Raw genomic sequence first — 55,551 nt, 5'->3', positions numbered from 1 at the left:
TCCATGATGGACCTGATCGCCGCCACACGGCCGGGCCCGGACGACGCGCCCCGGCGGTAGACTGTGCACAACAGAGGAGGACTGCTGATGCGCACGCAATCGGGCCGCCCGGCACTTGTCCTGGCGGCCGTCCTGATGGCCGTGGCCGGATTGGCCGCCTGCACGCCGAACGGCGGGCCCACACCTTCTCCCTCCACCAGCACGACGCCGGGAACCCCCTCCAGCCCGGCGCCCACAGCGCCGTCCGGCTCCCCTTCGCCGGACACAGAGACGACGTCCCCCGCACCGCCACCCTCCGCCGTCCCGCTGCCGTCCGGCCCGGGACAGGGCAACGCCGAACTCGCCATCATGATCAAACCGTCCGAAACCGGCACCGCGGCCAACTTCACGCTCGTCTGCCACAACGGGGTGCCTGCGGCCGAAAGCCAGCACCCCAACGCCGCCGCAGCGTGCATCGCCATCAAGAAGAACCCGGCCATCCTCAGCCCGGCTCCGGCCGGCAAGGACCGGGTCTGCACCCAGCAGGCGACCGTACAGCAGGCGACGGGGCAGCCCGCCATTTACGGTGGCCCGGAGGTGGCGACCGTCACCGGCGTCGTGGACGGACACCAGGTCCAGGCGACCTACAGCCAAACGGACGGCTGTGAAATCGCCGCTTGGAACGCCGCCAAGGACGTCCTGGGCTCATCCGGCGGGGCGAGCTAAGCCCTTGCACCTCCAGCAGGAAGAGTGGCTCCCACGCCAGGCCGCCCACGTCCAACGCGTCCGCCGCTATGCGGATCCCTACCTCGAGCGGCGTTCCGCCGGCCGGAAGCACCCGGTGGAGGACTTCCTCTTCACCTACTACACCCAGAAACCCGGACAGCTGCTGCGCTGGCACCCGGGCGCCGGCGTCGTGCTCTACGGCCCCGAGGCTGCGGCGCGGACGGGCTGGAAGTATTACCGCGCGGCCGACGACGCCGAACTCGCGGCCGCCGGCCTGCCGGCAGAGTCGCCGGCGGTGACTGTCGACGTCGATGCCTTCCTAAGGGACCGACGGGAGGCACTGCGGTTCGCCGGGATCATCCTCGCCGGGACCGCCGCGCGGCCGGCCCAGTTCGGCTGCTTCGGGCTGCACGAGTGGGCCATGGTCTACCGGCAGGACAAATTCGAGCTCCGGCACGAGTACCTGCAGTTGCGGCTGGGGCCCGAGCGCACGGACGAGGTGGTCGAGGAGAACCGGATCCGCTGTTCGCACTTCGACGCTTTCCGCTTCTATACGCCCGATGCCGTGCCACTGAACGGCCTGGCGCCGAGCCGGGAGAACCAGCGGTCCATGGAACAGCCCGGCTGCCTGCACGCCAATATGGATCTCTACAAGTGGGCCTACAAGCTGGCGCCCGTGCTGCCGAGCGAACTGGTCATGGACTGCTTTGAGCTTTCGTGGCGGATCCGCGCCATGGACATGCAGGCCTCGCCCTACGACCTCGCCGAATGGGGCTACCCGGCCATCCGGATCGAGACACCGGACGGCAAGGCCGAGTACGTTGAATACCAGCGGGCCTTCGCCGCCGAGGCGCAGGAATTGCGCCAGCGGCTGCTGCACGAACTCACCCCACTGCTCCGGGCCACTGCATCCCAAGAAAGCACGGAAGGACGGCAATGACCGACCCCCATGACCGGCCCAGCCGGCACGACATCGACCTCACGATCCGCCTGACGGAGGCACCGGAAGCGCCGGAGTACACCTTCCATCTGGCGGCCGACGGCGGCAGCGTCGCCCCGGCGTCCACGCTGCCGGACGCGGCCGCGGCCCTGGCGGCCGTGCAGCGGTTCGGGGAGAACATCTTCTTTCCCAAGCCGGGACCGCCAAAAATGTGCACGCAGCAGTACGGCGGACCCCAAGTGGCCGTGGTCACGGGCTGGTTCCTGGGCCGCGAAGTACACAGCGTGTTCAGCCGCACCGACGGCTGCGAGATCGCCCGATGGCGCGCCATGGCGCCGCTGCTGGGCGGAGTCGCGGGCTCAACCGGCGCAATCTAGGCGCCGGGCCCGCCGAACTGCCGGGCTACCGGCCGGGCCGGACCGGCCGGCCGGCGGGACTGACCTTAAATAGCGATGGCCGGCGGTAGGAACCGCCGGCCATCGCCGTCACTTCGGGTTGAGTTTCCGCCTAGATGGTGTTGTTGGGGCGCTCAAGCTCCTGGTTCTGGAACTTGGACTGCGCGGCCGAGCCTTCCGAGGTCGGCGCCACCGAGGCACCGCCTGCAGCGTTCACGACGACGCTGACGAACGTCGGCTCGCTGGCACCGGCAAAGGTGATCCGTCCGATGTAGGAGCCGGGCTTAAGACCGGTCCAGTTCAGCGTGATCTTGCCTGTTTCACCGTTCGGCAGCACCAGAGGGTTCGGCGTGATGGTCGCATTGTTCTCGTTGGCACCGAGAACCGCGGCATCGACGCTTGCCTTCGTGGCCTTGCCGCCCGGGCTGGAGTACAGGTTCGCGTAGATCGTGTACGAGCCGGCAGCCGGATTCGCAATCGAGAGCGTCTCGCTGGACGACGACGTCGCCACCTGCTCGACGCCCTTTGGCGTGACGACCCACATGTCGAAGTCCGAGGCCGGGTCAGAGGAGATGACCGAGAACTTGGCCAGCGGAGCACCGGCCGGGACCTTCACAGTCTTGACGAAGGTCGAGGCATCGGCGCGGCCCGCGAACGGCCCGGGGACCAGCTCCACTGCAGAAGAATCCGCCTTGGACAGGCCGTCCAGCGTCATGTTGACGGGCGAGTTGGTGCCGGACACAACGCTGATGTCGCCCGAGCCGGTGCCGGAATCGGTGCTCAGGAAGACATCCTTCGCGGCGACGACAGACTGCGGCCGGACTGCGATCGGCGAGGTGACGGTCTTGCCTGCACCCGCCCAGCTCAGTGAACCCATGGCGAACTTGCCCAGGGCAGCGCTCTTGTTCTCAAAGCTGACCTTGAAGGTCTTCTTCTCGCCAGCGGCCTTGAAGTTCAGGGCTGCCGGAGCAACATTGACCTGAATTCCGGGCACATCGGCTTCGACCTTGTAGACGCCCGGAGTCAGGGCGGTCAGGGTCCGGGTCACGGTGATCTTGCCGGTGAGGTTGCCCAGCGAGAAGGACGGGACGTTCATGTCCCGCGGCAGGGTGCTGGACGGCAGGCCGAGGTTGATCCCCGTACCCTGGATGAATTTCCAGTAGTCCTCTTCGTTAGCGTCGTAGACAAGACCCGGAGCGACCATGCGTGCCGGATCCACCTGGCCGGCGCCGGTGGCGTGGACGTCGGTGTTCTTGGAGCCGTCGGCGTTCACGACATTGCCTGCCGTGGTCATCATGGCGGACTTGACCGCTGCCGGGGACCAGTTCGGGTTCTTGCCCAGGAGCAGCGCGCCGAAACCGGCGACGTGCGGTGCCGCCATGGAGGTGCCGGACAGGAAGCCGAATTTTGCACCGTCGGCGCCAATCGGCGACACACCGGCCAGGACTGCAACACCCGGCGCAGTGACGTCAGGCTTCAGCAGATCCGAATCGGTGGCCAGCAGCGGGCCTCGGGAGGAGAAACCGGCAATCTGCGGCTGCGCCTCCGGCGGCAGTCCGGTGGTGTCCTTGTTGACCAGGGAGACCTTGATGGCCGGGTTGGCGGTCACCTTGGCCTTGATGGCCTCGGTGGCCGGCGGGTTCACGTGGACGGTCGGGACAGCGTGCTGATCAGTGTCCAGCGAGGAATTGCTCAGGTTCACCAGGATCATGCCGACGCCGCCGCCACGGGCAACCTCGGCGCTCTTGGCGACGCGGTCGACAACGCCACGGTCACAGACGACGACCTTGCCGGCGACCTTCGCCGGGTCCAGGGTGCCGGGACCACACAGTGCGGGGGACGACGGCGGGGCCGCTACGGCCGCGTTGGCAGCCAGCACGACGCCGGCGTCCTTGACTGCTTTGTTCATGATGCTGGCGCCGCGGAACTTGGTGCCGTCAGCGAATTCAACGGTGCCCTGCAGCTCCTGGGAGAAGCTGCTGGCCGCCACAGTGGTGACCCAGGGGCCGCCGTGGTTGACAGTGCTGGCCGTCGGGCCGGAGTTTCCGGCCGATGCTGCGACGAAGATGCCTGCAGAGGCAGCGTTCAGGAAGGCAATCGAGACCGGGTCGATAACTGACGTCGCAGAACCGGAGATCGAGTAGTTCAGCACGTCGACGCCGTCTTTGATGGCCTGTTCGACGGCGGCAACGGACGAGGAGCTGTAGCAGCCGCCCGTGTCGGGGTCGGTGTCTTCCCAGCAGACCTTGTAAACGGAGAGCTTGGCGGCCGGCGCGATGCCGCTGGTCAGGCCGAAGCTGCGCCCGTCGACGAAGGTCTCGACGTTGGCGTTGCCCGCCGACGTGCTTGCCGTGTGGGTGCCGTGGCTGGCGACATCGACCGGGGACAGCAGTTCTTCCGGAGCACGCTCGGCCGGGGGCACGAACTGCAGGAAGTCCTCGGCGAAGTAGTGCGCGCTCAGGACCTTGGAGTTGCAGGCAGAACCGTCGAAGTCCTGGCCCTTCTGGCAGTCACCGATAAAAGTGTCGCCGTCGGACTTCAGCATTGCGATCTTGCCGTCCGCCATCCTGTACGGCACACCGACCACAGGCTGGCCGACGAGGGGCTTGACCTCTTCCCCGGCGAAAAACGCACTGGACGGGGTGTAGCCGGTGTCGATGACGCCGACGACGACGCCCTTGCCGGCGCCGTTCTGGCCGCCGAACTTCGTGTTCCAGGTTCCGTTGGCCCCGCTGAGCTTCAGGAAATCGGTGCTGGAGTAGTCCGGAGCGTTTTCCGTGTCAGGGGCAACCGTCAGCACGCTGGGGTCCTTGGCCAGTTTGATGGCCTGATCCGCGGTGAGGTGTGCGCTGAATCCGTTGAGGGCAGCGGTGAACTGCCGATTGATCTTGACGCCCTGCTTGCCGGCCACCTGGGCCTGCTTCTGCTCCAGGTGCGCCTGGTACTTCTTCACTTCAGCCTTGTTGGCATCCAACTTCTTGCCGGGCGCAGGCTTGGTGGCCGGCATGCCGGCAGTCCCGCCGTCATACGTGGCTGCCGCTTTCTCGGTCAGGACAACGATGTAGCGGCCGTCCTTGTAGTTGTTCGGATCAACGTTCTTCTGTGCGACGCCGGCTACGGCCGGCGCTTGCCCCGGGGCCGCGTTGGCGGGGGCGATCGCGATGCTGGACAGAAGAACCGGCAAGCCCAGGGTCAGTGCCGCGGCCCTCCGGAGTCCCCCGCTTCGAAGGAAGCTCTTTCCTGGTGATGTCACGAGTGTTCGAACCTTTCGTAAAGGAACGGCCCGGCTTCATTGCCGGGCCCAACGGACTGGCGGGACCTTACCGGGCGATCGCCCGGCCTGCCCCGACGGATACCAGCCGATTCATACAGTACAGACTGAGAGCGAGATATGACATAGACCACAAGGAGGTATCTAAAATTTGTCACGCAACACGACTTGATGCGATGGCGAGGCTGCTGAACTGCGTCAATGGGAACCTCCGGCCCGCACGGGCGCGCACCCCTGCGGCGCCTCAGCGCGGTGGACGCGGCCGTGATGGTCCGCGGGGGAAGTGGGCGTGACGGTCCGCGGGCACACCACTGGCCTACCGGCGTCCTACCGGCGGCCTAGCGGTGGCCTACCTTCGGGGAGTCCTGACGACGTCGCTGATCCAGGCACGGGTCTTCTCATCCAGGGGACCGGCCACCTTGGACGCCCTCGCCGCGCGGTCGGCCTTGACCTTCTGCAGGACCATCCGGCCCAGCCCGGCGAACACTGCAGCGGCCACGACAGTCAACACCACGGATTTCGGTTTCTCAGCCATGCGCACATCCTACTGACCCGCGGCAGCCCGGACCATAGCGCGCAGCCGCCCCGGCCACGCCATTTCTCCAGTTCAAGGACCTGCCCTTGAGGCCGCGTTCACACTCCCAGCACGAATACGGCCGGACGCACCGAGGCCGGTAGAATGGGCATGCAAGCTCGCGGAGCGCCCTTTCACGCTGTATTCACTAAGCAGTCCTCAACACACAGCGGATCGGCGTGAGACGGCACCACTCCGCTGCGCCCTTACCCAACGCTCACGCACAGGAGTTGCCGGATGCCCCGGATCGTTGTCGACGTCATGCCCAAGCCCGAGATTCTGGACCCGCAGGGGAAGGCCATCGTCGGTGCTCTGCCCCGGCTGGGCTTTACCGCTTTCAGCTCTGTCCGCCAGGGCAAGCGCTTTGAACTCACGGTCGACGGCGAGGTGACCGAGGAGATCCTGGCCCAGGCCCGCAACGCCGCCGAGACACTGCTGTCCAACCCGGTCATCGAGGACGTCGTCAACGTCGAGGTCGTTGAGGCCTGAGATGACTGAACTCCCCCTGATCGGCGAGGCCGTTGCCGTCGCCGCGCACCCCCGGCTCGCGGGTGCGAAGATCGGCGTCGTCACCTTCCCCGGCACCCTGGACGACCGCGACGCCGCCCGTGCCGTCCGGCTGGCCGGCGCCACCCCGGTGGAGCTCTGGCACGCCGGCACCACCTTGGGCGACGTTGACGCCGTCGTGATTCCCGGCGGTTTCTCTTACGGCGATTACCTCCGCGCCGGTGCCATCGCCCGCTTCGCGCCGCTGATGTCCAAGATCATCGACGCCGCCAACTCCGATGCCAAGCTGCCCGTGCTGGGCATCTGCAACGGCTTCCAGATCCTGACCGAGTCGCACCTGCTGCCCGGCTCCATGATCAAGAATGACCACCTGAAGTTCATGTGCCGCGACCAGGTCCTGCGCGTGGAGAACAACACGACGGCCTGGACCGGGGACTACGCCGCCGGCCAGGAAATCACCGTGCCGCTGAAGAACCAGGACGGCCAGTACATCGCCGACGAGAAGACCCTGGACGCGCTCGAGGCGGAAGGCCGCGTCGTGTTCCGCTACGTCGGTTTCAACCCGAACGGCTCCCGCCGCGACATCGCCGGCATCTCCAACGCCCCGGGCAACGTGGTGGGCCTCATGCCGCACCCCGAGCACGCCGTGGAGGCCGGCTTCGGCCCCGAGATCGGCTCCGGCACCGAGGGCCTCGGGTTCTTCACCTCTGTCCTGAACAAAATCGTGGGAGACAACAAATGACGGAGACACCCGCAGTGGCGGCGCCCGCGGAGACCGCCCGGAAGTTCAACATCGACACCGTCGAGAACGCGGCCAAGACCCCGGACACCGAACTCCCCTGGGCCGAACTGGGCCTGAAGCAGAACGAGTTCGACGAGGTGGTGAAGGTCCTGGGCCGCCGCCCCACCGGCGCGGAACTCGCCATGTACTCGGTGATGTGGAGCGAGCACTGCTCCTACAAGTCCTCGAAGAACCACCTGCGCCAGTTCGGCGACAAGGTGACCGAGGAAATGAAGAAGGACATGCTCGTTGGCATCGGCGAAAACGCCGGTGTCACCAACCTGGGCGATGGCTGGGCCGTGACCTTCAAGATCGAGTCCCACAACTCGCCGTCGTTCGTGGAGCCCTACCAGGGCGCCGCAACCGGTATCGGCGGGATTGTCCGCGACATCATCTCCATGGGCGCCCGCCCGGTAGCGGTGATGGATCCGCTGCGCTTCGGCGCCATCGACCACCCGGACACCGCCCGCGTCATGCACGGCGCCGTGGCGGGGATCGGCGGCTACGGCAACTCGCTGGGCCTGCCCAACATCGGCGGCGAGATGGTCTTCGACTCCGTGTACCAGGGCAACCCGCTGGTCAACGCGCTGGCCGTCGGCGTGATGCGCCACGAGGATATCCGCCTCGCCAACGCCTCCGGCAAGGGCAACAAGGTGGTGCTGTTCGGTGCCCGCACCGGCGGCGACGGCATCGGCGGGGCCTCCGTGCTGGCCTCGGAGTCCTTCGATGACACCAAGCCGTCCAAGCGCCCCGCGGTCCAGGTGGGCGACCCGTTCGCCGAGAAGGTCCTGATCGAGTGCTGCCTGGAGCTGTTCAAGGGTTCCCTGGTTGAAGGCATCCAGGACCTGGGCGCCGCAGGCATTTCCTGCGCCACGTCCGAGCTCGCCTCCAACGGCGACGGCGGCATGGAGGTCGAGCTGACTTCCGTCCTGCTCCGCGACCCCACCCTGACCCCCGGCGAAATCCTGATGTCCGAGTCGCAGGAACGCATGATGGCCGTGGTCACCCCGGAGAACATCGCCGCGTTTGAAGCGGTCATGGACAAGTGGGCGGTGGAGTACTCCTGGCTGGGCGAGGTGACCGACACCGGCCGCCTCATTATCACGTGGGAAGGCGATGTGATCGTCGACGTCGACCCGCGCACCGTGGCCCACGACGGTCCGGTCTACGACCGCCCGTACGCCCGCCCCGAATGGCAGGACTCCGTCCAGGCCGACTCCTTCACCGGGTCCGTGCAGGACACCGGCCGCCCCTCCGCCCCCGCGGACCTGGCCGCCGCGATCACCGAACTCGTCGCGTCGCCGAACATGTGCGACAAGTCCTGGATCACCAAGCAGTACGACCGCTACGTCGGCGGCAACACGGCCATGGCGTTCCCGGACGACGCCGGCGTGGTCCGGGTGGACGAGGAAACCGGCCTGGGCGTCGCCCTGGCCACCGACGCCAACGGCCGCTACACCTACCTCGACCCGTACCACGGCGCGCAGCTGGCGCTGGCCGAGGCCTACCGCAACGTCGCCACCTCCGGCGCCGTCCCGATGGCCGTCAGCGACTGCCTGAACTTCGGCTCCCCCGAGGATCCCGACGTCATGTGGCAGCTGGCCGAAGCCATCCGGGGCCTGTCCGACGCCTGCATGGTGCTGGGCATCCCGGTCACCGGCGGCAACGTCTCGCTGTACAACCAGACCGGGACCACCCCCATCCACCCCTCCCCCGTGGTGGCTGTGCTGGGCAAGTTCGACGACGTCGCCCGCCGCACGCCATCGGGCTGGAAGGAAGACGGCCTGGCCATCTACCTGCTGGGCACGACGGCGGCGGAGCTGGACGGTTCGGAATGGTCCAACATGCGCGGACACCTCGGCGGCCTGCCGCCCAAGGTTGACCTCGAGGCCGAGCGCGAACTGGGGCAGATCCTGATCAACGCCTCCCGCGACGGCATGGTGGATTCCGCCCACGACCTCTCCGAAGGCGGCCTCGCCGCGGCCCTCGTGGAGTCGTCCCTGCGCTACGGCGTGGGCGCCCGGATCGCGCTGCAGGACGTCCTGGACCGCGACGGTGTGGATCTGTTCACGGCGCTGTTCTCCGAAACCCAGGGCCGCGCCGTCGTCGCGGTGCCCCGCTCGGAGGAAATCCGCTTCACGGACATGTGCACCGCCCGCGGGTTCGCGCACGTCCGGATCGGTGTGGTGGACGCCGAGGGCGGCACGCTGGAGATCAACGGGGTCGAGACCATGAGCCTCGACGCCCTCCGCGAGGCCCACGAGGCGACCCTGCCGAAGTACTTCGGCTAATCCCCACCGCACCCCGAGTTCCATCGATTGCTCCGTAGCTGCCCTTTTGAACACCCAGAACGGCAGTTGCGGAGCAATCGTTCGTTAACGCCCGGGCCGCCAGCCCGCCTGCAGGAGCGCGGCGCGGACCTTGGCCACCGCGGCCTTGGCGTCATCGTGCATGTGCCGCTTGGAGATCCGGACCTCGGTCCAACCGAGGGCCGTGTACTTCTCTGAACGGGCGATGTCCCGGACGATTTGACCCTCGTCACCGTGTTGTTCGCCTTCGTACTCGATGCCGATTCTGTATTTCCGATAGGACAAGTCGGGTTCGTGGTGCCGTGTCCCTGCATCGTCGATGATCGGCACGTTCAGCTCCGGTTCCGGAAGGCCTGCCCGGACCATGGCAAGCCTCAGTAAGGACTCCTGCGGCGAATCCGAGCCCACCCGAATGAGGGTGATGGCTTCCTTCGCCTTGCGGAGTCCGCGCTTTCCCTTGTGGCGGTCGATCATCCGCTGCAGATCCTGGAGGCTACACAGCGGCACATCCCTGCCCTCGAACTCGAGCCGAGGCACCCGGACGCAGCTGTCGCCCGCCACAACGAGTTCGTCTACGGTCAGCATTTCGGCCAGATCCAGCCAGGTCCGCTCCGGGGTGGTGATGGGAATACCGTCCAGGAGCGTGATCTCGTCGTCGTAAAGCTTCATCCGGTGAACGATTACATGTGGCCGATTGAGATGGGCGGCGCCCTCGGGCCTGATCACGTGGTACATCGGCGGTCCCTCCTTCTGTTGCCGCACCGGAAGCGAACCAAGCTCCGCCGCGGTGAGGTGCGACGCGGCGCATCGCTCATTGACCTCAATGAAAGGCCGCACTCGCACGCCCAAGGGAAGCTCCGGCGTCGGGCCCAGGCAACGAATTCCCCGACCCAGCGCCGCGAGGGAGTGGTGGCGGAGCCGTTTTGGCGACACCCCAGCCTCTGCCGCTTCGACGACGGTAAATGGGCGCCGCCGGAAATCGTCGGGCAGCGGGCGCGCGGTCTTCATGGCTTCATCAGACCAGAACGGCGTCAACACTGCAGAAGTTATCCACAACGGCCATCGAATGCTCCATAAGTGCCGTTATGAAGCCTCAAAAGGGCGCTTACGGAGCAATCGACGGGGGTTAGGGGGCAATCTGCGGGGTTAGTCGTCGCTGCGGAGCTCCCGTTGCCGTGCGCTGAGGAGTTCGAGTTCGGGCCGGGCTGCGACGAAGCGTTCGACGGCGGTGAGCACCTCCACGACGTGTGCCCGGTCTGCTCCGACCAGGCCGGCGCCTAACTGCGTACGCCGGTGCTGTTCGTGGTCCCCGACCTCTGCCACGGAGACATCAAAGCGCCGCTTCAGCTCCGCCAGCAGCGGCCGCACCACGGAGCGCTTCTCCTTGAGGCTGTGAACGTCACCCAGAAGGATGTCGAATTCGATCCATCCGATCCACATGCCCTAAGCCTATCCATTGCTCCCCACCGGCCCCCTTAGAGGCCTCAAAAGGGCGCCTGGGCCCACGCCGGCAGGGTTCCCTGGCCGAGCTTGCGAGGCGAGGGGGCCGGTGGGGAGCAATCGACGGGGTTAGATGGTGAGTTCGCCCATCCGGTCCCAGCCTTCGCCGTCGAGCTGGCGGCTGATGATCCGGGGAGTTTCGGCCAGTGCCTGCGGCATGTCCGCCATGGCCTGTTTGAAGTGGGCGCTGTTGACGTGGTCGCCGGCGGCGTCGTCCTTGAAGGCCTCGACGAGGACGAATTCGTTGGGGTCCTCAACGCTGCGGGACCAGTCGAACCACAGGTTCCCGGGCTCCTGGCGGGTGGCCTGGGTGAAGTCCTGCACGAGTCCCAGCCAGCGCTCGGACCAGTCCGGCTTGACCTTGAATTTGACGACGATGAAGATCACGGAGCTGTTGCCTTTCATTCGGATTTCCGGGGGTTCTGTACTTCCAGGATGACAAAGCGGGGTCAGCAGGCCTGGATGGCCTCGCGGGCCAGTTCCTGCTGCCGCGGGGTGCCGATCCGGTCGGCCCATTGTTCGGCGAGCTGGAACTCCACCATGGCCTCGGTGCAGCGGCCGGCGTCGTGCAGCGTCCAGCCGAGGTTGTTGTGCAGCGAGACTATCCACCGTTTGGTCCGCTCATCGTGGACCGTGGAGGCATACTCCAGGGCGCTCCGGGTCCAGGTCTCGGCGTGGGCGGAGTCGGCAATGGCGAGCATGTGCAGCGCGTCCACGGCCAGGAATTCCTCGCCCAAGTGGTCCGCGAGTTCGGCGGCCTGTTCAAAGAGCGGCACGGCCATCTCGGGGTGGCCGCTGGAATTGAGCACCCGGCCGCGTTCCAGCAGCACGCGGACGGCGACGGTGGGCTCGTCGGCATCGACCGAATCCAGCAGGGCGTCGGCTTCCTCGTAGCGGCCCTGCAGCCCGATGGCCCGCCCCAGCTGGGTGGTGAGTTCGGCGCGTTCGTCGGCGTCGTAGCTTTCATCCGCGGCGGCCGCCCGGAAACGGGCTTCCGATCCGGCGGGGTCGTCGAAGTTCCACAATTGGTCAAGGGTTTTCTGTTCCAGCATCCACCTGCTCCTGCTCAGCTTTCACCTGCGGCCAGTTCGTGTGCACTCCCAATGTATCGGGAAGTGACGTGCCTTTGTGCACGTCCCGCCAGGGCGCTGCCGGCCGCGTAGAACCAGTTGGACGGCCTGCTGAAGGCCGTGATTTTGAGGAACACCCGCCCCGCGGCGTCGATCTCCACTTCGAAGGCTTCCTCGCCCCGCACGGGATGACCCGGCAGTGTGCCGTACCCGAACCCGGCGCGTTGCGGCCCGTCGCCGGGCACCGGCCGCCGCACCCACACGACCTCGCAGGGCGCGTTGATCCGGAAGGGGCCGACGCCGAATCCGCTCACCAGGCGCGCGCCGGGCACGACGGCGTCGGAGTCGGTGCGGACGCGCAGCCCGGAGTGTTTCTGCAGCTGCCAGGTCAGAATCCCCTGCGCCACCCTCCGGTACAGCGCCAGGCCGTCGCCGAGGTAAGCCTGGGATACCAGACACGGAAAGCCGTCCGGAGGCTGGCCGCGCTCGGTGGAGCCGATGCCCGGATAGTTCAGCGCGGCCCGGGCGCGGGGCGCGCTGCGGCCGGCGTCAGGGTCGCCGCTCATGTGCCTTCGCCCCTGGCGAGTCCTGCCCAGCCCAGCTGCTCCCGCTGCTTTCGGCTGACCGATGCGACCACCAGGTCATAGGAATCCTCCACCATGTCCCGGATCATGTCGTCCGGCAGCGACCCGTCCAGCCGGACCCCGTTCCAGTGCGTCTTGTTCATATGCCACGCGCCGGTAATTTCCGGATGGATGGCCCGCAGCTGTTCGGCCAGGGCCGGCTCGCACTTGAGGCTCACGGACCAGTCCGCCGGGTCCATGGCGGACGCCGCGAACATCTTGGCGTCCTGCCGCGCGTTGCCTGCCACCGCGGCCCGCACCTTGAAGACGGATGTCTCCGGGCCGAAGGGAAAGTCCTCAAAGGTGCCGGGGAAGCTCAGGCAGATCTCGCGGAGGGTGGCAACGTCCATGGCACGAGCCTATCCGGCTGCGGCCTGCCCGGCAGCGCGGGCATCCAATGCTGTGCAGCCCTTCGACGGTGGTGCCGTTAACTTCGTAGTCGCCTACCGTGCGGGCACCCAATGTGTTGATCGTGGATCCTGGGCCGCTAGAGGCCCACGCGCCACCCTTCGCGGGCTGGGCACTCGTTCACGACGACGTCCAGCCCGGCGGCCTTGGCGCGGTCCACCGCGGCGTCGTCGAAGACGTCCAGCTGCAGCCAGACGGCCTTGGCGCCTATGGCGATGGCCTCGTCAATGACGGCCCCCACCTTGTGGGAGTTGACGAAGCAGTCCACGACGTCGATCGGGTGCTTCTCCGCGGGAATCTCCGCCAGGGAGCGGTACCCCTTCTCCCCGTGCACGTCGTCGCCGGGCAAGTTGACCGGAATGATTTCCATGCCCATCCGGTCACGGACAAACAGGGAGACTTCATAGGCCGAGCGCCATTCGTTGGTGGTCAGGCCGACCACCGCCCACGTGCCTTTGGTTCGCATGAGGCGGTCAATTACTGCCGGATCGTTAACGTGGGCCATGCATCAACCTTACTCCTGCAACCTTTCCGGGCAATTATCGAATAAATGAATGATTCCCACGCGGATGCAATGCTGGCCGGGCCGGATCGCCCGTTGCGCTATCACCTAGGGCGGTTCTCAGCGTTCAGAACCGCCCTAGGTGATAGCGCAACAGGTCTAGCGGGCGGCCTAGGGCTGGCCCGGAACCGTGGGAAGCACACCGGGAAGTGTCGGCGCGGGCAGCGGATCCGAGGGAAGGCCCCGTTCCCCACCCCGGCCGGGGAGCGCGGGCACTCCCGGCGTGACCGGACGATGTGGTGGTGTCGGCAGGATACCGTCGCGGCCGACGGCGGGCGGTGTGGCCGGCGGCGTGTGTCGGGTCTGCTTGGCCGGTGCCGAGCCAGTGGGTGCAGACGGTGCGGTCCCAGGAGTTCCTGAGGGGCCCGTCGCGGCAGGCGCAGGGAGGGCCGGGACCGAGGATGGCGACGGCTGGACATGTTCCGGGGCCGGTGTACCGTGCCCCGCGGGCTGGAAGACTACGTCGACGCTCTGGCTGATGCTGTGCCGGAAATCTTCGCTGGATGCCGCCACTGCGCCGGCACCAAGGGTCATGGCTCCCACGACGGCGCCGCCGACGATTGCCAGCCGACGCTTCCGGCCGCGGCGCTCAGCGAGGCTCGTGACCCCGGCGGGGAGCGATTCATCGTCGGCGTCATTCGCGGACGCGACCGTGGGCAGCGCCGTCGTCGTGGCTGAGACAGGGGCCGCGGAAACGGCTGCGCCGGTGGCGAGCAGTGCCGCGAGGTCGGCGCTGGGCGCGGGAGCCGCATCCGGGACCACGGCGCGGAGCTGTTCCAGTGCGCTCCGGAGTTCGGCCGCGGTTTCGAGGCCGGAGTCGCTCAGCATCGCCTGGATGCTGCCATCCTGCTGGGGGTCGCGGGTGCCGGTCATGATGCTGCGTGGTCCTTTTCGGTTACGAGTTCGCGCAGGGCACTGAGCCCGCGACGCTGAAGCTGCTTGATGGCACCCGGTGTCTTGTCCATGATGCCGGCCACCTGTTCGATGGAAAGGTCCGCGACGATCCGCAGGACCAGAACTTCCCGCTGCTCCTCATTGAGCCTCGCGAGAGTGGCTGAGATACCGCCCAGGGATCCGAGCGCCTCGTCCTCGGCCGATGCCGAGTACCGCGCGTCGTTCAGGGGGTCGTATTCGGCCAGATGCGGCGTGCGTGCTGCGCGCCGCCTGTAGTCGACCAGCCGGGCGTGGGCGACGGAGAAAATGAAGGTCCGCAGACCCGTGTGCCCGCCCCTGACGCCAGCCAGTTTCGGCAGTACGTCCACGAACACGTCTTGGGTCAGGGCCTCGGCGTCGTCCACGCCCCGGGCCCGGAAGTAGCCAAGTACGGCCGGGGAAATGACCGCGTACACCGCGCTGAAGCCTGATGGGTCACCAGCTAAGGCGGCTGACAATTCGTCGTCGCTTAGCTGCTGTGCCAAAGAGGCTGTCCTTCCGTTACTGCTGGGGTGCGGCCCCCGCAAGTCTAGCGGCCGCACCCCGGAGCCCTCCAAAGTGAGGGCTCTTTCCTTGCATTCAGACCCGTGCCGGGTCCAGGCTAAACAGCCGGAAATTACTTGTCGTGCTGGGGCAGCTCGACGGACGGCTGGGCCGGAACGGCGGGCACAGCCGGGGTTGCCGGTACGCCGGGGACAGCAGGCACAGCCGGGACTGCGGCGTTGACGTTGGCGTTGGCGTGTGCCTCGGCGGCAGCACCCTTGACGTTGGCGTCGCCCTTGACGGTGGCGCCGTCCTGGTCAGCGTCGACGGAGCCTTCGACGGCGCCTTCGGTGCCGTCAACGTCGGCGTCGCCCTTGGCGGAGCCATCGGTCGACGGTGCCGCCGGAACTGCGGGAACGGCCGGCTTTGCCGGGAGCGTAGGCGTGGCCGGGACGGCCGGGACAGCCGGGTTGGCGGGCGTAGCGTGGTTCACTGCAGCGTGCTCGGTGCTGGACATCTGGGCCGCGTTGGCCAGTCCGATGCCGGAGAAACCTCCGACTGCCAGGATGGCGGCGCCGACAGCAATCTTGGTGGTCTTGCTAACACTCTTCATTACAGACATACATCCTTTGTTTTTTTGGTGGAAGGCGGGCTGAGGCCTCATGGGGCGCTCGACAGCCCACTCTCGCCAGGGAAGGCTAGCCGGCGCCCATGGGGGCAGGCGCCGGCCGGCGCTTACGGTAAAGGGCCGACCAGAGACCAGATGGGGGGAAGGCGCCGGTCGGCACTTACGGTGGAAGGCCAGCCGGTGTCTGGTGGGGGGTCCAACACTCCGGCGGCGCTTACATAAGAGGTAATCGCTGGGCGGGCCGGAAAGGTTACGCACCAATCGAAAATTTCTTGATTTCTTTTTTGGGCCGGTGCTGCCGGGGCTTAACGACAGCGGCGTGCCGCCCTTTCCAGGGTGGATCGCCGCCGTCGTGCGCCGCGTCAGGACCGGAAGAGTCCGCTGTAGGCATTGAGGGCGATCTGGCCACCCAGGTGGGCGTAAAGGACTTTGCTACCGGCCGGAATCTCCCGGCTTTTCACGAGGTCGATTAGCCCGGCCAGGGACTTGCCCTCGTAGACGGGGTCGGTGATCATGGCCTCGAGCGAGGCGCCCAGTCGGATGGCGTCCAGGGTGGAATCGACGGGAATGCCATAGAGGTCCCCGGCCCAGCCCTCCATGACATTGATTTCGTCGTCACGGAGTTCCCGGCCCAGCCCGATCAGCTCCGCGGTGTTCCGGGCAATGCGTTCAACCTGGTCGCGGGTCTTCGTCAGGGTCGCCGACGCATCGATGCCGATCACGCGGCGCGGCTTGTCCTGGCCGGCGAAACCCGCGATCATCCCGGCGTGGGTGGAGCCCGTGACGGTGCAGACGATGATCGTGTCGAAGAAGATGCCGAGCTCCCGCTCCTGCTCTTCCACCTCGTAGGCCCAGTTGGCGAAGCCCAGCCCGCCCAGCCTGTGGTCGGATCCTCCGGCCGGGATCGCGTACGGCTTGCCGCCGGCGGCCTTGACCTCTTCGATCGCGTTCTCCCAGCTGCTGCGGATGCCGATGTCAAAGCCCGCACTCTCCAGCCGGACATCGGCGCCCATGATCCGCGAGAGCAGGATGTTGCCCACCCGGTCGGACAGCGGGTCCGGCCAGTCGACCCAGTTTTCCTGAACCAGGCGGGCCTTGAGGCCGAGTTTTGCGGCCACCGCCGCGACCTGACGGGTGTGGTTGGACTGGTAGCCGCCAATCGAGACGAGGGTGTCCGCGCCCTGCGCCAGGGCATCCGGGACGAAGTATTCCAGCTTGCGTGTCTTGTTCCCGCCAAACGCGAGGCCGCTGTTGACGTCCTCGCGTTTCGCCCAGATCTGTGCCCCGCCCAGATGCGCGCTGAGCCGCGGCAGCGGGTGGATGGGGCTCGGTCCAAACATCAGGGGGTAGCGCTCGAAATCGGTGATGGCCATCGTCGGTCCTTCGCTCGCGGTGGGAAACGGCTGGGTGGACAACAAACATGCAATACATTGCATTGTCGGACACCGGCGCCGGGACGCATAGCGCTGCCGGGGCTTAACGACGGCGGCGGGCCGCCCTTTCCAGGGTGGCCCGCCGCCGTCGTGCGCCAGCTGGTGAAGCGTCAGCCGGGGCTAATCGTTGATGAGGTCGTTGACCACGATCGTCTGGTCGCGGTCCGGGCCGACGCCGATCGCGGAGAACCGCGTGCCGGAGAGCTTTTCCAGGGCGAGGACGTAGTTCCGGGCGTTTTCCGGCAGGTCCTCCAGGGTGCGGGCGCCGGTGATGTCCTCGGTCCAGCCTTCGAAGTATTCGAAGATCGGCTTGGCGTGGTGGAACTCGGTCTGGGTCATGGGCATTTCGTCGTGCCGCACGCCGTCGACGTCGTAGGCCACGCAGACCGGGATCTGCTCGATGCCCGTCAGGACATCCAGCTTGGTGACGAAGTAGTCAGTGAAGCCGTTGACGCGGGAGGCGTGGCGCGCCAGCACGGCGTCGTACCAGCCGCAGCGGCGGGGACGGCCGGTGTTGACGCCGAACTCGCCGCCGGTCTTCTGCAGGTACATGCCCATCTCATCGAACAGTTCAGTGGGGAACGGGCCTGCGCCAACGCGTGTGGTGTAGGCCTTGATGATGCCGATGGAACGCGAGATCCGGGTGGGGCCGATGCCCGAGCCCACAGAGGCGCCGCCCGCGGTCGGGTTCGAGGACGTCACGAACGGGTACGTGCCGTGGTCAACGTCCAGGAAGGTGGCCTGGCCGCCCTCCATGAGGACCACCTTGCCCTCGTCCAGGGCGGTGTTCAGGACATAGGTGCTGTCGATGACCAGCGGGCGCAGACGCTCGGCGAAGGACAGGAAGTACTCCACGATCTCGTCCACCTCGATGTCGCGGCGGTTATAGACCTTGACCAGGAGCTCGTTCTTCTGGCGCAGCGAGCCCTCCACCTTCTGGCGCAGGATCGAGGCGTCAAAGACGTCCTGGACGCGGATGCCCAGACGGGCCACCTTGTCCATGTAAGCCGGGCCGATGCCGCGGCCCGTGGTGCCGATGGCGCGGCTGCCGAGGAACCGCTCGGTGACCTTGTCCAGCACCTGGTGGTAGGGCGCCACGAGGTGCGCGTTGGCGGAGACACGCAACTTGGAGGTGTCCGCGCCGCGGGCCTCCAGTCCATCGATCTCCTGGAACAGGGCTTCCAGGTTCACCACGCAGCCGTTGCCGATGATCGGAATCGCGTTCGGGCTCAGGATGCCGGCCGGAAGGAGCTTGAGCTCATACTTCTCACCGCCTACGACGACGGTGTGCCCGGCGTTGTTGCCGCCGTTGGGCTTGACGACGTAGTCGACGCGGCCGCCAAGCAGGTCAGTGGCCTTACCTTTGCCTTCGTCGCCCCATTGGGCTCCGACGATCACGATTGCTGGCATGGGATCCTCCCCCATTCGTTCGGGCCGAGCTCCGTGTTCCACCAGGTGGTCGCCGCAGCTCAGCGCCGTTCATGAGAATGCCCCGAATCTACCGCTGTGCTCTTACCCAACGCCAGAGTTCCGGGGCTCTTACCACCCAAGTTTAGCCGAAAACGGTGACCGGCATGGCTTTGGGTCCTTGCTTGGACGTGGCGTCTAGCCCGTGGTGAACGCCAGGGCCGCTTCCGCGAGCGAGGGCCACGCCTCTGCCGAAGCCGCGGGCACTTCCACCCAGTCCTTGAACGGGCGCCCCATCCCGGACGGATCAAAGAGCTGCGCGCCGGGGAGTTCGAGTGCGCGGGAGTGGTCGGACGAATCCCTGCCCAGTTTGAATGCCATCGCCTCACCGTTGAGGCAGGCCATCGCCTTGCGGTTGACCATCAGGGCCCGGGCGCCAAAGGTCTGGCCCAGCGCGACGCCCGCGCCGGCGAGATCTGCGGCCACACCCTCGAAGGCGTCGACGGCGGCAGCGGACGATTCTTTCTTCTTCATAGCGTTCGTCATAGCTGCATCATCCACCAGGTCAGGCCCGACACATAGCGGGCACCACTTGCGGGAGCACCCGGAGTGGAATTGAGTGGGAGTGAAAGGAAACCGCGCCATGTCCCACAAGTCCATGTCCCAGAACAGCGACCACATCCGCGTGACCCATGCCGGCTCGTTGCCCCGCACGCCCGAGCTGATCGCCGCGAACGAGGCCAAGGAAACCGACGGCATCACGCCCGAGTTCCTGGACCTGCTCGCAACCTCGGTGGCCGACGTCGTGCAGCGCCAGAAGGAGCTGGGCATCGACATCCCCAATGACGGCGAGTACGGGCACACGATGTCCAGCTCCGTGGACTACGGCGCTTGGTGGAATTACTCCTTTTCCCGGCTCGGCGGCCTGGAGCCGACCGATGTGGACCGCTGGGCCGACGCCAAGGTGCACCGTTCCTCGCCGGGCCACATCGTCCTGACCTCCTTCCCCGACCGCCGGGACCGGCTGAAGTTCGATGAAGCCTACAACGACCCCTCCTCCGGGATCCTGGCCCACCGCAAGGCCGTCACCCAGCCGAAGATCGCGGGGCCGCTGACGTACACCGGCCAGGAGCTCGTGGCCTCGGACATTGCCAACCTCAAGACCGGCCTTGCCGCGGCCGGGCTGACCGAGGGATTCGTCGCCTCCCTCTCCCCCGGGTCGTGCGCCCGCGTGGCCAACGAGTACTACCGGAGCGATGAGGAACTCCTCTATGCCTGCGCCGACGCGATGCGGGAAGAATACAAGGCCATCATCGACGCCGGCCTGACGGTCCAGCTCGACGATCCTTCCCTGGCCGAGAGCTGGGACCAGATCAACCCCGAGCCGAGCCTGGCGGACTACCTGAAGTTCATCCAGCTCCGGGTGGAAGCGACGAACTGGGCGCTGCGCGATCTTCCCCAGGAGCAGATCCGGCTGCATGTCTGCTGGGGTTCCTGGCACGGCCCGCACACCACGGACATCCCCTTCGCGGACATCGTCGGCTCCGTCCTGCAGATCAATGCCGGCGGCTACTCGTTCGAGGCGGCCAACGTCCGGCACGAGCACGAATGGCGCGTCTGGGAAGACACCAGGCTTCCCGAGGGGAAGGTCATCATCCCCGGCGTCGTCTCGCACGCCACCAACGTCGTGGAGCACCCGGACCTCGTGGCCGACCGGATCGTGCGCTTCGCGGACCTCGTGGGGCGTCAAAATGTGATTGCTTCCACAGATTGCGGGCTGGGCGGCAGGGTGCACCCGCAAATTGCGTACGCCAAACTGGAGGCCCTCGGCGAAGGGGCCCGCCGCGCCACCAAGCGGCTCTGGTAACGGCAACGGACGGCAGAGCCGGGGCGGGCGCTGCATTTCGCGGGGCTTGATAGACTTAGAAGGATCGACCAGGAATCGGTCCACACCACATTTTCAAACCACACCATTGCTTCGCGCGCCCAATATTGGGCGTGTTCGCATCCGGTGTGGCAGCTTTGCCAATCCCGCAGGAGACCCAGCAACATATGACAGCCCTGGCCCCCGAAAATTTCCGCGAAGAGCTTCTGAGCCGCCGGTACGAACCTAGCGTCGCCCCCGTCAACGAGCTCCTTGACGCCCTCCAGGCAACCAAGGCTGGCACCGCTGTCCCCTACGTGGACCCCATGCACGAGGTCGATGAGTGCCGCATCATCAGCCTGTACTCCAACATCGGCACCGCGGATGCGTCGGGCTTCATCACCGCCGGCGATGAAGAGGCGGCCACCCGCATGCTGGGCGTCCAGTGGAAGCTGGGCCTGCGCCCCGAATTCGTCATGCCGTGGAACGTCCACCCGTGGTACGTCCCCGGCGAGCCCAATGGCAAATTCACCCCGGACCAGATTTCCGCAGGCCTCAAGCCGCTGCTGAAGTTCCTGGCCCTCGTGCCCCGCGCCTCCGTGATCGTGGCCCACGGCACCGAGGCCAACCGCCTGGCCAACCTGCTGCTCAAGACCGAAGTGCCCATGATCTGGCGCCGCGGCCTGAAGACGTACAAGGTCCGCTCCCTCAGCGGCCGGGCGTTCGCCGGAACCCCGGCCCGGCAGGAAGAGTACCTGGCCGAGATGCACACCGCGTACGCGGATGCCATGGCCCGCACGGGCCTGGCCAAGGCCAGCTGAACACTTAACGACGGCGGGCTCCCACCTTGAGGTGGGAGCCCGCCGTCGTTGGTTTAACCCTTGGTTAGCCCTCGGACTCGATGGCCGCTTTCGCGCCGGGATCGGAATCCTTGAGGAACTTTTCGATCCGCTCCGGCTCTTCGGCCTCGCCGATCGCCGCGGACGCACGGCCCAGCGAGTAGAGCGAGCGCAGGAAGCCGCGGTTGGGTTCGTGCTCCCACGGGATCGGCCCGACGCCGCGCCAGCCGTTGCGGCGCAGCGAATCCAGGCCGCGGTGGTAGCCCACCCGCGCGTACGCGTAGGAATCGATGGTCCGACCCTCGTCCCACGCCTCCTCGGCCAGGACGGCCCACAGGAGCGAGGAAGTGGGGTGCTTCGCCACGAGGTCCACGGCTTCCTGTCCGAGCGCGAGGTGCTGGTAGATCTCAGTCTCGGCTGGCAGGAGCGTGGGCTCGGGACCCATCAGGTTCTTGCGGAACTCGTCGGACATGGCTAGAAGGTCTTGCCGGTGGAGCCGAGCTGCTGGGCGGCCTCGACCACACGGGCGGCCAGGCCGGCCTCGGCCGAGGCGCCCCAGACGCGGGGATCGTAGAGCTTCTTGTTGCCGACCTCGCCGTCGACTTTCAGCACGCCGGAGTAATTGCGGAACATGTGGTCCACCACCGGGCGGGTGTAGGCGTACTGGGTGTCGGTGTCGATGTTCATCTTGATGACGCCGTAGGAGACGGCGTCCGCGATTTCCTGCTCGGAGGATCCGGAGCCGCCGTGGAAGACGAGGTCGAACGGGTTGGTCTTGCCGATCTTGGCGCCGACCTGCTCCTGGATGTCCTTGAGGATCTCCGGGCGGAGCTTGACGCCGCCCGGCTTGTAGACGCCGTGCACGTTGCCGAAGGTCAGCGCCGTGATGTAGCGGCCGTTTTCGCCGGAGCCGAGCGCGTCGATGGTGGCCAGGGCGTCCTCGACGGTGGTGTAGAGCTTGTCGTTGATGGCGTTCTCGACGCCGTCTTCCTCGCCGCCAACAGTGCCGATCTCAACTTCGAGGATCATCTTGGCCGCCGCGGTCCGCTCGAGCAGTTCACGGGCGATCCGCAGGTTTTCCTGCAGGGTCTCGGCGGAGCCGTCCCACATGTGCGAGTTGAAGAGGGGGTTGCGGCCGGCCTTGACCTCTGCCTCGGAGGCGGCGAGCAGCGGGAGCACGAAGCCGTCCAGCTTGTCCTTGGGGCAGTGGTCCGTGTGCAGCGCGATGTTGACGCCGTAGTTCTTGGCGACCTCGCGGGCAAAGGCGGCAAAGCCCAGGGAGCCGGCAACCATGTCCTTGGTGGACGCGCCGGACCAGTATGCCGCACCGCCCGTGGAGACCTGGACGATGCCGTCGGACTCGGCCTCGGCGAAACCGCGCAGCGCGGCGTTCAGGGTCTGGGAGGACGTGACGTTGACGGCCGGGAAGGCGAAGCCGCCCGACTTTGCACGGTCGATCATCTCGGAGTAGATCTCTGGGGTTGCAATGGGCATGCTGACTCCTCGTCGAAAGCAGTGGTAGCTACATGGCTATCTACATCCTAGCCACGTGCGTCCCGGAGCCGAATACGTGAAGCCGGGTCCCGGAAATGTTCCCGGGACCCGGCAGCAAACGTCGGCAGACGTGTTACGGCTGCCGTTGGCCGTGCGGCTACTGTCCCGCGATGCTCGTCGCGAACCGGACGGTCATGCTGCCGACGCCGGTGACGTCGTCATAGCCCGGCGCGGTCGCCAGCGATGTGTCACTGTCAGTGCCGACCAGGTAGCTGGCGCCACTGACCGCACTGGAGAAGACCATGGCCTGGGGGCTGGACTGCGGCACCACGTCCCGCGCTGCCGAGTTGGCCGTCTTCGCTGCGGCGTAGATGGCCGGGTTGGCGAACCCGACGGTTTTCCCGGTCGCGGACTGTGCGATCGCCATCTGTGCCGCCGTCAGCGGGCAGGCCAGCGAGGTTCCGCCGTACCCCGTCGTCTCATAGGAACCGGTCTTGAGGACGTGGTCGTTGGTGATCGGGCTGATCCCCACCTGGTAGCCGGTGTAGGGATCGGCAAGGGAGGCGACATCCGGGGAGACCCGATAGCCGTTGGCCAGCGCGGCCGGGACCGTGCCCTGCTGGTAGGCGGGCTGGGCGAACACCGCGCTGATTCCGCCGCCGGCGCCGAAGCGGAACGCACCCGGCTGGGGCCCGGCGTAGCTGAGGCTGCCGTCGGGATTCGGGACGATCCGGTTGCGGGTGGTTCCCCAGCCGGTTTCGAACAGGTAGTCGTTGTTCTTGCCTACGGCCAGGCTGGTTCCGCCGACGGCCGTAACGAACGGCGAGCTGGCCGGGAAGTCCGGCGACGCGTAGCCCAGGGCCGCCTTCTCGTCGCCGTTGTCGCCGCTGGAGAAGTAGAGCCCGACGCCCTCGCCTGCCGCCTGAAGGTGAATGTTCTGCATGCCCAGCAGCGCGTTCGGCGAGACCGCCTCGCCCACGTAGCCGTAGCTGTTGCTGACGATGGTGCTGAGCTTCTTGTCCAGGATGGTGGACATCGCGATGTCGATGCCCGCGCCGCAGTTGTTCCCTCCGACGTAGAGAATATTCGCGGCGGGGGCGAGTCCGTGGACGGCCTCGACGTCGAGCGTCTGCTCACCCTGCCAGCCGCTGGGCTGCCCGCACAGGGCCTGGTCCATGAACAATCGGGAGTCGGGCACGATTTGCTGGTACTGCCCGGCTTTGAGGACCGGGAGACCGTTCTTCTGCGAGTAGGTGTTCGTGTCGGATTCGATGCTCGGCGAGGCGTAGGCGTCGATGATCGCCACGGTCTGGCCCGCGCCGGCTGTCGACGGGGACGTCACCCCGTAGGCGCCTTGCAGCTGGGACGGGGTGTAGCCGCAAATGCCGGTGCCGAAGCTCGTTGATCCGTACGCCGCCGGGACGGTGGCCTTGTTCTGCTCCCAGTAGTTCGAGCAGGGCGCATCAACCGGCGCAGGGCCGACGGCCTTGCCGGACGGCTGGGCCGCGTCCGAGGACCCGTCGGGAGTCGCCAGCGACGGGCGGGTAAGCAGCCGCCCCTGGTCGATGGAGATCGCCTGGACCTTGGCGGCGAGGTTCGCCGGCAGGGAGGGGGCGGTGGACGGGCCGATCAGGCTCTGGCCCTGGAAGGAATAGGTCTGCTCGATTGTGCTGAAAGCGGCATTGATCTGGGAGACAGTGCCGCGGAAAACCACGTAGAGGCCACTCGCTGGGACCGAAGTGACCACCATGCCCTGGGACTTGAGGTAATCCACGAGCGCGGCGACGTCAGCCTTGGCCGGCCCGTACTTGGCGATCCAGTCAGAGGGCGAAAGGTACTGCTGATACCGCGGATTTCCCGGAGTGGACACGGCCGTGGCGAACGCCTTGGCCGCTCCGGCGTCGGGCAGGTTCAGGTAGATCTCGCCCTCGACCGTTGTATTGCTCAGAGGGGTGCCGGTCTTGGCGCGGGAACCTGCCCAAGGGGGCACTGAACCCGGAGAGTTGTTCGACGGGGGCGGCGTCGGCGGGGCGGCGACCGCGGCCGTTGCGGTCAGGCCGATGGCAAAGGCGAGCGATGTTCCAAGCGCCAAATAGCGTTTGGCGCGCCGGGAATGCAAAGTTGAGACCGTCTTCATGAGATGTCTTCCCCTAAGCGGGCGCCCTTTGCGCCCACACACGCCAGAGCCTAAACGGGAAAAGCCGATCTGACTATAGGTGCCTCAGGAAACTATCTGGCCAAACACGTGCCGGCGGATCCAGGCGTGCATCGCGATCGCCGCGGCTGAGGCGGCGTTGATGGACCGGGTGGAGCCGAACTGCTCAATGGACAAGGTGTCAAGGGCGGCGTCGTGGACCTCAGGGGTCAGGCCCGGGCCCTCCTGGCCGAAGACCAGCACGCAGTCCTTGGGCAGTTCGTAGGTCTCCAGCGGGACGGAGTCCGGGAAAATGTCGATCCCGATGATCGCCAGACCCTCCCCCTGCGCCCAGGCCACGAAGTCCTCAACGGTGGGGTGGTGGCGGACGTGCTGGTAGCGGTCGGTGACCATGGCCCCGCGGCGGTTCCACCGGCGGCGTCCGATGATGTGGACTTCCTTGGCGAGGAACGCGTTGGCGGTCCGGACCACGGTGCCGATGTTGAGGTCGTGCTGCCAGTTCTCGATCGCGATGTGGAAACTGTGGCGCTTGGAGTCCAGGTCCGCCACGATCGCCTCGTGCTTCCAGTAGCGGTATTTGTCCACCACGTTGCGCCGGTCGCCGTCCGCCAGGAGGTCCGGATCCCAGTGCTCGCCCTGTGGAAGTTCGCCTTCCCAGGGGCCGACGCCGACCTCCGTCTTCGGTGCAGTCTCTGGCACAGGCTCTACGCCGGCGTCGCCGGGAATCTCGGGTTCAGTCACGCCTCAACATTAGACTGGGAGAGAGGTAGCGGCACACTTACGGCGGAGGACACCATGGCAGATCAGCGCGACGAGCAGGGGACCGATTCAGACGGGGCACGTTCGTATGCCTCGATGTACCGCAGCGGCCAGGAAATCGAGTGCTGGCTCACGGACATGGACGGCGTGCTGGTCCATGAGAACCAGCCCATCCCGGGCGCATCGGAGCTGATCCAGCGCTGGGTGGACACCTCCAAGCGCTTCCTCGTGCTCACCAACAACTCGATCTTCACGCCCCGGGACCTCGCGGCCAGGCTGAGTTCTTCCGGACTGGAAATCCCGGAGGAGAACATCTGGACCTCGGCCCTGGCCACTGCCCAATTCCTCAAGGACCAGGTCCGCGGCTCGGAATCGGGGAACCGTGCCTACACGATCGGCGAAGCAGGGCTCACGACGGCGCTCCACGAGGCAGGCTTCATCCTCACCGACCAGAACCCCGACTTCGTGGTGCTCGGCGAGACCCGCACCTACTCGTTTGAAGCCATCACCATGGCCATCCGTCTGATCCTGGCCGGCGCGCGTTTCATCGCCACCAACCCGGACGCCACCGGGCCCTCCAAAGACGGCCCCATGCCTGCCACCGGGGCCATCGCCGCCCTCATCACCAAAGCCACGGGCCGCGAACCGTACATTGTGGGCAAGCCCAACCCGATGATGTTCCGGTCGGCGATGAACCAGATCGACGCGCACTCGGAAACCACGGCCATGATCGGCGACCGCATGGACACCGACATCATCGCCGGCATGGAAGCGGGCCTGCACACGGTGCTGGTGCTCAGCGGCATCACCCACCGGGACGACATCGCCGCGTACCCGTTCCGGCCGAACCAGATCTTGAATTCCGTGGCGGACCTCAAGAACCAGATCTGAGGACAACGCTCAGAACGCGGTCATCTTCCCGCCGCCGCCCGGCAGCGGGAAGAGGTCGTCCTGGAGCTTGTCGATGATGGGCCGGTAGACGAACGGGCTCCAGCCCGGGCTCGCGTGCTCCGGCCTCGCCCCGTCCGTGCGCAGGTCATCCGAGGCCATGTTGGCCTTGAAGGTCAGTGACCACGTATCCCGGGCGGTCTCGTAGTCCACGGACTTGTCCCGGGGGTTGCCGATGAACGCCATCTTTGTTTCGCCGATCTTCCCGACGAAACGGCTGACCTCAAAGTGGTAGATGTAGGCGGATTCGGACTGGATCAGCACACTGGACGGCGCGATCGGCGAGAGCTGTTCCAGGGTCTGGTCCACGATCTGGCCCCAACTGCGCTCATTCTTGTGCAGCATCCTCTCGCCGAGCTCGTAGCCGCCGCGCAGCACTGAGGGGAAGCGGAACCCGCTTTCGTAGAGCAGCACCACGCCCTCAAACCAGCTCTGGTCCAGCACGTCGTGCCGGCTCGCGGGGCTGGAGTCGAGGAGGATGAATGCCACTTCGACGCCGTGCAGCTCGCGCAGCCGGGCGGCCACCTGGGTTGCCACCATGCCGCCGAAACTGTGGCCGTAGAAGTAGAGGGTGGTGAGATTGTGGGCGCGGACGTGCTCGATCACGGCAATGACCACCTCGTCGATGTCCAGCCCCTCGTTGGAATAGCCGACGGCGGCGAGCTGGCCCCTCTTGTTCAGGGATCCGCGCAGGGCGTTCAGGATCCACAGTGCTTCTTCCCAGCTTGTCTTGTAGCCGGGGAAGAAGATCCAGCTGGCGTGGGGAAAATACCGTTCGGCGACGTCATCGGGCACTTCGAGGATCCGGGTGACGCGCCGCTCGGCCTGCACGCGCTGCGTGAACAGCATGTCCGCGGCCAGCACCGACGCGGACCCGGCGCCGATCAGGAACGTGCGCCGGGAAACCCGTTTAAGCTCGACGGCGCGGCGGAGCATGCGGGCCTCGGCAGCTCCGGGGCCTCGCGGATGGTTCGGTTCCATCTCGGCCGGCACATCACTACCGTATCCACGGTCCGGCGGGGATGAGAAACCGGACCCATCCGGAAAAGAGAAGGCCAGTCTGGAGCGCCGTTGGCGCCGCTGGCGCCGCTGGCCGGCTAGACAGGCTCGGGCTCGCGGCCGTCTTCGCGACGGCTGATCTCCATGCCGATCTCGTCATAGGTCGCCAGCAGTTCCGAGCGGGCCATGTCAGTGGGGTCGTCGAGCAGGCCGAACACCGAGTCGGACGCGGCGAAGAGTTCGTCGTCGGAGAACCGGGTCAGCTGACGGGTGCCCGAGGGATCGACGGAGGCCACGAATTCCCCGACCATGTCCAGTGTGGGCATTGCGGCGGAATCGTCGCGGTGCGGGGTCAGTTCCAGGGAGACGCCGCCGGGGGCTGGCATGCCGGCGGTCTCCGAGCCGGCGCTGACGCCGTCGATCGCGTTGAGGTCGTGGCGCAGGCCGGCCAGCGCCGATGATTCCACGAATGCGGCCAGGCCGAGGTCGACGCGGATGTGCGAGATGATTCCCATGCGGCGAACGCGCTGGATAATCTGCACCAGGGAGGGGCGGGAGGCTTGCGTGAGGCTCCCCCGGACAGTAATCCGGACGACGTCGGAAACGACATCGAGTTTGACGTGGGCTTGCAGTGTTTGGTCCATAGGTACTCCAAAGAAGGCATCTATGGCCGACGGCTCAACCTCATTCAGCGTATCCGCGCTTGTGGTTGCACACAAGTCATAGGCGGCTGCCGGTTTAGCCTGCCTGTTGCCTTTCCGGCTCCTCGTAATGCGTCCGGGTTGCCGTTCCGCCGACAGAATGCACCAGGGATTTGGCGATGTCGCGCAGCTTGACGTTGCCGTTGCTGGAGGCGTCGGTGAGGATCCGGACCGCGGTTTCCTGGTCGCAACGGTTCTGCGCCATGACGATCCCGATGGCCATGTCGATCACGGTCCGGGATTCAAGCGTGGCGCGCAGGTTCGTGGCACTGTCAGTGTGCAGCGAGAACCGGACTGCCAGCCGCAGCGCCTGGGAGATTTCGCGGGTGTAGCCGCGGGCCCGGACCGCGACGTCGCCGTCGAACTTGTGCGGGACATCGGAGTAGAGGTTCAGTGCCGCCTGGGCTTCGCCCTGGAGGTGGAAAGGCACCGACAACACCGAGCGCAGGCCGTGCGAGGCGACGGCGGAGGCGTAATCAGGGCCCCAGCGGTCCTCGTCGAAGAGGTCCGGGACGTAGACTTCCCGTTCCTCCTTGGCAGCGGTCAGGCAGGGGCCCTGGGACAGCGAGTACTGGATCTCGTCCACTTCGCGGGCGGAGTCACTGCTCCACCCGATCGTGGCGGCCTTGCGGTCCCGGAGCAAGGTAATTCCGCACAGCGCGTCGTCGCCGGAGCCCGCCACCTGGTGCGCGGAAAATCGCGCGAGTTCGTTCAGGAACGCTTCGAAGTCCGCGCTGTCCAGGATCAGGTTCTGGATCTGGTCGACCGTGCCCACCGAGATGTCGGCGCCCTGGACTTCCGGACCAGGATTCACCCCGCTGTTCAGGGACTGTTCGGACGGGAGCATGGCGCGTGTTCTCCAGATGGAAATAAGGGACGGGTATGGGACAAATGATAGGTCACGGCCCATACCCCGTCCACCGGCGCAGGTCAGAGGGGAACTCCTAGCTGAGGCCCAGTTCGTCCTTGCCGAAGGCGAAGAGGTACGGAACGCCGGCTTCGGCCTCGATCTTTTCCTTGGCTCCGGTGTCGCGGTCCACGATCACGGCGACGGCCACCACGTTGCCGCCGGCCTTGCGGACGCCTTCGACGGCGGTCAGCGCGGACCCGCCGGTGGTTGAGGTGTCCTCCAGGACCAGGACCTTGCGGCCCTCGACCGAGGGGCCTTCCACCTGGCGGCCCATACCGTAGGACTTCTGCGCCTTGCGGACGACGAACGCGTCCACCGGGCGGCCGGCGTCGACGGCGGCATGCATGACGGCGGTGCCCACCGGGTCTGCCCCCATGGTGAGCCCGCCGGCGCACTCGAAATCGATCCCGGCGTCCTCCATCAGGGAGAGCATGACCGTTCCCACCAGCTTGGACGCCTCGTGGTGCAGGGTGATGCGGCGCAGGTCGATGTAGTAGTCGGCTTCCGCGCCGCTGGAGAGGGTGACCTTGCCGCGGACGACGGCCAGTTCCTTGATCAGTTCCAGGAGTCGGGCACGGGCAGCGGCAGCGTCGGCTGCGAAGTCACGGGTGGCAGTCATGGGTCCCAGTTTAGTGGCTGGTCCGCCGCGGATTCCCAGCCGGAGTCCTGTATGTCGGCGGGCCAGATGTCAGCGGTGGCCTCTATCTCCTTCGCGCGAGACCTACCGGCCCGCACTTAGGGCGTATTCGAGCTCGACCAGCCCGGCGTCGTACGTCTTCGCGCTCAGCAGCCTCAACAGGGTCGGGTCCTGGCCGGCCGGAAACACGCCACGCCCCGCGCCGGTCGCAATCGGTATGACAACGAGGCGCACGGCGTCCACTTCGCCGGCCGCGAAGAACGCCTCGCTCAGGGTCAGGCTGCCCCAGAGCACAATCGTGCCGGCGACCTCGCTTTTGATGCGGCGGATCGCCACGACCGCATCGCCCGATTCAATGGTCGCCGCGGGGAATGCGCCCCACGGCGCGTTCTGGAGCTGCCGGGAAAACACGTAGCAGCGCAGTGCGTTGATCGCCGGCGCAATGATCTCTCCCTCGGATGCGGGAGTCGGCCAGAATTCAACGAACATCCGGTAGGTGGTTGCCCCGAGGACCATCGCCTCGACTGTCTCGAGCCACGCGAGCTGGCTCTGGTCGAGCTCGGCGGTGCCGCCTTCGATCAGTTCGTAGGCCGTGAACTCATTGTTGGTGTTGGTCGCGAACCCGTCGGCCGTGACGAATTCCTGGACTACCAGTTGGCCCATGATCGGTTCCTCGGTTCTGCTAGCTGTGTTGCGGGGCGCGCCGTGCGAAGGCCGGGGCGTGCTCGGGGCGCGGACCAAAGGCAATGAAGCGGGGAATGATGGTGCGGAACGCCGGAACGTGCCGGGCGAAGAAGAGTGCCGCGGCCGGAAACTTTGTCCGCTTCCCGGTCATGATCGGGACGAAGATCGCGCGTTGCATGATCCGTTGGACGGTCTGCACAATGACGGTGGGCAGCCGCCGCCGTCGTTCTACTTTCTCCAGGTCTGCCGTGGTCACACGGCCCCGGAGCAGGGCGGGGGCCAGGTACTCGGCGGCGGCCGCCGCGTCCTGGATGGCGAGGTTGATTCCCACGCCGCCGGCCGGGGACATCGCATGCGCGGCGTCCCCGATGCACAGCAGCCCGTTGATATGCCACGAGCGCAGCCTGTTCAGGCGCACGTCCAGCCAATGGAGGTCATCGAGGGACGCGATGGCGTCAACGCGGTCCGCAAGGTCCGGGCGGAGCGCCGCGACCCGCCGTCGGAAGCCCTCCACGCCTTCCGCACGGATCCGGGCGCCGGCGCCCTTGGCGGCGAGGTAGCCCATTTGGTAGTAGTCGTTGCGGAACAGGGCAATAAGCGCCTCGCCGGGGCCGAACGCCGGCACGAGCCCGGCCACCTCACCCGTTTCGGACGGATAACGGGGCAGCCGGAACCACCAGGTGTCGAAGGGCACCGGGAACTCCTTTGGCGCCAGCCCGGCCGCGGCGCGCAGCGCGGAATGGCGGCCGTCGGTGGCAACCACCAGGTCCGCCAGGAGTTCGTCCTGCGTGCCGTCGGGGGTCCGGAAGCGGACTCCACGGACGCGGCCCCCGTTGCGGACCAAACTGGTGGCGGTGTGGCTCATGAGCAGCGTGAATCCCGGTTCCTGTGCTGCGGCGTCGGCGAGGAAGCTCAGGAAATCCCATTGCGGCATCATGGCGATGTAGTTGTACGGCGGCGGCAGGGCGTCAAAGTCGCCCATAGTCACCGGCGGCCCGCCCGGGACCGGGAAAACGACATTCTTCAGGCGGCTCTGCGGCAGCCTTCGGAATTCCTGGCCGAGTCCGAGTTCGTCAATGAGCCGGATGGTGGACGGGTGCACTGTGTCGCCGCGGAAGTCGCGCAGGAAGTCCGCGTGCTTCTCCAACACCGTCACCCGCACCCCGGCCCGTGCCAGGAGCAAGCCCAGCATCATCCCCGCAGGTCCACCGCCCACCACCGCGCATCCGGTCTTCTCCATGGCCCCACGCTACGCCTGCGCGCGGCGCCGCGGGAGGGGGTATTCGCGCGCGTTTCGGACCAGCCCGGCTGCAGCAGTTGAGCGTTGTTGACAGCGCTGGCTAGGCTGTGAGGCATGCGTGAACTCCAGGCGAAGATCATCGAGGAAATGGGCGTGCAGCCCCGGATCGACCCCGCGGGGGAGGTGCGCAAACGCGTGACGTTCCTCAAGGAGTACCTGACGGCCACCCACACCAAGGGCTTCGTGCTGGGCATCTCGGGCGGCCTGGACTCGTCCCTGGCCGGGCGGCTGGCCCAACTGGCGGTCGAGGAGCTCGAGGCCGAGGGCACCGAGGCAAACTTCGTGGCCGTCCGGCTCCCCTACGGCGTCCAGCATGACGAGGACGACGCCCAGGCGGCGCTGGACTTCGTGCGTGCAAAGACCGAGTGGACGTTCAATATCTCAGCGGCGGTGGACGGCTTCGAGGACGAGTTCGAGAAGACGGTCGGCACGGAGATCTCCGATTTCCATAAGGGCAACACCAAGGCCCGGACCCGGATGATCGCCCAATATGCTCTGGCCGGCGAGCACAACTACTTGGTGATCGGCACGGACCACGGTGCCGAATCCGTCACCGGCTTCTTCACCAAGTTCGGCGACGGCGGCGCGGACATCCTGCCGCTGTTCGGCCTCAACAAGCGCCAGAACCGCGCGCTGCTGGCCGAACTCGGCGCCCCGGCCCGGATCTGGGAAAAGATCCCGACGGCGGATCTCCTGGACGGCAAGCCCGGCCGCACCGACGAGGACGAGCTCGGCCTGGGCTACGACGTGATCGATGACTACCTCGAGGGCCGCGACGTCCCGGATGCCGCGGCCGAGCGGATCGAGTCGATGTACCTGCGGACCCGGCACAAGCGCACGGTCCCGGTGACGATTTTCGATACGTGGTGGAAATAGCCTGAGCCGAGGATCCCGGGGCCGGGCTGCAGGCCGAAACGGGGCACTTTGAACCGTGGCTGGGCCTTTTTGACCTCAACGGTCGGCGCGTCCGTGTCAAAGTGCCCCACGACAGTACTTTTTACGGGATCAGCACGAGCTTGCCCCGGACATGGCCTGCGCGGCTGATGCCCAGCGCCCGGGCCGCATCGGTAAGGGGAATCCGCTCCTGGATGCTGAAGCGGAGCTTTCCATCGGCCGACAGCCGGGCCGCCTCCGCTACCCGTCCGTCCAGCAGCCTGACCGGTGCAATTCCGGCGGCGTTGGCCTCTTTTCCAGGCATAGTGGTCACCGCGGCGCCGTGGCCGCCGAGCAAATGGACCGTCGCCGTCGTCGTCTCCTCCCCGCCAAAGGTGTCCACGACGGCGGTGATGGTGCCCAGCGAGCGGACGCGTTCCACGAGCCCTTCGCCATAGGCCACAGGCTCGGCGCCGAGGCCGCGCAAATAGTCATGATTCTGCTCTGAAGCGGTGCCGATGACCTGGGCGCCGAGGTGCCGCGCGATCTGGACCACCGCCGAGCCGACCCCGCCCGCTGCGCCGTGGATGAGGACCGTGTCCCCCATGCCAATGCCAAGCTGGACCAGCGCCGAATACGCTGTGCCGCCAGCTATCGCGACGCACGCCGCCTGCTCAAAATCGATGCCCGCGGGCTTTGGCGTCAGCTGGCTGGGCGGAAAATTGGCGACGGCGCGGTAGCCTCCGGTAATGCCATTCCAGATGACCTCGTCGCCCACCTCGTACCCGGTCACGCCGGGGCCGACGGCGGTCACCATTCCTGCCGCCTCACAGCCGGGAACTGCAGGGAAGTCCAGCGGAAGGTGCCGCTCCAGGTAGCCGGCAACGACTTTCCAGTCCATCGGGTTGACGGCGATGGCGCGGATTCCCACCTGGACCTCGTTCTCCCCCGGAACCGGCAGTTCCTCATCGCCAACAGTGACGAGGTCCGGGCTGCCATAGTGATCGAAAGAGATCTTGATGTTTTTCATGAGGCTGCGCTCCTTCGGCTCGACGCGATTGCGGCCTTTGCTGCCAGCTTCTGACGCAAGCGGCGCCTGCGCAAGAGCCTCGCGACTACTACCTCTAGCCCTGCAGCAGCGTCGAGATGCGGTGGGCCTCATCCATGAGCAGCCGCCCCAGCTGCGGACGCCGGTCTTCCCGGAAGCGCGGCTCGATGCCGGTCAGGGACAGCGCCCAGGCGGGGCGGCCCCGCTGGTCGAAGACCGCCGCGCCCATCCCCCAGCTGCCTTCCAGGACCAGCCCCGGGTTGACCGAATAACCGGCCTGCCGCGTCGCTTCGAGGTTTTCCCTGACACGCGCTTCAGTGTGCGCGGCCGCAAAGCTGCCGGCGTGCGCTGCCCAGTTTGCGAGCAGCTCTTCCTGTTCTTCTGCCGGCAGGAAGGCCATGATTGCGGTGCCGGCTGAGGCGACACCGAGCGGAAACCGCACGCCCTCGTGCAGCACGAAGGAACGGACCGGGAAGCTGCCTTCCTCGCGGAGCAGGCACACCGTTTCGTTGCCGCGGCGGATGGAGAAGAACGCGCTCTCGCCGGTCTCTTCGGCGAGGCGCCGGAGGCTCGGCCTCGCGATGTCCTCCAGTGGGAAACGCGCCGAGGCCACGGACCCCAGCAGCAGGATCTCCGGGCCCAGCACCCAGTTGCCGGTGCCCGGATCCTGGTCCAGCAGGCCCTCGGCCGCCAGAGAGCTGAGCAGCCGGTGCACCGTGGGGCGCGTCAGTCCCGATTCGCGCACCAGCTCCACCAGCGGGGAGCCTTCCGGCTTCTGGCCCACGATCCTGAGCAGGGCCGCGGCCCGGCTCACCACCTGGGCGCCCTGCACGGGGACGGAGTTCATCATTTTCCTCGCGATTCCTCAGAATGATCCACATTGTGGACACCGATCAGCCTACCGTCCACACTGTAAAAATGCACTGGCCTTGGCGCAAATTCGGCGTTGACAGTGCTCCACGCCACACCATAGGCTCCTTCCTCAGGCGAATAGTCCACAACGTGGATCACGGCGCGGGCTTCGCGGCCCGGCGGCCGGTGACTCAACGGCTCAATGAGGAGATGCAATGTCAAAGGTGAAATCCGGGGCAGCGGCGGCCCTGCAGGACGTACTGCGGGACGGCATGACGCTCGCCGTCGGCGGGTTCGGTCTCAGCGGAATCCCCGCTGACCTGATCGAGGCAGTGCGGGACTCCGGGGTGAAGAACCTGACGGTCGTGTCCAACAACATGGGCGTGGACGGCAAGGGCCTCGGCATACTGATCGAAGGCGGCCAGGTCCGCAAAGTCATCGCGTCCTACGTCGGGGAAAACAAGCTCTTCGCCGAGCAGTACCTCGCCGGCCAGCTGGAGGTGGAGTTCACCCCGCAGGGCACCCTTGCCGAGCGGCTGCGCGCCGGCGGCGCCGGAATCCCGGCCTTCTACACGAAGACCGGCGTGGGCACCCTCGTCGCCGAAGGCAAACCGCTCGCGGAGTTCGACGGCGAGACTTTCGTCCTGGAACGCGCCATCAAGGCCGACGTCGCACTGGTCCACGCGCACACCGCCGACACCGACGGCAACCTGATCTACCGGTACACCGCGCAGAACTTCAATCCGGTGGTGGCTACGGCCGGAGCTGTGACGGTCGCCGAAGCCGAGGTGATCGTCGAGCCCGGCCAGCTGGACCCGAACCACATCATCACCCCCGGCGTGTTCGTCCAGCGCCTGGTCCAGGCCAGCGGCCGCGTGAAGGACATCGAACAGCGCACCGTCCGCCCCCGGCTCGAAGTGGAAGCAGAAGCGGCGCACACCGCAACCGTCTAATCCGGCCTGCGCGCCGCCCACCCACACGTTTTCAGGAGAATCACCATGGCTTGGACCCGAGATGAAATGGCCGCAATCGCGGCCGAAGAACTGAACGACGGCGACTACGTCAACCTTGGCATCGGCATCCCCACGCTGGTGGCCAACAACCTGCCCGACGGCGTCCGCGTTGTCCTCCAGAGCGAGAACGGCCTGCTCGGCATGGGCCCTTTCCCCTACGAGGGCGAGGAAGACGCCGACCTCATCAACGCCGGCAAGCAGACCGTCACGGTCCTGCCCGGCGGCAGCATCTTCGACTCCGCGACCTCCTTCGGCATGATCCGCGGCGGCCACGTGAAGGTCGCGATCCTCGGCGCCATGCAGGTCTCCGGCGCCGGCGACCTCGCCAACTGGACCATCCCCGGCAAGATGGTCAAGGGCATGGGAGGCGCCATGGACCTCGTGGCGGGCACGCCGCGCGTCGTGGTCCTGACGGAGCACAACGCCAAGGACGGCACCGCCAAGATCGTCAAGGAATGCACGCTGCCGCTCACCGGGCTCAGCTGCGTGGACCGCATCATCAGCGACCTCGCGGTCTTCGACCTGGTGAAGCATGAACAAGAAACAGGCGCAGGCCGGCAGCTGACGCTGACCCGGCTGGCGCCCGGCGTCACCGTGGAGGAGATCCGCGACAAGACCGAGGCAGAGTTCGACGTCGCCCCTGAGCTCGAAGGAACCCTTGCGATCGAAGACACCGTGGAGGTGGCAGGGGCATGAGCCTGAAGGAACAGTTCGGCAAGGACGTCCTGCTCACCGGCTGGGGCCACAGCCGCTTCGGCAAGCTGACGGACGACACGCTGGAGTCCCTGATCGTGCAGGTCGCCACCGAGGCGATCGGCAACGCCGGGATCGAGCCCGGCCAGATCGACGAAATCTACCTCGGCCAGTTCAACTCCGGCATGATGCCGCTAGCCTTCCCGTCCTCCCTCGCGCTCCAGGTCTCGGACCAGCTGGCCAACGTGCCGTCCACGCGGGTCGAGAACGCCTGCGCCTCCGGCTCGGCCGCGTTCCAGCAGGGCACCAAGTCCCTTTTGGCCGGTACCGCGAAGACCGTCCTGGTGATCGGGGCCGAGAAGATGACGCAGGCCGGGGCCGACGTCGTGGGTGCGGCCCTGCTCGGTGCGGACTACGACATGGCCGGCAAGGCCTCCACCACGGGGTTCACCGGGCTCTTTGCCGAGGTCGCGAAGCACTACGGGAAGCGCTACGGGGACGGCAACGGAAACCTCGGCGACGTCCTGGGCACCATCGCGGCGAAGAACCACCGCAACGGCGTCGACAACCCCTACGCCCAGCTCCGCAAGGATCTCGGCGAGGAGTTCTGCCGCACCGTCTCGGACAAGAACCCGATGGTGGCAGATCCGCTGCGCCGCACCGACTGCTCCCCCGTGTCCGACGGCGCCGCCGCCGTCGTCCTCAGCGTCGCCCCCACCGGCGGCGCCACCGCACCGGTGCGGCTCGCCGGCTTCGGCCAGGCGAACGACTTCTTCCCGGCCGAGCGCCGGGACCCGACCGAATTCGCCGCCACCCGGGCCTCCTGGCAGCGCGCCCTGGGGATGGCCGGCGTCGGGTTGGAGGAGCTCGACTTCGCGGAAGTCCACGACTGCTTCACCATCGCCGAACTGCTCATGTACGAAGCCATGGGACTGACCGAACGCGGCCAGGGGGCCCGGGCGCTCGAGGAAGGCTGGGTCTTCAAGGACGGCAAGCTGCCGGTCAACGTCTCCGGCGGACTCAAGGCCAAGGGCCACCCCGTCGGCGCCACCGGCGTCTCCCAGCACGTCATCGCCGCCATGCAGCTTACCGGGACGGCCGGAGCCATGCAGCTGGCCAGCCCGCGCCGGGCCGCGGTGCAGAACATGGGCGGCGTGGGCATCGCCAACTACGTCAGCGTGCTCGAAGCCGTCTAGAAGGCAACGCGGGGTCGGATACAGCCCATGCCGGGCGGCAAATGGGCCGTATCTGACCCCGCGTTGCTTGTCCTCGTCTACGTGGCCGGCGTTCTGCGCGACTAAACTCGTTCCCAGCCCATCCACCACAAATGCGAGGAGCCCCCATGCGCGCCACCATCATCCACGGTCCCGGCGACATCCGAGTCGAAGACCGCGACTACCCCACACTCCAGCTGCCCACCGACGTCGTCGTGAAGGTCACCGCCTCCTGCGTCTGCGGCTCGGATCTGTGGCCCTACCGCGGCGTCAAGCCCACCCACAAGCCGTCCGCAATCGGACACGAGTTCATCGGGACGGTGGAAAGCATCGGCGAGGACGTCAAGGACCTTGCCGTGGGCGACTTTGTGATCGCGCCCTTCCTGGTCAGCTGCGGCGAGTGCCCCCAGTGCCTCAACGGCGTCACGGTCGCCTGCGACCACCTCGCCGGCTGGGGTGGCAAGGATGACACCGGTCACGGGATCGACGGCGGCCAGGGCCAGGCTGTCCGCGTGCCGCTCGCCGAGTCCACGCTGGTCAAGGTTCCGGGTGTCACCGAGCCCGACGACGCCCTCCGCGCCAGCCTGCTCACGCTCTCCGACGTCATGGCCACCGGCCACCACGCGGCCCTCGCCGCCAAGGCCGGCCCCGGCCGGACGGTCGTCGTGGTAGGCGACGGCGCCGTCGGCCTCTGCGGAGTGCTGGCCGCCAAGCGCCTCGGCGCGGAGCGGATCATCGCCATGTCCCGGCACGCCGACCGCCAGGCGATCGCCCGTGAGTTCGGAGCCACGGACATCGTCGCCGAACGCGGGGACGAAGGCGTCGCCAAGGTCCGCGAACTGCTCGGCGGAGTGCTGGCCGACTCCGTGCTGGAATGCGTGGGAACCAAGGAATCCATGGAGCAGGCGCTGCACAGCGTCCGCCCAGGCGGCGCACTCGGCTTTGTGGGCGTCCCCACCGGCGGGGCCGAGGCCCCGCTGCGCTTCCTGTTCGACACCAACATCACGATCGGCGGCGGCATGGCCCCGGCCCGGACCTACATCCCGGAACTGCTGGCCGACGTGCTGGACGGCACCATCAATCCGGGCCGGGTGTTCGACTCGGTCATGCCGCTTGAGGAGGCACCCGAGGCCTACCGCGCCATGGACGAAAGGCGCGCCATCAAGGTTCTCCTGACCCCGTAGGGAGTTGGCCGGGTGCAGCGGCTGGAGCCTCCCTTGAGATGACGTGTTGTGAACGTTCGTCAGGGGATCGCCATAGAATAAACGCATGAGTGAACTCGATGCGCAAACCAGCACTCGGCCGCCGCAGGCGGGTGTTTCGAGCGCGAGCATTGAGCGCACTGTCGAATGGGTGGACACCGACGCAGCGGGCCACCAACACAACTCGGCCATCATGCGCTGGGCCGAATCCGCCGAGGCCGAACTGTTCCGCCAACTGGACCTGCCCGAGTACTTTCCATCGGCTCCCCGCGTGCACCAGGCGATCAATTTCCGGGCCAAGCTGTGGTTCGGCCAGCGCGTCACAACTACGCTCTGGGTTCAGGCAATGGGTGGCAAGTCCATGACGTTCGGCTTCGAGGTCGTCGCCCACCCCATGGGGGAGCACGACGGCGGCCTCGCCGCCGATGGCACGTTTGTCACCGCCTACGTCCCCGTCGGCGCGGACGCTTCGGCACCCTGGCCGGAGCGCTTCCGCGCGGCCATCAAGGCCGCGGCATGATTCCTATTCCGGAACCCCATGTTCGGCACCAGCAACTGATCATTACCCTCTACGGTCTCTATAGCCGGGAATCCGGGGATGCCCTGGCGGTCTCCGCGTTGATCGAAATGCTCGGCGATCTTGGCTACGACGCACCAGGCGTGCGGTCCTCGGTGTCCAGGCTAAAAGCCAAGGGAGTGCTGAAGAGCGTCAAGGCCGGGAATGTGGCCAAGTATGAGCTTGCAGAGAATGTGGCAGAGGTGTTTCGCGAAGGAGACGAGCGGATCTTCGCGCCGACGTCCGCCAAAGACGATGACGGCTGGATACTGGCCATCTTCTCTGTCCCCGAGTCGATGCGCAGCCGCCGCCATCAGCTGCGCACAGTGCTCGCGGGTTTCGGTTTTGGTTTCATGGCATCAGGTGTGTGGATCGCGCCGTTGTCGGCACTGGAGCGAACGAAGAAACGGCTCGACGTGCTGGGACTGAGCCAGTTCGTGGACTTTTTTCAAGGCGACTACGTTGCCGACCACACCATCCGAGCCAAGGTCGCCCAATGGTGGGACCTGGCCGACCTCGATGAGCAATTTGGCGAGTTTCTCGGCCTGTACGGCGATGGGGTCGAACAATGGACATCCCTGCTCGGCGATGACCCGGAACGAGCACTCGCCGAATCAACGCCGGAGATGCGGCATGCTGCGTTCCGCTACTACATTCCCATGCTCACCATCTGGCGGCGGTTCCCCTACAAGGACCCCAACCTTCCGCCGGAATACTTGCCCGATGACTGGAAGGGCATGGCCGCCCGGGACGCTTTTCTGGAAGTACACCGGCTTATTGCGCCGATGGCAGCAGCCCACGCCCGTCACTTGACGTCCTAGCCGGGCGCTGCCGATTGTCCTTCGCGGCCGTTATTGGATCACCGCAACGCCCTGAATTTCGATCAAGGCCTCCTTCTGCCATAGCCGACTGACGCCGATTCCTGCCATCGCCGGGTATTCAGAGCCGGCCATTTCCCGCCAGAGCCGGCCAATTTCGCGCCCGTTCGCCATGTAGTCGTCCACGTCGGTGAGGTAGATCGTGACGCTGACCAGATCTTCCGGCGCGCCGCCGGCTTCGGCAAGCGTGGCCAGTACATTGCTGAACGCCTGCTTGAACTGCGCCACAATGCCGCCGGGGACAATTTGCATGTCCTGATCCAGCGCCGTTTGACCGCCGAGATAGACGGTGTTTCCCGCCAGGATCCCGTGGGCGTAGCCGGACGGCTTGGGCAGGGACGCCGGGTTGATCGTCTTGTGGGGCATCGAGTTTCCTTCAGGGTATGTGGCAAGAATTTGTCGAAAATGCTGTGACAGGAGTCACCTTCATGCTACGTTGAGCATATGTGACGGTCGTAAAAAAGTCGACACACACTCGAAGGGAACAGCACCCATGAAACTTGCCACCCTGCGCACCGGTGAAACCGGCACGACGGCGGCCCTAGCGCTCGGCGCGGACGGTTACCTTCCACTGCCGGCCCGCGATGTTGGGGAGCTGTTGGCCCTCCCGGACTGGCAGGCGCTGGTCGCAGCCGTGGCCAAGGGTGAGAAGTCCGCCGTCGTCCCTGCCAATGAAGCGGAACTGGCGGCGCTGCTGCCCACGGCCGGGAAGGTCATCTGCTGCGGCCTGAACTACGCCGACCACATCCAGGAGTTGGGCCGGGAACGGCCCGACTACCCCACGCTCTTCGCCAAATACGCGGACACCTTGATTGGCGCCGCAGACGCCATTGAGGTGTACGGCAGCGAGCGCGTCGACTGGGAAGCCGAGCTCGCCGTCGTTGTCGGAGCAACGCTGACCCGGGCCGGTGAAGAGGAGGCGGCAGCGGCCATTGCCGGCTACACCGTGGCCAACGACGTCTCGATGCGCGACTGGCAAAGCCGCACGCTTCAGTGGTTCCAGGGCAAGGCGTTCGACGCCACCACACCGCTGGGCCCGGTCCTGGTCACGGCGGACGAATTCCCGGCCGGGCACGGCTTCGATGTGCGTGGCCACGTCAACGGCGAGCTCGTCCAGCACGGAAACTCCAGCACGCTCGTGTTTGGCCCGGCGCGGCTGCTGTCCTATATCTCCCAATTCACCACCCTGCGGCCCGGTGACGTGGTCCTGACCGGCACGCCCGGGGGCGTCGGAATGGGCATGGAACCGCCGCGCTTCCTCAAGGACGGAGACGTCCTCCGCACCGAAATTGACGGGATCGGCCAGCTGGAAAACCTGGTCCGGATCCGCCCGGGCGCCACCGCCAGCCACTAAGCACGCCGCAAGCACCCGCAAGCACCACGAAACAGCCAGGAGTGAGCATCATGAGCGAAACCACCACCAACCTCGCCGAGGCCGGGAACTCCATCTACGCGAACGCCGCCGGCGCTGTTGTGCCCGTCGTTACCCGCGCTGGTGAAGAGGACACGAACACCGCCCAGTCGGGTGACTGCATCCGCGTCTCCGGTGTGTCCATCCAGCACACGCCCGCAACGAAGATCTGGTTCGGCCAAGTGTCCAACACGCCCGGCTACCGCTCACTGCCGCACCATCACGGCGAGGCGGAGACCGGCGGCTATGTGCTCCGCGGCCACGGCCGCATCTACTTTGGCGAGAACTACTCCGAATTCCTGGACATGAAGACCGGCGACTGGGTGTTCGTGCCGCCGTACATGCCCCACGTCGAGGCAAACATGTCCGTCACCGAGGACCTGGTGTGGCTGACGGCCCGCACTCCGGAAAACCTGGTGATCAACCTCCCTGACGTCAAGGACGAAATCCTCGCAGACTACCGGCGCGCATGAGTTCCATGAACAGGGAATCCGCCATCTTCGAAGCCGGCACATCGGAGACGTTCCTTAAAGCCATCGAGCTGACTCCCGTGGAAGCGCAGGTCCATGACCTGGCCTTCGAGGCAGTGACTGGATACGTCCCGTGGCCCAAGTCCTACGGCGGCGACATGGTGGCCCAGTCCGCGGCCGCCATGATGCGTTCGGTGGACTCGGACCGAACGCTGCATTCCATGCACAGCTACTTCATGCGGCCAGTAGATATCGGCGCCGCCGTGCGCTACGAAGTGGAGATCCTGCGCGACGGGCGCGGCTACTCCACCCGCAGCGTCCGCGGCCACCAGAACGGCAAGACAGTTTTTGCCGCGATGGGCTCCTTCCACGTGCCGGAAACCGGGCCCGACTTCCAGTCGGCCATGCCGGCCACCGTGGACCCCGAGTCGCTGCGCAGCGCCGCGCAGGTGCTCGACGGCGTCCCCGGCCCGGCCGCCGAGTACTGGTCGCACGGACGCAGCTTCGACATGCGCCACATCCCGAGTCCTCTCTACCTTCATGTGGAAGGTGAGGCCGCCCCGGCGCAGGCGATCTGGGTCAAGGACTTCGACCGCCTGCCCGAGGACGCGGACGTGCACCGAACGGCCCTGGCGTACGTATGCGACTACACGATTCTGGAACCGCTGCTGCGTGTGAACGGGCTTAGCTGGTCCTCACCCGGACTCTCCACGGCCAGCCTGGATCACTCGATCTGGTTCCACCGCGATGTCCGCGCCGACGAGTGGATGCTCTACGCACAAGAAGCAATTTCCGGCCAGCACAACCGCGGCCTGGCCATGGGCAGGTTCTTCTCCCGCGATGGACTGCTGTTGGCCACCGTCGCCCAGGAAGGCATGGTCCGCGCCTGAACCGGCGCACCAGTTTTCCCTGTCCAATCGCATCGCAACCGAAAGGAACGGCCATGACATTGACGACATCGGCCCATGCGGACACCTTTACCCGCGACCATCTTCCGCCGGCCGAGTCCTGGCCCACAATCGAATTCACCCTGCCGGAACTGCAGTACCCAGACCGGTTGAACGCTGCCACCGTGTTGATCGACGACGCCGTCGCCCAGTTCGGTGCCGGCCGGCCCGCCCTGCACACGCCCGATGGGGACATCTGGACGTACGGTGACCTGCTCCGGCACGCCAACCAGGTGGCCCAGGTGTTGACCGATGACTTCGGCGTGGTTCCCGGGAACCGGGTTCTGCTCCGCGGCCCCAACAACCCCTGGATTGTCGCGGCCTGGCTGGGCGTGCTGAAGGCCGGCGCCGTCGTCGTCACCACCATGCCGATGCTGCGCCCCGCCGAGATCTCCACGCTGATCGGCCTCACCAAGCCGACCGTCGCCATCTCGGACCACCGTTTTGTCGAGGACATGCGCACCGCCGCCGGAGAAACGCTGCCGGTCATGACATACGGCGCGGACGACGGCGCGGACCTTACCGCACGCTGTGCCGCCAAAAGCGGATCCTTCGCCAACGTTGCGACGGCCGCCGACGACGTCGCCCTTTTGGGACCGACGTCCGGTACCACCGGCACGCCCAAAGTGACCATGCACTTCCACCGAGACATCCTGGCCAACGCTGACACCTTCGCCCGGCACCTCCTGAAGCCCACCCCGGACGATGTCTTTGCCGGCTCACCGCCGCTGGCGTTCACGTTCGGGCTCGGCGGTCTGGTCGTGTTCCCGCTGCGGTTTGGCGCCTCCGCGCTGCTCACGGAACGGGGCACGCCGCTGGAGCTCGCAGAGGCAGCCGCCGCCGCGAACGCCTCCATCCTGTTCACCGCACCCACCGCCTACCGGGTGATCCTGAAGGCGGGGCGCGGCGACCTGCTCAGCCGGCTGCGCATCGCGGTCTCCGCGGGGGAACACCTGCCGAAGGAGACCTGGCAGCACATTTACGACGAAACCGGGATCAAACTAGTCAACGGCATCGGCGCCACAGAAATGCTGCACGTGTTCATTTCGGCGGCGGGCGACGACATCCGCCCCGGCGCTACCGGCGTGGCGGTGCCCGGCTACCGTGCCATCATCCTGGATGCCGACGGCGCCGAAGCGGCGCCCAACGAAGCCGGCAGGCTGGCCGTAATCGGCCCGACCGGCTGCCGCTACCTCGACGACCCGCGCCAGGCCAACTACGTCCACGACGGCTGGAACGTCACCGGCGACACGTTCCTGCGGGACGACGAGGGCTACTTCGTCTACCAGGCACGCTCCGACAACATGATCGTGTCCTCCGGCTACAACATTGGCGCCCCGGAAGTGGAAGCCGCCATCAACGAACACCCCGATGTGGTGGAGAACGCCGTCGTAGCCCGCCCGGATGAGGAACGCGGTTCAGTGGTCTGCGCGTTCGTCGTCCTGACTGACGGCGTCGCCGGCGACGCGGCCAAGCGCAAGGAAATCCAGGACTTCGTCAAGGCGAGAATTGCGCCCCACAAGTACCCCCGCGACGTGCGGTTCGTGACCGATCTTCCGCGCAATCCCAGCGGCAAACTCCAGCATTACCGGCTCCGCGAAGCCATCGCCCGCGAGCATGCCTGCGGCGCCCCCGCGGCGGATGATGCGATGCCCGCCCGCATCAACGCCACCACGAACTCCCGATAGGACCAAAAACCATGAAGATCGCAATTGTTGGCGGCGGCCCCGGCGGCTTGTACTTCGCCGCATTGATGAAGCAGCTGGACCCCTCCCACCAAATCACGCTGTGGGAGCGCAACGCCGCCAGCGACACGTTCGGCTTCGGTGTCGTCTTCTCCGACGAGACCCTTGGCGGCATCGGCAATGCCGACCCCGTTGTGGCCGACTACATGAGCCAACGCTTCGCGCGCTGGAGCGACATCGACATCCACTTCAAGGACCAGATGAACACGATCGGCGGGCAGGGCTTCGCCGCAATGGGACGCAAGGAACTGCTGGAACTGCTGCAGCGCCGCACCCTGGAACTGGGCGTGGACGTCCGCTTCAGCACCATGGCACCGCGCGTGGAGGTGCTGGAAGCCAACTACGATCTTGTGCTGGCCGCAGACGGCGTCAACTCCCAGATCCGCGCCAACTACGCCGACACGTTCAAGCCGACCTTGGACGTGCGCGGCAACAAGTACATGTGGCTGGGCACCGACAAGGTGTTTGAGGCGTTCAAGTTCTTCGTCAAGGAGACCGAGTGGGGCGTCATGCAGATCCACGGCTACCCGTACTCCGACGAAGGCTCCACGTTCATCGCCGAAATGTCTGAGGACGTCTGGCGCGCGGCCGGCTTCGACGAGACCGCCAACGAAGTCTTCGCTCCCGGTGTGTCCGATGAAAAGGCGGTGTCGAAAATCAGCGCCATCTTTGCGGATGAGCTCGGCGGCCACCAGGTGCTGACCAACAATTCAAAGTGGCTGAACTTCACAACCGTGCGCAACGAAAACTGGCGCGCCGGCAACGTCGTACTGCTCGGCGACGCGGCCCACACGGCCCACTTCTCAATCGGTTCAGGTACCAAGCTGGCAATGGAGGACGCCTTGGCGCTGGCCGCCGCCCTGCATGAGCACGCCAGTGTGGTTCAGGCGCTGGCAGCGTACGAGGCCGAGCGGCGTCCGGTGGTCGAATCCACCCAACGCGCCGCCCAGGCCTCGCTGGAATGGTTTGAGAACATCGGCCACTACAACGACCAGGACCCGGTTCAGTTCTGCTTTAATCTGCTCACCCGCAGCCGTCGCATCACCTATGACAACCTCAAGCTGCGCGACCCCGGATTTGCCGGGCACGTGGACGCGAACTTCGCCGCCTCCCAGGGCCTGGCCCAGGTGGCTCCGGCCATGTTCCAGCCGTACCGGATCGGCGCGCTGGAGCTGAAAAACAGGATTGTCGTCTCACCGATGGACATGTATTCGGCGGTCGACGGCGTCCCAGGGAACTTCCACCTCGTCCACCTAGGCAGCAAGGCCATGGGCGGGGCCGGGCTGGTCATGACGGAAATGGTGTGCGTCTCCGCCGAGGGCCGCATCACCCCCGGCTGCAGCGGTTTGTACACCGACGCCCAGCGTGAAAGCTGGACGGAAATCGTGGACTTCGTCCACACCCAGTCCACCGCGAAGATCGGCGCCCAGATTGGCCACTCCGGGCGCAAGGGCTCCACCAAGCTCATGTGGGAGGGCATCGACGAACCTCTGGCCGAAGGCAACTGGGACGTCACCAGCCCGTCCGCCGTCCCGTACGGCCACCGCAATCAGGTCCCGCGGGAAATCACCCGGGCCGAAATGGACGACGTCTGCGAACACTTCGTCGCGGCCGCCCGCCGCGCCGACGCGGCCGGCTTCGACCTCCTTGAAGTGCACGCCGCCCACGGCTACCTGCTCTCCGCGTTCCTTTCGCCGCTGGCCAACAAGCGCGCCGACGAATACGGCGGCAGCCTGGAGAACCGGCTGCGGTATCCGCTGGAGGTGTTCGACGCCGTCCGCGCCGTCTGGCCCGCCCACAAGCCGCTGACAGTGCGCATCTCCGCCACGGACTGGTGCGACGGCGGCAACACGGTGGATGACGCCGTGGAGATCGCCCGCGCCTTCGTGAATCACGGCGCCGCGGGCATTGACGTTTCCAGCGGCCAGGTCGCCAAGGAGGAGAAGCCTGCCTACGGGCGCAGCTACCAGACCCCGTTCGCGGACAGGATCCGCCAGGAGGTGGCCGCCCCCGCCGGGGTGGCTGTGATAGCCGTTGGCGCCATCTCCTCCTACGACGACGTCAACTCGATCCTGCTGGCAGGCCGCGCGGACCTGTGCGCTGTGGGCCGTTCGCACCTGTACGACCCCCACTGGACGCTGCACGCCGCCGCCGAACAGGGCTTCGTGGGCGACTCCGCCGCGTGGGCGTTGCCGTTCCGGGCCGGCAGCCGGAAACCGCCGAGCGCCCGGACCGACGCCGTTCGCCCGCGCCTGTCCCTGCTCAAGGAACCGGAGATCGACGGCGCGCCCGTGCACTTGCGCTGGACACCGTCCGCTGCCCCGGAAGCCCGCATCCTGGCCCCCTAGACGTACCGTCCGGGGGCGTTTCGGCGGCGACCGCGCTGGTTCGCGTGGCCGCCGCCGCACGCCCCTCGCGCCCGCCCTTGCACGGGCAAGGACGAGGGTCTAGCGTGAAGCGCATCAGCATCCGCCGCCGTCGAGGAGCCGTCATGGCCAGGTTTGTGCAGATCATCGAATTTCAGACGTCCCGCATCGAGGAAATTGAAGAACTCGGCCGGCCCTCGAGGACGGAGGGAACCACTGCCCCGACTTTCCGCCGCATCATGGCCACCGGAGACCGCGACCGGCCCGGCACCTACCTCACGATCGTGGAATTCGACTCCTACGAGTCGGCCATGGAGAACTCCAACCGGCCCGAGACCTCCGAATTCGCCGCGAAGATGGCCGCCCTGTGCGACGGCCCGCCGGTCTTCCGCAACCTGGATGTCATGTGGGAAGACACCGGCGAGGCCGACCAGTAGGTCTGCAGCCTCGCTCGGCCGGACGGCCGCTCCGCCGGACTCAGCGCCGGCGACCGGCCGTGGCTTGAAGACGCGGACAGGACGTGGGAGCAGGGAATGGGTTCTGCAGATGGCAGGGCACCAGACAGTCTCGTCGTGGATCTCGGCGAACTGGGTTCCGCTCCCGTGCCGCTTGTGGGCGGAAAGGCCCTGAACCTCGGCAAGCTCACGGCGGCCGGTTTCCCCGTACCCCGCGGATTCTGCCTCACCACCGTCGCCTACCGAAAGGCTGCCCCTGCGGCACTGGACGCCTTGGCGTCCGGCCTGGACGTCGCAGAATCAGAAGGGGGCTCCGCCGACCTCGATTTGGGCGAACTGGCGCGGCAGGCGCGGGAAATGATCGTGACCGCTCCGATTCCCGCCGACGTCGATGCCGCCGTCCGCACCGCGTATGCGGCGCTCGGCAGCAGGGACATGGTGGCCGTCAGGTCCTCCGCCACCGCCGAGGACCTGCCGTTCGCGAGCTTCGCCGGGCAGCAGGATTCCTTCCTCAACATCTCCGGAGCCGATGCCGTGGTCGAGTCGGTCCGCCGCTGCTGGGCCTCCCTCTGGACGGAACGTGCCGTGGCCTACCGCGCCGCCAACGGGATCAACCACCGCGAGGCGGGGCTCGCCGTCGTCGTCCAGGACCTCATCACCGCCACCAGCGCCGGCGTGCTGTTCACCGCCAACCCCGTTACTGGCACCCGCACTGAAACGGTCATCAATGCGAGCGCCGGACCGGGCCACCTGGTGGCCTCCGGCAGTGTAAACCCGGACCACTTCGTCGTGGAGACCGCCACGGGACGCATCCTGATGCGCTCTCCGGGGGCCGCCACAGCAGGGCGGCACCGGAGCCTGACGGACGCCCGGATCCGCGAACTCACGGCGCTGGGCGATACCGTCCAGCAGCTTTTCGGCGCACCCCAGGATATGGAATGGGTGGTCGACGCCGCGGGCAAGATCTGGGTCACCCAGTCGAGGCCCATCACCACGTTGTATCCGTTGCCGGACCCTGCCGCCGCCGAACCCCTTGGCACGGAGTCGGGGCCCTCGGCTGAAACCCGGGTGTACCTGTGCGGCTCCCTGCTCCAGGGCCTGACCCGGCCGCTCACCCCGATGGGGCTCTCAGTGCTCGGCTCCATGAGGAACCGAAAAGGACCGTGGCTGTACGTAAACCCGGGCCTGCGCATGTATGTGGACCTGACGTCCCTGATCCGGAATAAGTACGGCCGCCGCTACCTGCTGCGGATGCTCCCGCTGGCGGACGGAAGGACAGGCGCGGTCATTCCGGCGCTCCTGGATGATCCGAGGTTTGGCGTGCGCGAACGGCCGCCCCGGAGAGCCCGTCCAGCCGAGCCGGGAGCGCCGGCCCCGCGGACGCCGGGGACCGGAGGCTCTGCCGCGCGCACTGCGGATAGCATGGCCAACCTGGCTTTGATGGTCCGGCTGATCCCGCCAATGCTGCGGGCCGCGGTACGGCCGGGCGCCGAACTGCGCCGCGCCTTCGACTACGGAAATCGCCTCGAAGCCGAACTCGTCCTGCCGGAGCCGGCAACCACCTTTGGCAGGCTCGATCACGCCCAACGCATCCTGGAGAACACCGTGGACGGGCTGATCCAGGCGACGCTGCCCGGACCGTCCGTTGGCTACCTCATGCTGGCCGGTGCCCGGAGGCTGCTGCGCGGCATCGCGGAGCCCCGGGAACTCGAGGCCGTGTTGCGGGGACTGCCCAACAACGTCACCACCGAGATGGACCTTGAGCTCTGGCAACTGGCCGTCACCATCGGCGCGAATGCCGCGTCCCGCGAGGTGTTCGAGGCCCACGGACCGCGGGAACTGGCCGCCACATACGCGGCCGGCGCGCTTCCCGCGGTCGCGCAGACCGGCCTGCACGGCTTCCTGAACCGCTACGGCCACCGCGCCGTGGCGGAGATAGACCTTGGCATGCCGCGGTGGTCGGAAAAGCCGGACCATATCTTCGGCATGATCTCGAACTACCTCCACGTGGAGGACCCCGAGCAGGCCCCGGACCGGCAATTCGCCCGCGCGGAAGAACACGCCGAGGCCAGGATCCGCAGCCTGGTGGAACGGACCGGGGCCCGCAGCCGGCTCCGGGCCCGGCAGGTGGAGTTCTGCCTGCGCCGGACCCGGCAATTGTCCGGGCTGCGCGAACTGCCGAAGTTCTACATCATCCTCGCGCTCGCGGAGATGCGCCGCCAGCTCAAAGAGGTCGGTGCCGAACTGGCCCGGTCCGGTTCGATCGCCGTCGCCGAGGACGTGTATTTCCTGGAATTCGACGAGGTGCGTGTGGGTCTGCGGGGTGCGGACCTCAAAGGCCTCGTGGCGGACCGCCGCCGGCTCTACGACGTCGAATTGCGCCGGCGCCGGATCCCGCGGCTCCTGCTCTCCGACGGCACGGATGTGGAGGCCGCGGTAATGGCCAAGTCCCCCGCTTCCGATGCCCTGACCGGGACTCCGGCGTCGGCGGGTACCGCCACCGGAACGGTCCGGGTCATCCTGGACCCAGTGGGCGCCCACCTCGAGCCCGGGGAGATCCTCGTGGCACCCTCCACCGACCCCGGCTGGACGCCGCTGTTCATGACCGCCGGCGCCCTGGTCATGGAGATGGGCGGGGTGATCTCGCACGGGGCAGTCGTGGCCCGCGAATACGGGATTCCGGCCGTGGTGGGCGTGCCGGACGCGACCACCCGGCTGCGGACCGGCCAGAGGGTGACCGTAGACGGATCCGCCGGAACGGTGCGGCAAGTGGATGCCCCGCTCTCCCCCGCGACGGCCGCCGGCAGCCTGGCCGGCTGAGCAGATCAAGGGGCTATGTTAAGTTCATGGTGTCTGTCGGCCGCAACGCACAAGGCACCCCGTTCCCCGAGCCTGAGGGCTTCGGTTCGGGGCTGGTGGACGATGCCGCCCGCCGGGACGCCGCGCTGCCCGACTTCGACTGGGCCGTCCTTCCGGAAGGCGTGGTGAGCGGTGAGTTCGCGGTGCCCAGCGGCACCCTGGCGACCATCTCCGCCGGAGATCCCGGGAAACCGCGCGTCGTGCTCATCCCGGGCGCAACCGGCTCCAAGGAAGACTTCATCCTCATGCTGCCCGAGCTCGCGGCGGCCGGCTATTTCGTCCTCAGCTGCGACATCGCCGGGCAGTATGAATCCGCCCGGGCCGGGCCCGAGAACCTCGTTCCGCCCCGGCGCCGCTACGATTACGAGCTCTTCCGCGACGACCTCCTCGCCATGCTGGACGCCGAAGAAGGCGCGGTGCACGTCGTGGGGTACTCCTTCGCTGCGATCGTCGTCCAACTGGCCTTCGCCCAACGGCCAGAGAAGTTCCGCAGCCTGACCTTGATCAGTTGCCCGCCCGAGCCTGGGCAGAGTTTCCGCGGCCTGCGCCTGGCCGGCTGGTTCAGTCGCTGGGTCAACAGCAGGGTCGGCACCGCATTGATGATTTGGGGGATCCGCAGGAATGTTGCCCGTGTGGCGCCCAAACGGTTGCGGTTCGTGAAGAGCCGGTTCGCGTTCACGCGCCGCGCCTCGGTCATTGACATCATCAGCCTCATGAAACGCACACCGGATCTGCGGCGGGTCCTGGCCGCCTCGACGCTGCCGAAGCTTGTCGCGGTCGGCGAACACGACCTCTGGCCGCTGGCGTTGCACCGCGACTTCGCGCAGTCGATCGGGGCACGGATTGCGGTCTACCGCGGCGGCCACAGCCCCAGCGAGACCTCGCCCTACCAGATCAGCCGGGACCTGATTGCGCTCTTCGACGCCACCGTCTCGGCATGACGGAAGCAACCGGGCGAGACGAAGAGACCCCAATAAACCCTTGCACCGCGGCCCGTCGCACCGTACGTTGGGGACAGCGGACGAATGTCTCCGCAGCCGTTGGCCTTATGGCCGCCGGAGATCAGCAGCATTTCAGAAGGATAATGGCATGGCTACAGGCACAGTTAAATGGTTCAACGCCGAAAAGGGTTTTGGCTTCATTGCCCCGGATGACGGGTCGGCCGACGTTTTCGCCCACTACTCGGCAATCGCCACCAGCGGCTACCGCTCGCTGGACGAGAACCAGAAGGTTGAATTCGACGTCACGCAGGGCCCGAAGGGCCCGCAGGCTGAGAACATCCGCCCGCTCTAAGTACTCCGGAAAGGCCCCGGCCGCCTGGCCGGGACACTTCCCCGAAGACCACAACGCCCCTCCGGAGGATTCCTCCGGAGGGGCGTTTGTGTTCGCTGCCCCCTGTTGCCGGGGGCCGGGCCTGCTGCCGGGCCCTTGGTGTCAGCCGACGTGGACCCACGGACGCCGCGTGACGTCCGGTTCGGCCTCGCGCAACACTTCGCGTGTGACCGGGGCGATCTCGCCTTCGCCGAAAGCCAGGAACCGCATGAGGTTGGTGAACGGGTTTCCCTCCGTCCAGCGGAAGTAGATGTGCGGCATCAGACCCGTGACGTCGCGGATGTGCAGCAGCACAGAGGCGATCGTGTTCGGAATAACGGGCCCGTGGACCTCCAGGATCTGGTACCCGTGCCGGACCACCCCGCGGACCTCGAGCGCGGTCTCGAAGTCCGAGGAGTCGTCCACCACGACTTCGAGGAACAGTGCCTGGTAGTCCAAGGGCAGGTGGCTGACTTCGATCGCGGACGTGAGTTTGTCCCGGTACGCCTGGGCAGTTAGCCGCATCGGTTCGTGGGCGATGATCGCGATCGGCCCGGATTCATTGGCGGCCAGGAATTCCAGGGCCGGGGTGTCCATGCGCACATGCGTGGCATGCAGCTCGAAGGAGCGCCGGACCCGTGAGAGCAGGGAAATGACGATGATCCCGAGGATAAAGAACGCGGCGATCCGGATGCCTTCAGGCCGCTCGAAGATGTTGGCCACCGTGGTGTAAATGAACACGACGGCGATGATGCCGAACCCGATGGTGCGCTTGCGCTGCTGCCGGACACGCGCGGAAAACGTCACGGCAATCGCCGCCGACGTCATCAGGACCAAGACGCCGGTGGCGTAGGCGCCACCCTGGGCGTCGACGTCGGCGTCGAAGAGCCAGGTGATCAGGAACCCCACGAGCGTGAACACGAGCACCAGCGGCCTGACCGCTCGTGCCCACTCGGGAGCCATGCCGTAGCGGGGCAGATAACGGGGCACGAGGTTCAGGAGCCCGGCCATGGCGGAGGCGCCGGCAAACCACAGGATGGCAATGGTGCTCAGGTCGTAGACAGTACCGAAACCATTTCCCAGGTATTCGTGCGCGAGGTAAGCCAAGGCACGCCCGTTCGCCTGGCCGCCCGGCTGGAACTCCTGTGCCGGGATCAGCACCACCGTGGTGAAGCTCGTGGTGACGAGGAAGGCACTCATGATGAGGGCCGCCGTCGTCAGTAGGCGGCGCGCACCCTTGATCCGGCCCTCAGGGTTCTCCTCGGTGTCCGTGGCGTGACCGCGGATCTGCGGCATGACGGCGACGCCCGTCTCGAAGCCCGACAGGCCCAGGGCCAGCTTCGGGAAGACGAGCAGCGCGATGCCCACCACCATCAGCGGGCTCCCGTGCTGGGTGGTCAGGGCCAGCCACCAGTTGTCGACCGCCACAGGGTGCTGCAGGACCTCGATGATCGTTGTGATGACCACGATGACGTTCAGTCCGAGGTAAATGCCCACGAGGACCACCGCGACGCCGATCGCCTCCTTGAAGCCGCGCAGAAACACTGCGGAGAGCATGGCCAGCAGGACCAGCGTCACCGCGACGTTCTGGCCCTGCATCCAGGCGGGGGCGAAGGGGTTCTCGAGGGCGTGGGCTGTTGCGTCGGCGGCGGAGAGCGTCATGGTGATCATGAAGTCGGTGGCCGCGAACCCCAGCAGCACCAGGACCAGAAGTTTCCCGCCCCAGCGTGGGAGCAGCCGCTCAAGCATGGCGATGGATCCTTCACCGCGCGGGCTTTCGCCGGCCACACGGCGGTACACCGGCAGTGCGCCGAGCAAGGTCACGGCAACCAGGACCAGGGTGGCCAGCGGCGAAATCACGCCGGCGGCGAGCGCGGCAATGGCGGGCTGGTAGCCCAGCGTGGAGAAGTAGTCCACGCCGGTCAGGCACATCACTTGCCACCACGTGTGCTTTTTCAGGTGGCTGTCGCTCACGGCCCCGGGCCCCTGGTGGATTCCCTTGGCGTCTTGGAGGCCGAACAGCAGCCAGTTCCTGAAGTTCTCCCCGGCGCCGGGCCGCGGCGCGGAGGGGTCTGCCGGGGGCCGGCTGAGCGTGGTCATTATGTCCTTTCACACGACGCACCGCGCCGCTTCCGTCCGAGACGGTACCAGCCCCCGCAGCCGCTGCAACCGTTCGGCGAACAATCCTGATGGTTCCTTAACGCGGCCTCTTAACTCGGCTCTTGGGGCGCCCGTCCAAGTTGCCGTCGCGTCGCCGCCATCGCCTCCAGGTGACAGAATGACGACATGGCACGTGGAACGCTGCGGATCTTCCTGGGGGCCGCGCCCGGAGTGGGCAAGACCTACGAAATGCTGGAGGAAGCCCACCGCCTCGGTCAGGGCGGCGAGGACGTTGCCGTGGCGCTCGCGACGGACCACGGCCGCGCCGGAACACGTGCTCTCGTGGAGGGCCTGGAGGTCATCCCGCCCCGCCGCCTGAGGTACGGGGGTGCCGAGTACGAGGAAATGGACCTGGACGCGGTCCTGGCCCGGGCCCCCGCGACTGCGGTGGTGGACGAATACGCCCACTCCAACGTCCCGGACAGCCGCAACCAGAAGCGCTGGCAGGACGTCGACGAACTCCTCAGCGCCGGGATCAATGTCCTGTCCACGGTCAACATCCAGGATCTGGCGTCCCTCGGCGACGTCGTCAGCGCCGTCACCGACGTCCGGCAGGCAGAGACCGTACCCGATGACATCGTGCGCCGTGCCGACCAGATCGACCTGGTCGATATTCCGCCTGATCTGTTGCGGCAGCGGTTGAGCGAGGGCAAGATCTATGCCGCGGACAGGATCGATGCTGCCCTGTCGAACTATTTCCGGCTGGGCAACCTTGGCGCGCTCCGCGAGCTCACCCTGCTGTGGCTGGCCGACCGGGTGGACGAAGGGCTGGCGAAATACCGGGCCGAGAACGGGATCCAGGACAGCTGGCCTGCCCGCGAGCGCATCGTAGTGGGCCTAACCGGGGGGCCCGAGGGCGAGGCGCTCATCCGGCGTGGGGCACGCATCCTGACCCGCGTCAGCGGCGGAGATCTCCTGGCCGTCCATGTGCGCGCCGCCGATCGGGTCGCCTCGGAATCACCGCAGGCGCTCGAATATCAGCGGCGACTGACTCAGGACCTGGGCGGCAGCTACCACATCGTGGCAGGAGAAGACCCGGCGGCCGCCCTGCTGGACTTTGCCCGCAGTGTCAACGCCACCCAAATCGTGGTCGGCATCTCGCGGCACAAGAACCTCGCGGGCCTGCTGGGCGGTCTCCTGGGAGGCGGCGTCGGCACCCGGGTGGTCCGTGACTCCGGGGACATCGATGTCCACATGGTCTCGCACCCGCTCGGCGGCCGGGGCGCGGGGCGGCCCCGTCCCGGCGACCTTGGCCGGGCCCGGGTTGCGGTGGGCCTGATCCTGGCGGCGCTCTTGCCTGCGCTCCTGCAACTGCTGCTCGTCTTCGTGAATCCGGAGCACAGCGTTGCCACGGCCATGCTCGTCCAGCTCAGCGGCTCCGTGGCGGTCGCCCTGGTGGGCGGGCTGTGGCCCGCGGTCCTGGCGGCCCTGTGGAGCAGCCTGCTGGTGAACTACTTCTCCACGCCGCCGACCGGCAACCTGATCATCAGCGATCCGCAGAACTTCCTGGCGCTCTTCGTATTCCTGGGGGTGTCGTCGGCGGTAGCCGTGGTGGTGGACCTGTCCGCCCGCCGTTCGAAGGAGGCCGCCCGGGCCAGGGCCGAGGCCACCACCCTCAGTGATCTCACCCGCGGGGCGGCCGGCTCCGAGGACACCGTCCAGTCGCTGCTCGAGCAGGC

General features: G+C 66.8%; 56 protein-coding genes (2 of these 56 running past the window's edge). 27 read left to right on the top strand and 29 right to left on the bottom strand.

Annotation, left to right across the window (positions count from 1 at the left end):
* The 4 genes in view from BLS42_RS08850 to BLS42_RS08835 are tightly spaced (at most 27 nt apart) and all read left to right on the top strand, a layout consistent with a single transcriptional unit that may run on beyond the window.
* Nucleotides 1-60: the 3' end of a MarR family winged helix-turn-helix transcriptional regulator gene (locus BLS42_RS08850; protein WP_090579702.1), read on the top strand. 411 nt of this gene lie to the left of the window's left edge; 60 of the gene's 471 nt are visible here — the last part of the coding sequence; the start codon falls outside the window, past its left edge; the stop codon is at nt 58-60.
* A gap of 27 nt (nt 61-87) precedes the next feature.
* Nucleotides 88-705 carry a serine protease inhibitor gene (locus BLS42_RS08845; protein ID WP_090579561.1) on the top strand — a complete coding sequence of 206 codons (618 nt, stop codon included), beginning with the start codon at nt 88-90 and terminating at the stop codon, nt 703-705.
* A gap of 4 nt (nt 706-709) precedes the next feature.
* Nucleotides 710-1,645 (top strand): 3-methyladenine DNA glycosylase, encoded by a 936-nt coding sequence (locus BLS42_RS08840; protein ID WP_176803283.1) that lies wholly within the window; start codon nt 710-712, stop codon nt 1,643-1,645.
* Entirely contained in the window at nt 1,642-2,022 is a 381-nt protein-coding gene (locus BLS42_RS08835; protein WP_090579555.1) for a serine protease inhibitor, read from the top strand. The genes BLS42_RS08840 and BLS42_RS08835 overlap by 4 nt, the downstream gene beginning before the upstream one ends.
* A gap of 130 nt (nt 2,023-2,152) precedes the next feature.
* Here BLS42_RS08835 and BLS42_RS08830 read toward each other — a convergent pair whose 3' ends face one another.
* Both BLS42_RS08830 and BLS42_RS08825 read right to left on the bottom strand, forming a co-directional pair.
* Nucleotides 2,153-5,236: a S8 family serine peptidase gene (locus BLS42_RS08830; RefSeq protein ID WP_090579699.1), complete on the bottom strand. Its 3,084-nt coding sequence runs from the start codon at nt 5,234-5,236 to the stop codon at nt 2,153-2,155.
* A 424-nt stretch (nt 5,237-5,660) separates the two neighbouring features.
* Complete coding sequence (locus BLS42_RS08825; protein WP_090579551.1) at nt 5,661-5,846, bottom strand: hypothetical protein; 186 nt, start codon at nt 5,844-5,846, stop codon at nt 5,661-5,663.
* A gap of 276 nt (nt 5,847-6,122) precedes the next feature.
* Here BLS42_RS08825 and purS point away from each other — a divergent pair, with 276 nt between their 5' ends.
* The 3 genes from purS to purL are packed head-to-tail and all read left to right on the top strand — an operon-like array spanning nt 6,123 to nt 9,464.
* A complete protein-coding gene (gene purS, locus BLS42_RS08820) occupies nt 6,123-6,374 on the top strand; it encodes a phosphoribosylformylglycinamidine synthase subunit PurS (protein ID WP_011690410.1) in 252 nt (83 codons plus the stop codon).
* A 1-nt stretch (nt 6,375) separates the two neighbouring features.
* The gene (gene purQ, locus BLS42_RS08815; RefSeq protein ID WP_090579547.1) at nt 6,376-7,134 is read left to right on the top strand and encodes a phosphoribosylformylglycinamidine synthase subunit PurQ; all 759 of its coding nucleotides are present in this window, start codon (nt 6,376-6,378) and stop codon (nt 7,132-7,134) included.
* Nucleotides 7,131-9,464 (top strand): phosphoribosylformylglycinamidine synthase subunit PurL, encoded by a 2,334-nt coding sequence (purL, locus tag BLS42_RS08810; protein ID WP_090579543.1) that lies wholly within the window; start codon nt 7,131-7,133, stop codon nt 9,462-9,464. Before purQ ends, purL begins: the two co-directional genes overlap by 4 nt.
* Nucleotides 9,465-9,548: 84 nt before the next feature.
* On the opposite strand, the gene BLS42_RS08805 is transcribed toward purL, so the two are convergent.
* From BLS42_RS08805 to BLS42_RS08745, 13 genes are all read right to left on the bottom strand, one after another.
* On the bottom strand, nt 9,549-10,151 hold the full coding sequence (locus BLS42_RS08805) for a hypothetical protein (RefSeq protein WP_256336348.1): 603 nt from the start codon (nt 10,149-10,151) through the stop codon (nt 9,549-9,551).
* Between the two features lie 477 nt (nt 10,152-10,628).
* On the bottom strand, nt 10,629-10,922 hold the full coding sequence (locus tag BLS42_RS08800; protein WP_090579535.1) for a DUF503 domain-containing protein: 294 nt from the start codon (nt 10,920-10,922) through the stop codon (nt 10,629-10,631).
* Nucleotides 10,923-11,051: 129 nt separating this feature from the next.
* Entirely contained in the window at nt 11,052-11,369 is a 318-nt protein-coding gene (locus BLS42_RS08795) for a putative quinol monooxygenase (protein ID WP_090579696.1), read from the bottom strand.
* A gap of 62 nt (nt 11,370-11,431) precedes the next feature.
* Nucleotides 11,432-12,034 carry a tetratricopeptide repeat protein gene (locus BLS42_RS08790; protein ID WP_090579532.1) on the bottom strand — a complete coding sequence of 201 codons (603 nt, stop codon included), beginning with the start codon at nt 12,032-12,034 and terminating at the stop codon, nt 11,432-11,434.
* Nucleotides 12,035-12,048: 14 nt separating this feature from the next.
* Nucleotides 12,049-12,618, bottom strand: coding sequence for a DUF1990 family protein (locus tag BLS42_RS08785; protein WP_090579530.1), 570 nt, complete (start codon nt 12,616-12,618; stop codon nt 12,049-12,051).
* Nucleotides 12,615-13,025 carry an MmcQ/YjbR family DNA-binding protein gene (locus BLS42_RS08780; protein ID WP_090579528.1) on the bottom strand — a complete coding sequence of 137 codons (411 nt, stop codon included), beginning with the start codon at nt 13,023-13,025 and terminating at the stop codon, nt 12,615-12,617. Before BLS42_RS08780 ends, BLS42_RS08785 begins: the two co-directional genes overlap by 4 nt.
* Nucleotides 13,026-13,162: 137 nt before the next feature.
* Nucleotides 13,163-13,588 (bottom strand): CoA-binding protein, encoded by a 426-nt coding sequence (locus BLS42_RS08775; RefSeq protein WP_090579525.1) that lies wholly within the window; start codon nt 13,586-13,588, stop codon nt 13,163-13,165.
* A gap of 168 nt (nt 13,589-13,756) precedes the next feature.
* Nucleotides 13,757-14,518, bottom strand: a complete 762-nt coding sequence (locus tag BLS42_RS08770) for a hypothetical protein (protein WP_090579522.1) — start codon at nt 14,516-14,518, stop codon at nt 13,757-13,759.
* Entirely contained in the window at nt 14,515-15,063 is a 549-nt protein-coding gene (locus tag BLS42_RS08765) for an RNA polymerase sigma factor (RefSeq protein ID WP_176803281.1), read from the bottom strand. The genes BLS42_RS08770 and BLS42_RS08765 overlap by 4 nt, the downstream gene beginning before the upstream one ends.
* Nucleotides 15,064-15,194: 131 nt before the next feature.
* Entirely contained in the window at nt 15,195-15,674 is a 480-nt protein-coding gene (locus tag BLS42_RS08760) for a hypothetical protein (RefSeq protein WP_090579516.1), read from the bottom strand.
* Between the two features lie 377 nt (nt 15,675-16,051).
* Nucleotides 16,052-17,062: a 1-aminocyclopropane-1-carboxylate deaminase gene (locus BLS42_RS08755; RefSeq protein WP_090579513.1), complete on the bottom strand. Its 1,011-nt coding sequence runs from the start codon at nt 17,060-17,062 to the stop codon at nt 16,052-16,054.
* A gap of 180 nt (nt 17,063-17,242) precedes the next feature.
* Nucleotides 17,243-18,532 carry an adenylosuccinate synthase gene (locus BLS42_RS08750; protein ID WP_018776133.1) on the bottom strand — a complete coding sequence of 430 codons (1,290 nt, stop codon included), beginning with the start codon at nt 18,530-18,532 and terminating at the stop codon, nt 17,243-17,245.
* A 195-nt stretch (nt 18,533-18,727) separates the two neighbouring features.
* Nucleotides 18,728-19,075, bottom strand: coding sequence for a hypothetical protein (locus BLS42_RS08745; protein ID WP_218122089.1), 348 nt, complete (start codon nt 19,073-19,075; stop codon nt 18,728-18,730).
* Between the two features lie 112 nt (nt 19,076-19,187).
* Here BLS42_RS08745 and BLS42_RS08740 point away from each other — a divergent pair, with 112 nt between their 5' ends.
* Both BLS42_RS08740 and BLS42_RS08735 read left to right on the top strand, forming a co-directional pair.
* Nucleotides 19,188-20,396 carry a cobalamin-independent methionine synthase II family protein gene (locus tag BLS42_RS08740; RefSeq protein ID WP_090579694.1) on the top strand — a complete coding sequence of 403 codons (1,209 nt, stop codon included), beginning with the start codon at nt 19,188-19,190 and terminating at the stop codon, nt 20,394-20,396.
* A gap of 185 nt (nt 20,397-20,581) precedes the next feature.
* The gene (locus BLS42_RS08735) at nt 20,582-21,214 is read left to right on the top strand and encodes a uracil-DNA glycosylase family protein (RefSeq protein WP_090579507.1); all 633 of its coding nucleotides are present in this window, start codon (nt 20,582-20,584) and stop codon (nt 21,212-21,214) included.
* 64 nt (nt 21,215-21,278) lie between these two features.
* Here BLS42_RS08735 and BLS42_RS08730 read toward each other — a convergent pair whose 3' ends face one another.
* The 4 genes from BLS42_RS08730 to BLS42_RS08715 form a co-directional block, all read right to left on the bottom strand.
* On the bottom strand, nt 21,279-21,704 hold the full coding sequence (locus tag BLS42_RS08730) for a DUF3151 domain-containing protein (RefSeq protein ID WP_090579504.1): 426 nt from the start codon (nt 21,702-21,704) through the stop codon (nt 21,279-21,281).
* A gap of 2 nt (nt 21,705-21,706) precedes the next feature.
* Nucleotides 21,707-22,726, bottom strand: a complete 1,020-nt coding sequence (fbaA, locus tag BLS42_RS08725) for a class II fructose-bisphosphate aldolase (protein ID WP_090579500.1) — start codon at nt 22,724-22,726, stop codon at nt 21,707-21,709.
* Between the two features lie 157 nt (nt 22,727-22,883).
* Nucleotides 22,884-24,863 carry a S53 family peptidase gene (locus BLS42_RS08720; RefSeq protein WP_090579497.1) on the bottom strand — a complete coding sequence of 660 codons (1,980 nt, stop codon included), beginning with the start codon at nt 24,861-24,863 and terminating at the stop codon, nt 22,884-22,886.
* 84 nt (nt 24,864-24,947) lie between these two features.
* A complete protein-coding gene (locus BLS42_RS08715; RefSeq protein ID WP_371129537.1) occupies nt 24,948-25,622 on the bottom strand; it encodes a TrmH family RNA methyltransferase in 675 nt (224 codons plus the stop codon).
* A gap of 54 nt (nt 25,623-25,676) precedes the next feature.
* Here BLS42_RS08715 and BLS42_RS08710 point away from each other — a divergent pair, with 54 nt between their 5' ends.
* Nucleotides 25,677-26,531, top strand: coding sequence for an HAD-IIA family hydrolase (locus tag BLS42_RS08710; protein WP_090579494.1), 855 nt, complete (start codon nt 25,677-25,679; stop codon nt 26,529-26,531).
* Between the two features lie 9 nt (nt 26,532-26,540).
* Here the strand turns inward: BLS42_RS08710 and BLS42_RS08705 are convergent, their stop codons facing one another.
* From BLS42_RS08705 to BLS42_RS08680, 6 genes are all read right to left on the bottom strand, one after another.
* Nucleotides 26,541-27,581, bottom strand: a complete 1,041-nt coding sequence (locus BLS42_RS08705) for a thioesterase domain-containing protein (RefSeq protein ID WP_371129536.1) — start codon at nt 27,579-27,581, stop codon at nt 26,541-26,543.
* Nucleotides 27,582-27,685: 104 nt separating this feature from the next.
* Nucleotides 27,686-28,231 carry a hypothetical protein gene (locus BLS42_RS08700; protein WP_090579491.1) on the bottom strand — a complete coding sequence of 182 codons (546 nt, stop codon included), beginning with the start codon at nt 28,229-28,231 and terminating at the stop codon, nt 27,686-27,688.
* A 94-nt stretch (nt 28,232-28,325) separates the two neighbouring features.
* Entirely contained in the window at nt 28,326-29,135 is an 810-nt protein-coding gene (locus BLS42_RS08695; RefSeq protein WP_256336346.1) for a GAF and ANTAR domain-containing protein, read from the bottom strand.
* 97 nt (nt 29,136-29,232) lie between these two features.
* Nucleotides 29,233-29,817 (bottom strand): orotate phosphoribosyltransferase, encoded by a 585-nt coding sequence (gene pyrE, locus BLS42_RS08690; protein WP_090579488.1) that lies wholly within the window; start codon nt 29,815-29,817, stop codon nt 29,233-29,235.
* A gap of 102 nt (nt 29,818-29,919) precedes the next feature.
* On the bottom strand, nt 29,920-30,498 hold the full coding sequence (locus BLS42_RS08685; RefSeq protein ID WP_090579485.1) for a dihydrofolate reductase family protein: 579 nt from the start codon (nt 30,496-30,498) through the stop codon (nt 29,920-29,922).
* Between the two features lie 19 nt (nt 30,499-30,517).
* A complete protein-coding gene (locus tag BLS42_RS08680; protein ID WP_090579482.1) occupies nt 30,518-31,759 on the bottom strand; it encodes an FAD-dependent oxidoreductase in 1,242 nt (413 codons plus the stop codon).
* Between the two features lie 114 nt (nt 31,760-31,873).
* Between BLS42_RS08680 and nadE the strand changes: the two genes are divergently transcribed.
* Complete coding sequence (gene nadE / locus BLS42_RS08675) at nt 31,874-32,695, top strand: ammonia-dependent NAD(+) synthetase (RefSeq protein WP_090579479.1); 822 nt, start codon at nt 31,874-31,876, stop codon at nt 32,693-32,695.
* Nucleotides 32,696-32,816: 121 nt separating this feature from the next.
* Here nadE and BLS42_RS08670 read toward each other — a convergent pair whose 3' ends face one another.
* Together BLS42_RS08670 and BLS42_RS08665 are read right to left on the bottom strand one after the other, a co-directional pair.
* Nucleotides 32,817-33,722 carry an NADP-dependent oxidoreductase gene (locus BLS42_RS08670; RefSeq protein WP_090579476.1) on the bottom strand — a complete coding sequence of 302 codons (906 nt, stop codon included), beginning with the start codon at nt 33,720-33,722 and terminating at the stop codon, nt 32,817-32,819.
* 94 nt (nt 33,723-33,816) lie between these two features.
* Nucleotides 33,817-34,587, bottom strand: a complete 771-nt coding sequence (locus BLS42_RS08665; protein ID WP_090579682.1) for an IclR family transcriptional regulator — start codon at nt 34,585-34,587, stop codon at nt 33,817-33,819.
* A 220-nt stretch (nt 34,588-34,807) separates the two neighbouring features.
* Here BLS42_RS08665 and BLS42_RS08660 point away from each other — a divergent pair, with 220 nt between their 5' ends.
* The 6 genes from BLS42_RS08660 (at nt 34,808) to BLS42_RS08635 (ending at nt 40,091) form a co-directional block, all read left to right on the top strand.
* On the top strand, nt 34,808-35,545 hold the full coding sequence (locus tag BLS42_RS08660; RefSeq protein ID WP_090579474.1) for a CoA transferase subunit A: 738 nt from the start codon (nt 34,808-34,810) through the stop codon (nt 35,543-35,545).
* A 45-nt stretch (nt 35,546-35,590) separates the two neighbouring features.
* A complete protein-coding gene (locus BLS42_RS08655) occupies nt 35,591-36,301 on the top strand; it encodes a CoA transferase subunit B (protein WP_090579471.1) in 711 nt (236 codons plus the stop codon).
* Entirely contained in the window at nt 36,298-37,494 is a 1,197-nt protein-coding gene (locus BLS42_RS08650) for an acetyl-CoA acetyltransferase (RefSeq protein ID WP_090579467.1), read from the top strand. Before BLS42_RS08655 ends, BLS42_RS08650 begins: the two co-directional genes overlap by 4 nt.
* A 146-nt stretch (nt 37,495-37,640) precedes the next feature.
* Nucleotides 37,641-38,696, top strand: coding sequence for a zinc-dependent alcohol dehydrogenase family protein (locus BLS42_RS08645; RefSeq protein WP_090579465.1), 1,056 nt, complete (start codon nt 37,641-37,643; stop codon nt 38,694-38,696).
* Between the two features lie 85 nt (nt 38,697-38,781).
* Nucleotides 38,782-39,234 (top strand): acyl-CoA thioesterase, encoded by a 453-nt coding sequence (locus BLS42_RS08640; protein WP_090579462.1) that lies wholly within the window; start codon nt 38,782-38,784, stop codon nt 39,232-39,234.
* Nucleotides 39,231-40,091, top strand: coding sequence for a PaaX family transcriptional regulator (locus tag BLS42_RS08635; protein WP_090579459.1), 861 nt, complete (start codon nt 39,231-39,233; stop codon nt 40,089-40,091). Before BLS42_RS08640 ends, BLS42_RS08635 begins: the two co-directional genes overlap by 4 nt.
* Nucleotides 40,092-40,121: 30 nt before the next feature.
* Here the strand turns inward: BLS42_RS08635 and BLS42_RS08630 are convergent, their stop codons facing one another.
* A complete protein-coding gene (locus tag BLS42_RS08630; protein ID WP_090579456.1) occupies nt 40,122-40,514 on the bottom strand; it encodes a RidA family protein in 393 nt (130 codons plus the stop codon).
* Between the two features lie 127 nt (nt 40,515-40,641).
* On the opposite strand from BLS42_RS08630, the gene BLS42_RS08625 reads away from it, so the two are divergent.
* The 9 genes from BLS42_RS08625 to BLS42_RS08585 all read left to right on the top strand — a co-directional run bounded on the left by BLS42_RS08625 (nt 40,642) and on the right by BLS42_RS08585 (nt 51,694).
* On the top strand, nt 40,642-41,502 hold the full coding sequence (locus BLS42_RS08625) for a fumarylacetoacetate hydrolase family protein (protein ID WP_090579453.1): 861 nt from the start codon (nt 40,642-40,644) through the stop codon (nt 41,500-41,502).
* A 50-nt stretch (nt 41,503-41,552) separates the two neighbouring features.
* Nucleotides 41,553-42,032 carry a cupin domain-containing protein gene (locus BLS42_RS08620; protein ID WP_090579450.1) on the top strand — a complete coding sequence of 160 codons (480 nt, stop codon included), beginning with the start codon at nt 41,553-41,555 and terminating at the stop codon, nt 42,030-42,032.
* The gene (locus BLS42_RS08615) at nt 42,029-42,919 is read left to right on the top strand and encodes an acyl-CoA thioesterase (protein WP_256336345.1); all 891 of its coding nucleotides are present in this window, start codon (nt 42,029-42,031) and stop codon (nt 42,917-42,919) included. Before BLS42_RS08620 ends, BLS42_RS08615 begins: the two co-directional genes overlap by 4 nt.
* A 53-nt stretch (nt 42,920-42,972) precedes the next feature.
* Nucleotides 42,973-44,664 (top strand): AMP-binding protein, encoded by a 1,692-nt coding sequence (locus BLS42_RS08610; protein WP_090579447.1) that lies wholly within the window; start codon nt 42,973-42,975, stop codon nt 44,662-44,664.
* An 11-nt stretch (nt 44,665-44,675) separates the two neighbouring features.
* On the top strand, nt 44,676-47,069 hold the full coding sequence (locus BLS42_RS08605; protein WP_090579444.1) for a bifunctional salicylyl-CoA 5-hydroxylase/oxidoreductase: 2,394 nt from the start codon (nt 44,676-44,678) through the stop codon (nt 47,067-47,069).
* Between the two features lie 104 nt (nt 47,070-47,173).
* Complete coding sequence (locus BLS42_RS08600) at nt 47,174-47,524, top strand: hypothetical protein (protein ID WP_256336344.1); 351 nt, start codon at nt 47,174-47,176, stop codon at nt 47,522-47,524.
* 96 nt (nt 47,525-47,620) lie between these two features.
* On the top strand, nt 47,621-50,362 hold the full coding sequence (locus BLS42_RS08595; RefSeq protein ID WP_176803279.1) for a PEP/pyruvate-binding domain-containing protein: 2,742 nt from the start codon (nt 47,621-47,623) through the stop codon (nt 50,360-50,362).
* Between the two features lie 26 nt (nt 50,363-50,388).
* Nucleotides 50,389-51,342, top strand: coding sequence for an alpha/beta fold hydrolase (locus BLS42_RS08590; RefSeq protein WP_176803278.1), 954 nt, complete (start codon nt 50,389-50,391; stop codon nt 51,340-51,342).
* Nucleotides 51,343-51,490: 148 nt separating this feature from the next.
* Nucleotides 51,491-51,694 carry a cold-shock protein gene (locus tag BLS42_RS08585; protein WP_009357211.1) on the top strand — a complete coding sequence of 68 codons (204 nt, stop codon included), beginning with the start codon at nt 51,491-51,493 and terminating at the stop codon, nt 51,692-51,694.
* Between the two features lie 141 nt (nt 51,695-51,835).
* Here the strand turns inward: BLS42_RS08585 and BLS42_RS08580 are convergent, their stop codons facing one another.
* Nucleotides 51,836-53,812, bottom strand: coding sequence for an APC family permease (locus BLS42_RS08580; protein ID WP_090579435.1), 1,977 nt, complete (start codon nt 53,810-53,812; stop codon nt 51,836-51,838).
* A gap of 186 nt (nt 53,813-53,998) precedes the next feature.
* Here BLS42_RS08580 and BLS42_RS08575 point away from each other — a divergent pair, with 186 nt between their 5' ends.
* Nucleotides 53,999-55,551: the 5' portion of a DUF4118 domain-containing protein gene (locus tag BLS42_RS08575; protein ID WP_090579432.1), read on the top strand. 1,159 nt of this gene lie beyond the right edge of the window; 1,553 of the gene's 2,712 nt are visible here — the first part of the coding sequence; its start codon is at nt 53,999-54,001; its stop codon lies off the right edge, out of view.

Source organism: Arthrobacter sp. ov407 (genome assembly GCF_900102895.1).
Taxonomy (GTDB): domain Bacteria; phylum Actinomycetota; class Actinomycetes; order Actinomycetales; family Micrococcaceae; genus Arthrobacter.
Note: the sequence above shows the minus strand (reverse complement) of the source record. Positions and strands in the feature narration are given on the sequence as shown.

Excerpts from the sequence above, each read along its gene's own strand:
- BLS42_RS08845 (WP_090579561.1), top strand. The coding sequence starts at position 88 with ATGCGCACGCAATCGGGCCGCCCGGCACTTGTCCTGGCGGCCGTCCTG.
- BLS42_RS08835 (WP_090579555.1), top strand. The coding sequence starts at position 1,642 with ATGACCGACCCCCATGACCGGCCCAGCCGGCACGACATCGACCTCACG.
- BLS42_RS08825 (WP_090579551.1), bottom strand. The coding sequence starts at position 5,846 with ATGGCTGAGAAACCGAAATCCGTGGTGTTGACTGTCGTGGCCGCTGCA.
- purS (WP_011690410.1), top strand. The coding sequence starts at position 6,123 with ATGCCCCGGATCGTTGTCGACGTCATGCCCAAGCCCGAGATTCTGGAC.
- purQ (WP_090579547.1), top strand. The coding sequence starts at position 6,376 with ATGACTGAACTCCCCCTGATCGGCGAGGCCGTTGCCGTCGCCGCGCAC.
- purL (WP_090579543.1), top strand. The coding sequence starts at position 7,131 with ATGACGGAGACACCCGCAGTGGCGGCGCCCGCGGAGACCGCCCGGAAG.
- BLS42_RS08805 (WP_256336348.1), bottom strand. The coding sequence starts at position 10,151 with ATGAAGCTTTACGACGACGAGATCACGCTCCTGGACGGTATTCCCATC.
- BLS42_RS08800 (WP_090579535.1), bottom strand. The coding sequence starts at position 10,922 with ATGTGGATCGGATGGATCGAATTCGACATCCTTCTGGGTGACGTTCAC.
- BLS42_RS08790 (WP_090579532.1), bottom strand. The coding sequence starts at position 12,034 with ATGCTGGAACAGAAAACCCTTGACCAATTGTGGAACTTCGACGACCCC.
- BLS42_RS08785 (WP_090579530.1), bottom strand. The coding sequence starts at position 12,618 with ATGAGCGGCGACCCTGACGCCGGCCGCAGCGCGCCCCGCGCCCGGGCC.
- BLS42_RS08780 (WP_090579528.1), bottom strand. The coding sequence starts at position 13,025 with ATGGACGTTGCCACCCTCCGCGAGATCTGCCTGAGCTTCCCCGGCACC.
- BLS42_RS08775 (WP_090579525.1), bottom strand. The coding sequence starts at position 13,588 with ATGGCCCACGTTAACGATCCGGCAGTAATTGACCGCCTCATGCGAACC.
- BLS42_RS08770 (WP_090579522.1), bottom strand. The coding sequence starts at position 14,518 with ATGACCGGCACCCGCGACCCCCAGCAGGATGGCAGCATCCAGGCGATG.
- BLS42_RS08760 (WP_090579516.1), bottom strand. The coding sequence starts at position 15,674 with ATGAAGAGTGTTAGCAAGACCACCAAGATTGCTGTCGGCGCCGCCATC.
- BLS42_RS08755 (WP_090579513.1), bottom strand. The coding sequence starts at position 17,062 with ATGGCCATCACCGATTTCGAGCGCTACCCCCTGATGTTTGGACCGAGC.
- BLS42_RS08750 (WP_018776133.1), bottom strand. The coding sequence starts at position 18,532 with ATGCCAGCAATCGTGATCGTCGGAGCCCAATGGGGCGACGAAGGCAAA.
- BLS42_RS08745 (WP_218122089.1), bottom strand. The coding sequence starts at position 19,075 with ATGACGAACGCTATGAAGAAGAAAGAATCGTCCGCTGCCGCCGTCGAC.
- BLS42_RS08740 (WP_090579694.1), top strand. The coding sequence starts at position 19,188 with ATGTCCCAGAACAGCGACCACATCCGCGTGACCCATGCCGGCTCGTTG.
- BLS42_RS08735 (WP_090579507.1), top strand. The coding sequence starts at position 20,582 with ATGACAGCCCTGGCCCCCGAAAATTTCCGCGAAGAGCTTCTGAGCCGC.
- BLS42_RS08730 (WP_090579504.1), bottom strand. The coding sequence starts at position 21,704 with ATGTCCGACGAGTTCCGCAAGAACCTGATGGGTCCCGAGCCCACGCTC.
- fbaA (WP_090579500.1), bottom strand. The coding sequence starts at position 22,726 with ATGCCCATTGCAACCCCAGAGATCTACTCCGAGATGATCGACCGTGCA.
- BLS42_RS08720 (WP_090579497.1), bottom strand. The coding sequence starts at position 24,863 with ATGAAGACGGTCTCAACTTTGCATTCCCGGCGCGCCAAACGCTATTTG.
- BLS42_RS08710 (WP_090579494.1), top strand. The coding sequence starts at position 25,677 with ATGGCAGATCAGCGCGACGAGCAGGGGACCGATTCAGACGGGGCACGT.
- BLS42_RS08700 (WP_090579491.1), bottom strand. The coding sequence starts at position 28,231 with ATGGACCAAACACTGCAAGCCCACGTCAAACTCGATGTCGTTTCCGAC.
- BLS42_RS08695 (WP_256336346.1), bottom strand. The coding sequence starts at position 29,135 with ATGCTCCCGTCCGAACAGTCCCTGAACAGCGGGGTGAATCCTGGTCCG.
- pyrE (WP_090579488.1), bottom strand. The coding sequence starts at position 29,817 with ATGACTGCCACCCGTGACTTCGCAGCCGACGCTGCCGCTGCCCGTGCC.
- BLS42_RS08685 (WP_090579485.1), bottom strand. The coding sequence starts at position 30,498 with ATGGGCCAACTGGTAGTCCAGGAATTCGTCACGGCCGACGGGTTCGCG.
- BLS42_RS08680 (WP_090579482.1), bottom strand. The coding sequence starts at position 31,759 with ATGGAGAAGACCGGATGCGCGGTGGTGGGCGGTGGACCTGCGGGGATG.
- nadE (WP_090579479.1), top strand. The coding sequence starts at position 31,874 with ATGCGTGAACTCCAGGCGAAGATCATCGAGGAAATGGGCGTGCAGCCC.
- BLS42_RS08670 (WP_090579476.1), bottom strand. The coding sequence starts at position 33,722 with ATGAAAAACATCAAGATCTCTTTCGATCACTATGGCAGCCCGGACCTC.
- BLS42_RS08665 (WP_090579682.1), bottom strand. The coding sequence starts at position 34,587 with ATGAACTCCGTCCCCGTGCAGGGCGCCCAGGTGGTGAGCCGGGCCGCG.
- BLS42_RS08660 (WP_090579474.1), top strand. The coding sequence starts at position 34,808 with ATGTCAAAGGTGAAATCCGGGGCAGCGGCGGCCCTGCAGGACGTACTG.
- BLS42_RS08655 (WP_090579471.1), top strand. The coding sequence starts at position 35,591 with ATGGCTTGGACCCGAGATGAAATGGCCGCAATCGCGGCCGAAGAACTG.
- BLS42_RS08650 (WP_090579467.1), top strand. The coding sequence starts at position 36,298 with ATGAGCCTGAAGGAACAGTTCGGCAAGGACGTCCTGCTCACCGGCTGG.
- BLS42_RS08645 (WP_090579465.1), top strand. The coding sequence starts at position 37,641 with ATGCGCGCCACCATCATCCACGGTCCCGGCGACATCCGAGTCGAAGAC.
- BLS42_RS08640 (WP_090579462.1), top strand. The coding sequence starts at position 38,782 with ATGAGTGAACTCGATGCGCAAACCAGCACTCGGCCGCCGCAGGCGGGT.
- BLS42_RS08635 (WP_090579459.1), top strand. The coding sequence starts at position 39,231 with ATGATTCCTATTCCGGAACCCCATGTTCGGCACCAGCAACTGATCATT.
- BLS42_RS08630 (WP_090579456.1), bottom strand. The coding sequence starts at position 40,514 with ATGCCCCACAAGACGATCAACCCGGCGTCCCTGCCCAAGCCGTCCGGC.
- BLS42_RS08625 (WP_090579453.1), top strand. The coding sequence starts at position 40,642 with ATGAAACTTGCCACCCTGCGCACCGGTGAAACCGGCACGACGGCGGCC.
- BLS42_RS08620 (WP_090579450.1), top strand. The coding sequence starts at position 41,553 with ATGAGCGAAACCACCACCAACCTCGCCGAGGCCGGGAACTCCATCTAC.
- BLS42_RS08615 (WP_256336345.1), top strand. The coding sequence starts at position 42,029 with ATGAGTTCCATGAACAGGGAATCCGCCATCTTCGAAGCCGGCACATCG.
- BLS42_RS08610 (WP_090579447.1), top strand. The coding sequence starts at position 42,973 with ATGACATTGACGACATCGGCCCATGCGGACACCTTTACCCGCGACCAT.
- BLS42_RS08605 (WP_090579444.1), top strand. The coding sequence starts at position 44,676 with ATGAAGATCGCAATTGTTGGCGGCGGCCCCGGCGGCTTGTACTTCGCC.
- BLS42_RS08595 (WP_176803279.1), top strand. The coding sequence starts at position 47,621 with ATGGGTTCTGCAGATGGCAGGGCACCAGACAGTCTCGTCGTGGATCTC.
- BLS42_RS08590 (WP_176803278.1), top strand. The coding sequence starts at position 50,389 with ATGGTGTCTGTCGGCCGCAACGCACAAGGCACCCCGTTCCCCGAGCCT.
- BLS42_RS08585 (WP_009357211.1), top strand. The coding sequence starts at position 51,491 with ATGGCTACAGGCACAGTTAAATGGTTCAACGCCGAAAAGGGTTTTGGC.
- BLS42_RS08580 (WP_090579435.1), bottom strand. The coding sequence starts at position 53,812 with ATGACCACGCTCAGCCGGCCCCCGGCAGACCCCTCCGCGCCGCGGCCC.